Below are 56483 nucleotides of genomic sequence, written 5' to 3' on the forward strand. Positions count from 1 at the left end.
GAATGGGCGATTCGTCATGATCAGAATCGTACATCAACTCGCGAAAAAGCCGAGTTTCTTGCCCAGCCTCGACGGGCCGATTTGCCGCAGCTGGTGCACGAAATTTGACTTGCGCGCGAAGCGACGCAGCGCTGTTGGGCGGTCTACGTCTTCGCCTCAGCGCGGATCAGTCGGCGTCGGCGATCTGCCGCTCATAGTCGGAGGCATTGGATTTATCCGTCATGACCTGCGGACAGCGGAAGCAGGCCGCTTTGCCTTCCTGACGAAACCAGCGGCAGGTGGATCTGATCTGGCACGCAGGAAGCGCGTTGACCACCACCGGGGTGCCCGCAACGATGCGTTCGGCTAGGCTGCACGCGTTGCCTTTGAAGTGCTTGCAGCCGCCGCTGGCGCCGGCGCACGGCGCCGCAATTCTGAAAAGTTGCGTGGGCTTGGCCGGTCCTGCCAGCGCCAGCAGCTTCTCGGAAACCGGCAGGGTCTCGGTCAGATAGCCAACCCTGTGTTCGTCAGGCGTGCCTGTCATGACGCCAAAGACGCGCGCGCCATCAGCGGTTGCCTGGGCACTCGGGCAGTCGATCTCTTGGCTGGATCCTCGGGACATCAAACGACCCTCCGGTTCGCGGCTGGTGCCGATCGATCGCCTCATCCGCAGTTGGGATGCAGCGGGAAGCGCAATCCGCGGCTCTGCCTTGAACGCTCAGTCTCGCAAATGCTTATCTGAAAAGCCTTCGAGACGGCGTCCGGCGCCTCGCGCCAAACGCCATCCCGTGTTGAAATCAACTAACTCTTCAGCTTGATGGTGGACGTCTTCGGCCCAACGGCGCCTGTCGTGGTCGTGCCGGTGCCCTTGGGATCGATGCGTGCTGCCATGCCGCCTGCGACGGCTTCGAGTTGCTCGGGCTTGAGCTGAACCGGCGCTTCGATCTTCTTGCCGGCGGACTTCTGGGAGTTCGTATCAGACTTTTTCATCTGCGCTTCTCCTCTGCCGAGACGAAGCGACTATCCGCTTCGACTGTGGAAGGATGTTATCACGGACTGGGTGGTTTACCAGATCGCACAGCGGTGCTGCTGTGTGACCACATCACAGCGCGGCGCCAGTAGACGCGGGGCTTCGGCCCCGAGCCTTCGCTGCTTGCTCGTCTACGAGGCCCAAGTGCGTTTCACTGTTTCATGACAGCCATGGCTCCGAGCATGAAGGACGTGTTCAACAGGCACGCCGCAGCGAAAACCTTGGCCGTCGTATCCATGCCGCCAGCGACCGAGTCCAGTTCGCGAATTAAGTTCGTGCGCGATCTTGCCGCACTTCTTTCGTGCGGTCTGCAGTGCGCCGTTGTTTGTTTCAGAATGTTTCCGCGTTGCTGTCGTGGCCGATAGAGTCGGTTTGAATTGTTCTGCGCGTGTTTTGATTCATTCCACATTGCGCGCGGTTCGTGTTTGAAGCGATTCTATTTTGCGCGTGTGGAGTTTTCGTCACCCCTTCGATAGAAGCCCGCATCAATCGACGCGTGCGCGTTGCAGCCGGGCTCTGCGCGTACAAGCGGCTTCATGCTCAAAATCTTGCGGGGATCATCGGTGGGGACTGTTTCGTTTTGGGGTATGCATCGCTTGCTGAGAACAACTTCTGTCGTCCACGCGACCTTGTTTGGTTCGGTCGTCCTCGGATCAGTCGGCATCGACATTCTCGGCGCACAGGCCCAGACGAGCGCTGCGCAGAGCGGCGTCGCGCTGCCTCCAGTGACGGTCGATGCGCCGAATTCTCCGAAGCCGCGGAGCCCGGTCCCGACCACGCAACGCACGCGATCGTCCCGTGCGGCTGCCGCGGCGACCAGGCGCGGCAATGCGGCCGCGGTTCAGGCGCAAAGCAGGCAGGGGCAGGGAGGGCGGGCGAACAGTGCGCCGGTGGGGTATGTTGCGAACAGCAGCGCTTCCGGCACCAAGACGAATACGCCACTGATAGAGACGCCGCAGTCGATCTCCGTCGTGACACGCAAGGAACTCGACGATCGCGCCGTGCAGTCGCTGACGGAAGCCGTCAGTTATCAGCCGGGTGTGCGCACCGATGCGTCCGGCTTCGATCCTCGCTTCGACGCGATTGCGATCCGCGGTTTCGACATCACCTATAACGGCACTTATCTCGATGGGTTGCGGCTGGTTGGTGCGGGTCTTGGTGTCTACAAAAACGAGCCTTACCTTGCCGACAGCATCACGGTGGTGCGTGGGCCAAGTTCTGCGGTGTACGGCCTCGGCTCGCCGGGAGGGTTGATCGACATCACGAGCAAGCTGCCGACCAGTCAGCCCTACCACGAAATCCAGGGCATCGTCGGCGACCGCAGCCGTTATCAAGGCAATTTCGATCTGTCCGGTCCACTCGATCCCAGCGGGCAGTTTCTCTACCGCCTGACCGGCGTGGTTCGTGACGCGGATCTGTTCGTGCCCGGGGGGAAGGATAATCGAACGTCCATCGCCCCGGCCTTCACCTGGCGGCCCGACGCGTCGACCTCGCTGACCATTCTGGGAGGGTATCAGAAATCCCAGACTCCCGGCTCGATGTTCACCTATTCGTCGGCGGCCGGCACCACCACGAATATCTTTACCGGCAGCCCGTCCTACAACTCGCTGAATCAGGAGCAGGGCCGCATCGGCTATCTCTTCGAGCACGCGCTCAACAACGCGGTCACCGTCAGGCAGAAGTTCCGCTACACCGATCTGGATTCCGTCACGCGCTACGTCGGAATCCTGGGTGTGGATCCTGTGACGCAAATTGCCTCGCGCTATAAGGGTTACGTTCACGATCAGCTTCAGTCGGCGATCGTTGACAACCAGGTCGAGGCGAAGTTCCTGACCGGACCCGTGCAACACACCACGCTGATGGGCGTCGACTACACCTGGTCCAGCTTCAAGGACAAGCAGGGTTTTGGCTTCGGTGTGTCCGATCTCAATCTGCTGGCTCCTTCCTACCTGCCGGAATCGATTTCCGATCCGGACATTGCGTCGTCGACCGCACAGCAGCAGAACCAGTTTGGCGCCTATATCCAGGATCAGGCCAAGCTTGACCGCTGGATTCTGACCCTCAGCGGGCGTAACGACCGGGTCAGCTCCAGCGGACAGGATCTGATCGCGGTCACCAGGCAGACGCAGTCCGATCAGGCCTATAGCGGTCGCGCCGGACTGACTTACGTCTTCGATTCGGGCGTCGCTCCCTATGTTGCCTACTCGACGTCCTTCTTCCCCAATCTGGGCGTCAGCCCGGAGGGTAGTTTTTTTAAGCCGACCACGGGCAAACAGACCGAGGTCGGCGTCAAGTATCAGCCGGCCGGCTACAAGAGTTTCATCTCGGCCGCCGTGTTCGATCTGACGCAGGATGGTGGACTGGTTTACACGGGAGCGGGAGTGACGGTTCAGCGCGGCGAGATTCAGAGCCGTGGTCTGGAGTTGCAGGCACTCGGCAATCTCGGCGGCGGCTTCGACATCACGTCGTCCTACACCTATCTCGACATGAAGACGCTGCAGGCTGCCGACAACACGGTGATCGGAAAGGTGCCGTCCGGAAATCCGCCGCATACATTTACGCTGTGGGGGAACTACGTCGTCCCGACCTTCGGCCAGTTTTCCGGACTCAGCGTTGGAGGGGGCATGCGCTACCTGTCGTCGAATTATGGTGATGACCAGAACACGTTCAAGAACAGCAGCGTCACCCTGTTCGATGCGGCGCTGAAATATGATTTCGGGCAGGCCGTGAAGCAGTTGCAGGGCATGCAATTCCAGGTCAACGTCAAGAATCTGTTCGATCTTCGTTATACGACTTGCCAGGTCGGTTACTGCTATCGCGGCGCGCCACTGACCGTCATCGCAACGCTCGGCTATCGCTGGTAGTCGCGACTCCTGCCGGTCCTGCCGAATCTTCGAGCCTTGCGAACGTGCGCGCGATGAGAGTCTTCGCGCTATCCGGGACCACACTGTCCCGGATTTCGCTTTGCTCATCCGGGCTACAGGCCAACTCGTTGAGCCTTGCGACTCCTTGCCGGAGGTGATCAGTTTGGCCCGAGACAGGCGGGAGGCTGATATGAAGCGAATACTTTTGGCGGTTTTGTTGCTCGGGAGTTTTTTGACCGCGCCGGCGCTGGCGCAAACCAAGGTCGGCGACTGGGAGGTCGAGAAGCGCAGCGGGGACGATCATTGCAATGCGGCCCGTGCCTATACCGACAAGGACGATGACAACAGCGAATACGTGATCGTGCTGAGCTACTCCAAGGTGGCGATCGTGGTGGCCGTGATCTACGACGGCTGGGAGTGGGAAAAGATCGGCAAGATCCTGCGGGCCGATGTCGGCACCGACGACAAGGACATCATGAAGAAGGCGAAATGGGAGGTGGTCGACAAGACCGCCGTCCGCGGCACTTTCGAATTCCAGCAATCGATCCTGGACACGCTCGGCAAGGCAAAACTGCTGACGATCGATTTCGAGGACGACGAGGACAACAGCGTCGAAATCAAGATCCCCCGGATGGGCGAGGCGCTGGCGGCGCTGAAGTTCTGCGAGGAGAACAAGAAGTAGGGGTCGGGACCACTTCTGCACCGCCCCGGATATCGCTTTGCTCATCCGGGCTACGCTCGCTGCGGGCGAAGGCGAAGAAGGAAGGCTGAAGGCGAGGGCACGAGCTCTCTCCACGTCATTGCGAGCGTGAGCGAAGCAATCCATCGCGCCACAACGGAAGTAAGAATGGATTGCTTCGTCGCAAGCGCTCCTCGCAATGACGCGGAAACAGTTTCGCATTCTCGCGACGCGATGCGCCCGAGCTTTGTCTAGAAGTTCTCCGCCCTCTCAATCAGAGGGCGCAGGGAAGGCCGGGTGCGCGCTGCACCCGCGGTCTCGTGTGCGAATTGTGCTAAGTAGGCTGCACACGAGCATACAGGGCAGCGGGGAACACCCAGCCTTCCCTGCGCAATGGCTTTACGGCTTATAACGCGCTCTCCCCGGTGAGACGGCCTCTATTGCCACCGTCGCCCCCCGGAAGCGTTAGCTCCCGCGGGACTTAACGCCGTTACGGGCGCCAGGACCACACGCTTTCGCCGTACGCTTCAGCCGCGACCGTCAATCGCAACTGTTACGTCCACCGCGACCCGCCCCTCGTCATGACGACGGCCGACGCCCCTCTGAGTGGGACGGGATGCGCAAATTCGTAGAGATGATTTGCCCGACGAGGAAAGCGGAATTTTGCCCGTCGGGTTAATTTGTCGCACCACTGTCTCCATGTCGTCATTGCGAGCCAACGGGTCGCGCGAACGCGCGCCCGATGACAGGCTCCGCGAATCCATGGCACGGCTTGGGACAAATATGGATTGCTTCGCTGCGCTCGCAATGACGCGGAGCGAGCAAGCGTAGCCCGGATGAGCCAACGGGTCGCGCGAATGCGCGCCCGATGACAGGCTCCGCGACATCCGGGACCACTTCTGCACCGCCCCGGATATCGCTTTGCTCATCCGGGCTACGCTCGCTGGTGAATCTACCGGTTCATCGCGTTCGCGTCGCCAGCCGTCAGCCATCACGCGAACAACTCGGCGCCGGCCGGTTTCTGCCACGAAGTTCGGCTATCAACGATTCGGTCAAACCGGCGCCCCTCAACCCCGCTATGGTTTGACTGGCCCGGCGTGTGGCGGGGACGCAGCGTCGCGCGTCGGGCCACCTGATCATGGCAATGATCGTGCGGCAGCGAACCCGATTCAAACGCTTAGCTCTACGGGTGCGCTTGCTGCAATCCGACCAACCGATGAAGCCTTCGGCTACGGAGCGGTGGTCATTGCACGGACGCGCGGCGATGCCATTTCACGATCCGTCTGACCACTAGGATGGCCGCAGCTGCATAGGCGACGCTTACGGCCATGAATGCGAAGGAGGGGAGCTGGAATGCTCTCATGTGCGTTAGAACAAGGGGGAAATAGAATGCGGCGCTCAGGAGGACGAGGGCCGCCCAATGTGACATGAACCCGATTGCCCGGGAAATCCCCATGAAGAAGAACGGCATCAGAAACATGCCGACCGCGATCCCGCTCCCGATCATCTGCCAAGGCGACGGGGCCGGACGGAGGCCGAGATAGCTGGCCTGGCAAGCCATGAGAATGCCCCAGGCAATTGATGCGCCAGCCGCGGCGGCAATGAACGCGGGCTCATCGTTGCCAAGGAGAACCTTCGCAACGCGCATGGCAATCGATTTCCTGGGAGGTTCTGACATTGGTGGTGGCAAGCCCATGTTCGAGATTGTTTCTACTGGCCGCAATCTGCCTTGAACCCGCGATTCCCGGTGTGATGCCCCGCACAGTTCGTGGATTCATCTCGAAGAACCCTCTGTCCCCACGCCGTCATTGCGAGGAGCGCAGCGACGAAGCAATCCATGGCACGGCTTGGCGCAAACATGGATTGCTTCGCTTCGCTCGCAATGACCCAAAGGACCACGGACCATTCACGTGATTCAAATCACGGAAATTACATCGCTGCGGCCTCACCCTGACCGGATGAATCGAAGGATAATCCTTCTTTCCTATCCAACGGAGCAGAACATGAAGACGCGGAACGATGAACTCGGCAGCCTGCAGGACACGGTCGAATTGTCGGTTGCCGACCTGGACCAGGTGAGCGGCGGCCGGCGGGCGATCGAAGGCGAGATCCAGTACCTGAATTGGGTCAAGCAGTTTTATTCGCCATGGGCGAATATCAACTTCGGCGGCGGCCGGACCATGGTCGCCTAGCCGGGTAGGGCGGATTGGAGCGAAGCGTAATCCGCCCTAAAAGCTACGAGCTCCGATGTCGTCCCGGCGAAGGCCGGGATCCATAGCCACCGGCCGTAATTGTTTTACGCGCTGATCGTTATCTTTCTTTCCAACAACATTGGCCACGGCGTATGGGTCCCGGCCTTCGCCGGGACGACAACTGAAACGCTGCGCTCCAATCCTCCCTGCGAGCTCCAATCCGCTACGAACTGGTCACCCAGCTTGTTCCGCAGGGAACAGCGCGAGCGGGGCTGGTCCGTCATTGTCCTGATCAGCCTCGAAGCGATCATGCAGCGGGCCGCAAACAGGAGAGTAAAATGGAGCGAGCAAATTCGAATGCCAAGCACCCGGAGACCCGCGTGTTGACGGATGCAGATCTCGACAACGTGGCCGGCGGGTTCATTTTTACAGTTGGAGGAAAGACATACCAGTCGAGCCTGCAGGAAACGACGGATCGATACATTCATCGGCACACAAAATAGTTGAGCCGCGGGCATCGGAAGGCGTAATCCGCCGCTTTGGCTGAATCCGAAACGGCGGATTACGCTTCGCTCCAATCCGCTCTACGAGCTTGAAGTCCTCGTATATATTCACAGCCGACGAGCATGGCCTTGCAGGGGGAATGTTTCATGCCGCAGTTCGATGACCAATGACTGGTACGAAAAGCTTCGTTGTCCAAAGTGCGGCAACACTGGCATGGCAACGCTGTCCCAGGAAGAGGGACATTTGCCGATTGCCGAGGTCATTCCGGATGGCTTCGAGTTGGTTTTTACCAACAAAGGTCCCGACTTCTATTGCACGACCTGCCACGTAGCGGCGTATCCGTAGCCGGCTCGGCGCTGATCCACGAAACACGCTAACAAACCGCGAATGGCACAATCTGCACATGAACGAAGCGTCCCGCCGCGCTAGAAGAGTGGATGGACCGGCACATTGTTCTGTTCCGCTTGTTGTTCGCCTGGCTCGCCGCCGTGTCGGCTGGCTGCATCTACGTGCTGGTCGTCTAGGACCTCGGTCACAAAGGGCGCGGGGTTTGAAGGAACGCGGGCTGACAGCTACCCAATTTGCAGCCCTGCAAGCCACGGCGCGGGACGAGGTTTATCGGACCCGCACAGGCAGCGCTTACACGCTCACCGGACCATGCAGCAGCCAGGCCCTGTGGGCGTTGCTCCGCTTAAACCTGATTGCCGACCCAGCGAATGCCACAGAGGACCCACGCTACCAGATGGTGGTCACGGAAAAGGGCCGTGCGGCGCTGGCGTCATTGGTCGACGTGCCGAAAAAGCGATAGTGCGGCATGATGTGGCTCGTCGGCGCAGCGCACCTCCGGAAGCCGCGGCTGCGGCTTCTGAAGGCTATCGCCAGGTAGAGATGTTCCGGTTTCCCGGTCCTTAGATAGGGCTCCCGCCTGCGCGGGCAAAATAGTCCTTCAAATGAGCCCAAGCGCCAGCAAGGTCTCCTTTTTTGAAATCCTCCCTAGCTGATTTTAGATCCGAGGCGCCGGGACGACCACCAACCACAATCGCGAGATTGTCGTCCGTCTGTTCGCCACTTTCACGAACTTCGCGGCGCTCGGTACGCATCGTGTTGCTCATGATCTTCTCCATATAGGCCAGCGCGGGCCATCCGTCGCTGGTGCGACCACACTGACGCAACGCTCTCGCCGCCACTGTGACCGGGATCACCGCCTGTAGAAATCGCCGGCATCACGCCGCGTCAGGCAAAGTCATGAGGAAAGCGCGGTGGGGCGGATTAGCCGACTTGTCCGCCGTAGCTCGCAGAGCGAAGGCGGAAGGCGTAATCCGCCGCTTTGGCTGAACGAGCTACGGGCCTCGCGAGTGTAAGACCGGTGCACGAATGAGCGAAGCTTCGCCGCGAGCGTCAGGCCGCTTCAGTTGGTGGCCTCTTCAGGCCGTCGCTGCGACAACGAGCGACACCAACGAACCCACGCCACACACTGCCAAAATTGCCTCATACGAATAGTTCGACAATTCGGAAATAACACGCTCGGCCATGGCACACCTCACGCACTGTGATGGATAACAGGCTATCGAAGGTGGGGAAGAAGGGCTGTCACCCAGGCGCAACACCGACGAGTTTTCGGTCTAGTCACGAACTGCGGTCTCACTGATCCACGTCTTTGATTGTGCGGCCTAATTCGCGGTTTTCGGAGCACTGCGGCGGATTACGCTGCGCACCAATCCGAGCTACGAGCTGAAGCAAGGCGGCGGATTGCGCGGCGCTCCAATCCGCCCCACGTCACCGCGTGACGTGCATCACGGCGTATCGATGACCCTTCCGGAATAGTCCTGCCATTGCAACTGCACATAGCGCTGGGGAGAGGAAATCGTGATTTTTCTGATGGCAGGCGCGGCAGAGTGTCCCTACGCTTTTGCGCACTTTTGGGCGAGGAAGTGGTTTCGCGTGTTCTGGTGGATTGCACTGGCACTGACGATCGTCGGATTTTTTTGCCCTGCTACGTAGGGCCGCTTAGCGAAACATAATCCGCTGCTTTCGGAGCAAGGCGGCGGATTTACAGGCCAGGAGCTGCTTTAGCCCGGCCTTAACCGGCGGGGCTTTTTCCTTTGTGACGCACGTCACGGTAAGCCTGATCGCCGCGCGGCATACTCGCTCCAGTTCAACGGCGCACAGCGCCACACAACACGGAGCGGGACAATGAAGACCGAGCAGGTTCAAGCGAGCGACAAAATCTCCGACGAAGCACTGGATAACGTCACCGGAGGACGCAAAGCCGGCGAAGGGCAGAAGGACTTCCTCGTAGTGAAGATGAAAGAGGTCTTTGTGGCGAGCTATAGCCTTTGATCTCAAAGCCGCCGGTTCACGCCGGCGGCGCTTTCATTGTCGATAATCCTTGAGCGCGGTAGGGCGGATTAGTTAGCAAGGCGTAATCCGCCGCCTTTGAGAATCCGAAACGGCGGATTACGCTTCGCTCCAATCCGCCCTACGAGCTACTCCGCAACTAGCGGATTTCCTTCAGCGTCGATTTTAATTGCAGTTATCTTAGGAAGAACAACATTTTCCAAGAGTGGCTTTTCAGGATCACCGTGCATGCCGACCATCATGTGCGCCTTCATGGTAATTCTTCTTGAAACGTAGCTATCGGGGCTGCCGAAGACGATGTTCGCCATCTGGCTCTGCTTTACGCCGAATGAATTAAAAATAGCCAGAAAGGCGGTTTGACCGATAAAATCTACTGCTAGCGCAATCTCAAACTCAGGGGTTTGGCGCTGAAGGTCGGCCTCGATTTTTTCTCTGGTATCCCCATGCATGATGCCGTTTCGAATTCGAAATAGATCGCGCTGCCGTTCGGGCGCAACGTTGAGACGAGTGAGAAGGGCCTCTATTGCTTGCTTTGCAAACGGTCTGTGCTGTGAAACGGACTCACATTTCGGACAGTAAAGGTCGCTGTGACAAGCTTGACACTTGTCCGCTACCAGTTGCTTTTCTTTTGTGATTTCCGCCAAGAGCTCCAATACGAACCAGAAATACTGAAATTGATCTTCCGGTACAGCGGCGTGGGTGGCTGAAGCATACCAGCGAAGTGCAGTGCGCAAGCTATTAACGTGTGGTGAGCGCTCGATCTCCTGGACTGTCGAAAAGTACTCCTCTTTCAAATCCGGCCATCGCTCGACTTCGTCGTCATGCCCGTATGCGTACTGTTCCCTTACTACTACCCCAGGGCTCCAATCCATAATGAATCGCTTTCGCGAAATCCGGAAGCCAAAAGCCGTCGTGAAGCTCAATAGATGCAAAAACTCCCGCATCTTCGTGAGCGCTAGCGCTTCTGCCGAACTAATATCATCGGCGAGGACCAAGATTTGCGCTGCAAGCGACTCGTTCGGTGGGTCGTCTTGTGAAGAGTTGCTGATTGTTATCTCGGATTCGCCGATTTGAATTTTAATGGGCGGCGTGTCGGGCAGAAATGTCAGCTTTGATTCGATGCGATAGTCAGCAAGCCATTTTTTCATTGCGGTACCGCCGAAGGTGGACCAAGGGGGAGCACTTCCGTGACGGAAGCGGAGCGACTGAGAGTTATTTCTCGCAGCTTCTCGTTCGCTGCCAAGTCTCTCAAGTGCAACGGCTATTGCGCTTGGTCTCCGTCTTGGAAGCGGTCGTAGACGGTGTCGCAAGTCATGCACATGAATTTGTGTCCGATTGGCAGAACGGTCTGGTTAGTGCAAACGGAGCAGCAATCGTTGAGGAATTTGGGAGGTGTCTGCTTTGGTGCGATTAAATCATCGACCATCCGGCGGAATCGCGCGGCGGCGGCGGGCCGCTCCTTCTCAGCCTGAAGCTGCTCAAAATATATTTCCGCAGACGAATAGCTAATACCGAATCGTACCGAGATCTCATCGATCGATGTAATCGAACGGGCGACAGTCTCGTTGATTAAGTAGGCCGGTGCGAAAACTTTGGCGTGATGCTCTGCCGATTCATAAGCGGGAATCCACTTGTGCGTTCGATTCCCGGCTGAGCGCCGGGCCATCACCGCTCCCTTCGACAGTTTTTCGAAATGCATTACTGCATGCCCAAGTTCGTGAGCTACGGTGTTACGAGCGAATCCGTCGCCCATGAAGGCGTTGTGACGGATACGGCGCGCGATTTGGATTATGATGGTTTTGCCGTCGTAGCTAGTCAGTCCAGCATCGTCCGGCATTTGGCTGTCTGAGACAATATCAAAGCGCAGCGGCTTTATGCCCTTGACAGTCCAGATCGCGTCACGGGCTGCGCACTCGAGAACGTCAATGCGTTCTGCATCGGCTACTCCGAAGTATGAACGCAACCGCTTTGCTAGATCGCGAACTTCAGAGTTTTGTCGCGGTGCGTCCCTATAGTCGTCAGACATGTTCGACCTCGCATCAAAGCCCTCAAATCACCCCCTGCAAAAGAAATCCACGAGTTGTATCGCTTTTTCGATCATCATGCCCGGGTCAAGCCCGGGCATGACGATCGCTAACAGTTCAGCTACACCCCGTCGTGCTTCCACACGTATCGCACTTCATGCAGGTGCCATTCCGCACCAGCGTGAAATTCCCGCACTCGCCGCACATCTCGCCTTCGTAGCCGCGCGCTTTCGCTTCGGCGCGGCGTTCGGCTTTGGTCACGGTGGGCTGGGCGGCTTGGGCCGCGCCCGCCTTGCTCCATTGCAGGGCTTCCAGCTTTTCCGTCGGGGACAGATCGTGCTGGGCTTCCTGCTTCAGGGCGACGGCGCCTTCGACGGCGTCGGCTGCGCGGGAGGTGGCGCCGTGGGCGGCGAGCGAGGTGACGCGGGAGCCGCCTGTCGGCGCCGAGTCCGTGCCGGAGGAGACGGCGGTCGAGCCGCCGCGCATGACAACCAGATTATCCGTGCGCGAGCGGGTGAGGCCCTTGGACAGATATTTGGTGGCCTGGTGGTGGCCCTGGCTGCCGTCCGGCTCCTTGCCTTCCTCGACGCCCTTGCCGAGCGCGTCGAAATTCGACTCGGAGGGATCGACATGGGCGAGGTCGAAGCGGCTCATGTAGCTGACCGCAAGCTCCCGGAACACGTAGTCGAGGATCGAGGTCGCGTACTTGATGCTGTCGTTGCCCTGCACGGGACCCGCCGGCTCGAAGCGGGTGAAGGTGAAGGCGTCGACATATTCTTCCAGCGGCACGCCATATTGCAGGCCGAGCGAGACCGCGATCGCGAAGTTGTTGATGAAGGAGCGCAGCGCCGCGCCTTCCTTGTGCATGTCGATGAAGATCTCGCCGATCCGGCCGTCGTCATATTCGCCGGTTCGGAGATAGACCTTGTGCCCGCCGACGACCGCCTTCTGGGTGTAGCCCTTGCGGCGGTCCGGCATCTTCTCGCGTTCGCGCATCACGACGATGCGCTCGACCAGCTTCTCGACGATCTTCTCCGAGACCTGCGCGGTGCGCGCCGCCATCGGCTTGTCGTAATACGCGTCGGTCGCATCATCCTCGTCGTCATCGTCGGAGATGAGCTGCGAATTCAGCGGCTGCGAAAGCTTCGAGCCGTCGCGGTAGAGCGCGTTGGCCTTCAGCGCCAGTTTCCAGGACAGCAGATACGCGGACTTGCAATCCTCGACGGTGGCGTCGTTCGGCATGTTGATGGTTTTGCTGATCGCACCCGAGATGAAGGGCTGCGAGGCCGCCATCATGCGGATGTGGCTCTCCACGGAAAGATAACGCTTGCCGATCTTGCCGCAGGGGTTGGCGCAGTCGAACACCGGATAGTGCTCGGCCTTCAGATGCGGCGCGCCTTCCACCGTCATCGCGCCGCAGATGTGCACGTTGGCGGCTTCGATCTCACGCTTGGTGAAGCCGACGGCGGCGAGCAGGTCAAAGCCGGGGGCGGCGATGACTTCCGGCGCCAGCTTCAGCGTCTCGCGCAGGAATTCTTCACCAAAGGTCCACTTGTTGAAGGCGAACTTGATGTCGAAGGCGGTCGGCAGCGCGGCTTCCACTTTTGCCAATGCTTCGTCGGTAAAGCCTTTGGCCTTCAGGGTGGAGACGTTGACGCCGGGCGCGTTGGAGAGCGAGCCGTGGCCGACGGCATAGGCCTCGATCTCGGCGATATCAGCTTCGCGGTAGCCGAGCGTGCGCAGCGCCACCGGGACGGCCTGGTTGATGATCTTCCAGTAGCCGCCGCCGGCGAGCTTCTTGAATTTCACCAGCGCGAAATCAGGCTCGATGCCTGTGGTGTCGCAATCCATCACGAGGCCGATGGTGCCGGTCGGCGCCACCACCGTGGTCTGCGCGTTGCGGTAGCCATGGGCTTCGCCCAGTTGCAGCGCGAGGTCCCAGGCGGCCTTGGCGTGCTCGACGATGTCGGTCTGCGGCACGCTGGCGTAATCCAGCGGCACCGGGTTGACGGCGAGCGCCTCGTAGCCACGGCTTTCGCCATGGGCGGCGCGGCGGTGGTTGCGGATCACGCGCAGCATGTGGGCTGCGTTCTTCTTGTAGCCGGGGAAGGGGCCCAATTCCTTGGCCATCTCGGCCGAGGTCGCATACGACACGCCGGTCATGATCGCGGTCAGCGCGCCGCACAGCGCGCGGCCTTCCTTCGAGTCGTAGGGCAGGCCCATGGTCATCAGCAGGCCGCCGATATTGGCAAAGCCGAGGCCGAGCGTGCGGAACTCGTAGGAGAGTTCGGCGATCGCCTTCGACGGAAACTGCGCCATCATCACGGAGATTTCGAGCACGACGGTCCAGAGCCGGCAGAGATGCTCATACGCCTCGACGTCGAAGCGTTTTGTCGTGGTCGAGTAGAACGTGATCAGGTTCGCGGACGCCAGATTGCAGGCGGTGTCGTCCAGGAACATGTATTCCGAGCACGGGTTGGAGGCGCGGATGTCGCCGGACGCCTTGCAGGTGTGCCAGTCGTTCATGGTGGTGTTGAAGTGCAGGCCGGGATCGGCCGACGCCCAGGCGGCGTGACCGATTTTCTCCCAGAGATCCCGGGCCTTCAGCGTCTTCGTTACCTTCTTGCTGGTGCGGCCGATCAGATTCCAGTCGCCATCGGTTTCGACAGCGCGGAGGAAATCGTCCTTCAGCGAGACCGAGTTGTTGGAGTTCTGGCCTGAGACGGTCAGATAAGCTTCCGAATCCCAGTCGGTGTCGTAGGTCGGGAAGTCGATGTCCTTGTAGCCTTGCTTGGCAAACTGGATCACGCGCTTGATGACGTTGTCGGACACCAGCGCGCGGCGCGCGAGCTTGATCTCGCGGCGGAGCGCTGGGTTCTTCTCGGGATCGAAGCAGTCGTCGCCGGAGCCTTCGCAGTTGACGCAGGCCTTCAGCACGGCCTTCAGGTGCTTCTGGTTGATCTTGGAGCCGGTGACGAGCGCCGCAACCTTCTGCTCCTCCTTCACCTTCCAGTCGATATAGGTCTCGATGTCAGGGTGATCGGCGTCGACCACGACCATCTTGGCCGCGCGGCGCGTGGTGCCGCCGGACTTGATCGCGCCGGCTGCGCGGTCGCCGATCTTGAGGAAGCTCATCAGGCCGGACGAGCGGCCGCCGCCGGACAGGCGCTCGCCTTCGCCGCGCAGGCGCGAGAAGTTCGAGCCGGTGCCGGATCCGTATTTGAACAGGCGGGCCTCGCGGACCCAGAGATCCATGATGCCGCCCTCGTTGACGAGGTCGTCATCGACGCCCTGGATGAAGCAGGCGTGCGGCTGCGGATGCTCGTAGGCCGATTTTGACTTCGTGAGTTTGCCGGTCTTCCAGTCGACGTAGTAGTGGCCCTGGCCGGGGCCATCGACGCCGTAGGCCCAGTGCAAACCGGTGTTGAACCACTGCGGGGAGTTCGGCGCGACCATCTGCTTTGCGAGCATGAAGCGCAGCTCGTCGAAGAACGCCTGGGCGTCTTCTTCGCTCGAGAAGTAGCTGCCCTTCCAGCCCCAATAGGTCCAGCAGCCGGCGAGGCGGTCGAACACCTGCTTGGCCGAGAGTTCGCTGACGAAGCGCTCGTTCTCAGGCAGCAGGGCCAGCGCCTCGGTGTCGGGCACCGAGCGCCACAGCCAGGACGGCACGGTCTCTTCCTCGACCTTCTTCAGGCGTGCGGCGACGCCCGCTTTACGAAAGTACTTCTGCGCCAGGACGTCGGAGGCGACCTGCGACCAGAACTGCGGCACCTCGACGTTTTCCAGCCGGAACACGATCGAACCATCGGGATTGCGGATCTCCGATGTCGTTAATCTGAAATCAATCCCTGCGTAGGGTGACTGGCCTTGAGTCGTGTTGCGCCGTTCGATTCGCATGGTCGTGCCCCGTCTTCTTCTGACCGGTCCGCATTGTCGCGGGTTCCGGAATGTTATCCTTGAGCGGACCTCCCGAACCATGGCTGCGTCGGGACTATAAGAATAGCCTTGGCAACCCTGATCCCTTGATCCGCAGCTCAACCGGTGAACCCGGTCTGTCTCTCTGGCATTTCCTGGCCCCCGATCCGGGCCTTCCAGGTCATGCAATCAACGCCCCAACGCTTCACTTGCCGCGTCACTCTGGGCCTGTTCCGGCCCTCTTTTTCGGGCCTTGCGGCCCCGTTTTCGCGCCCCGAACTGCCCGGTTTTTGAGGGCAAAAAGTCCTCTCCCGCAGCCTTAACTGGCGGGCGGAGTGGTCGTTTCGGAACCCATTTGGGATGACCGGCGGGGACCCAAAACACACTCGCGCCGAACAGGAAGAAAGCTAGGCCAAGTCCGTTACGCCCGTCAAGGACTAGTACGAGTTCCTGAATCAAATACTAAATATGGTGGAAAGAGGGGGATATCAGGGGGTGATCTCGCGCCTGTGATCGGCCCAAGTATCAGTGAGTCCTCACAGATTCGACAAGGAAAAAAAAGTTGCCGGCCTGTGGAGCGCAGGCTTCTCCCGGCTGTTCACAGGACAAGTATTTATTCGCCTGTTCCGGGCCTTCCGGGATTGCGCTCCCAAGACTCACGTAAGGCTACGGAGAACTCCGAGCTGGCATGCCGGCGAGCCGATGGTAGCTAGCCCCGATAAGGGCCACAGTCGCCGCCGATTCCCCCGGCTGATTCTTGAGCCGATTCCCTTTTCTCCGATTCCTTTTCGGTCCTTGCCGGTCGTTCATGACAGAGCCTGTGCCACCAGCTGCGCGTGCGCGTATCGCACCCGCCGGCCTCATGTTCCTCGCCATCACCTCGGTGGGCTGGGGCTTTAACTGGCCGGTCACAAAATTCCTGCTCGGCGAACTGCCGCCGCTGACCTTGCGCGGCGTCACGGGGGTGATCGGCGCCTTGCTGCTGGCGGCGCTGGCGCTGCTGCGGGGGCAGACTCTGCGGGTCGACCGGGCGCTGTGGCCGCGGCTGATGCTGGCGGCGCTGCTCAACGTCACAGGCTGGATGGTACTGATGGGGCTGGCGCTGCTGTGGCTGCCAGCCAGCGAAACCGCGCTGATCGCCTACACCATGCCGGTCTGGGCTTCGCTCTTGGCCTGGCCGGTGCTGGGCGAGCGGCCGACTTTACTGCGCACGGTCTCGCTTGTGATGGCGTTCGCAGGCTTAGCGGCCATCATGGGCGGCAATGGGGTGACGGCGTCCGCGGCCAAACTGCCGGGGATATTGATGGCGCTGGCCGGCTCGATGGGCTTTGCGCTCGGCACGGTGCTGGCCAAGAAACTGCCGCTCGACATGCCGCCGATCCCGGCCGCCGCCTGGCAGATCGGGCTCGGCTGTTTTCCGGTCGCCATCGTCGGCCTCGCGATCGAGACCACGGATCTGGGCAAGGTCAGCCAGATCGGCTGGTGGCTGCTGATCTATTCCACCGTGATCCAGTTCTGCATCGCCTATGTCAGCTGGTTTGCCGCGCTGTCGCGGCTGCCGGCCTCGGTCGCCGCGATCGGCACCATGGCGGTGCCGGTGATCGGCGTGGTGGCCTCGGCCGCAGCCCTGGGCGAGCCGCTGGGCCCGGTCCAGATCGTGGCGCTGCTGTTCACGCTGGCGGGCGTGGTGCTGGCGACGCGGTCGTGAGGAGGAATCGCGCCACGTTTTCAGATGTAAAGGGTGGCCCTATCGTCGGGGGCCTCGTGGTTCGAGACGCAGCGTTGCCGCGCTCTCCACCATGAGGGTTGAGTCAGGCCAGTCCAAGTGCCTTGGCTCGGTCCAGCGCTCCCGCCCGCTTGCGAACGCCGATCTTGTTGAAGATCTGCTGCATGTACCATTTGACGGAGCCTTCCGTCATACCGATACGCTGGGCAATCTCGCGATTTTGCAGCCCGGCGCTGGCCATCTGCAGGATGGTGATCTGGGCTTTCGTCAGCGGCTCGATACCGCCTCGCGGAGTGCTGGTCGTCGTCCCGGCCGCGGGAGCCAGGTCGGCGCGACCTTGTTCCCCTGCCTGCAGCAATCCCGCAACGAAGTCGTCGGTCGCGCTGGTGTGGATGGCGGATGCCTTCAGTTGCTCCTGCAGCAAGCGACGGATGTGATCGCCTTCGTCGAGAAAACTGCGGACATAGCCGCCCGTCACGGCCAGATCGAGCGCGCTGCGCGGTTCGCGTTGTGCGCGGGCGGTCTGGCCCTGCGCGGCGTAGCCCTGGGCGAGCAGGATTTCCCAGCGCATGGCTGACTGCATGGCGCCGGCCTTGGCCGTAAACCGCTTCCAGACCTGTCCGGCGTCGATGGCCTGACTGAATTCGCCGCGCGCCAGCGCAAGACGGAACCAAGCTATCGCGCGCATCTCGTCGCGTGTCGTGCAGTGCGCGCTGGGCGCAACGGCGGCGGATGCGCCCAGCAGGTTTTCCTGCCGTCCCAACCCGAGCGCGCGCTGTTGCTGCCCGGCAGAAAGCAACAGTCTGATGCGTTCGCCGATCATGGCTTGGCGCAGGCGCTCCAGCGAGCGACTTTCCGCAAGCGCCATGCCGTCGTCGAGGCGGCGATGCGCAGCCGCGACATCGCCGTCGAGCCAAAGCAACCGCGAGCCGGTGACGTAGCCCGCGACATACTGGTCGATGATGCCAACCAGCGGCGCTGAACGATGCAGATCAATCAAGGCCCGGGCTTCGACGAGATGATTGCGCTCATAGCAGATCTCGGCCTTCAGCAAGGCGGGGACCGATGCAATCCAATCCGTATCGATCAGCCCTGCGGCGATTGTCGAGGCCTCTTCGAGGCGTCGCGTGGCGGTGCTCAGATCGCCACGCATGGCATGCGTCGGGCCGACCACCGACAGGTGCCAGACCATTCCGAGTCGGCGTTCGCCGAGATTGAACTCGCGTACGGCCGACAATTCCAGTTCGATCGCATCGGTGAAATCGAACTGCTCGCGTCTTGCATAGAGCAACGAGCCGAAGATGGTGCCGCGCGTGAAATGATCGAACGTATCGATGCGCTCGAGCAGATCGAGGCACTTGCGTCCCGCGGCGATCTGGTCGTCCGCGTATTGCGCAGCCAGCATCCGGCCGTGCATGACGAGGCTTTCGACTTCGCCCGCTCCGTCTCGCGGCGGCGCCTCATCGGCCAGTTGCAGGAAGTTCTCGACCAATCCAAAACGCCATCCCGCGCTGGCGCCTCGCGCGGCGAAGATCGCGGCGCGCGGGTGCCGTCGTAGCACGTCCCGGGGCAGTTCCAGCGCCATCTCAGTGACGAGTTCGCCCCGTCTGGCCAGCGATCCGCGGATGCCGAAAATATCCAGGAGAGTGGCCGCCCTGTTCCAGTCCTGGGCCCGCACCGCGCAGTCGAACGCCTCCGGCAATCGCTCGTTGCGCTCGAACCAGGCGGCGCCGTCGAGCGCGATGGCGTCGTGCCTCGCACGTCCGCGCCGGCGCAGTTGCGAACGGAGAAACTCCGAAAACAGGGGTAGCAGCCGGAAATCCCGTTTGCAGCCGTCCATGGCTTCAATGAACAGGCCGGCGCGCACAGCCTCATCGAGCCGTTCGCCGCCGTCGTCGATCCCCAGCGCCGCGTTGCAGGCATCCGCCGTCAGTGTGCCGAGCACGGACGAGTCGACGAGAAAGTCCTGGAGCTGCATCGGGAGCGGCTGCATGATTTCTTCGGCAAAGAAGTCGTCCATCAGGCGCGAACCGCGCTGCAATTCGCGCAGCATGGCGGCGGGTCCGATCTGCTCGGCGCGGCGCAGATAGATGTCGACCGCCACCGGCCAGCCACCCGTGGCCTGCAGGAGTTCGGATGCGGCATGGACATCCAGCGTCAGCCGAAATGCATGGTGTGCATGGGCCTGCAGGTCGTCGCGCGTCAACCTCAATTCGCGGGCGTCGATATCGCGAACCAGCCGCAGCACGCGTGCGCGCGCGAGCGGAATCATGCCATGGCGACGTGTCGCGAACACCAGTGCATGGTCGTGGAGGTCGATGGTGAGGAAGAGGGCGCAGATCTCACGCGCCATCGCATCGGACAGCAAGTGACCGTCGTCGATCATTACGACGCCGCGGGCGCGGGTGTCGAGCCAGTTGCGGATGAACGGGATCAGCGCGTTGTGATCGCTCAGCCGGGTGATCGCAGGCCGGTGTGCGGTGCCCTGGGGCAAGGACGCACCTTCCTGGTCGATCACGATGGCGAGTGGCGGGGAGCCGGCGTCTGCCAGCTCCGCCGCCCATTGGCGCAACAGCATGGACTTTCCATAGCCCGACGGCGCGTTGATCATTGTCAAAGGCGAAAGCGTTGCGTCCTTTAACCTGAAGGATGATCGAACCGGAGCCGATTTCATGCGCAGGGCGTGCGCAGAGGAATATTCCGGAATGTGCGACGCGCGGCCCGATGTTGGAGGCGTCTGGAATTCCCAAATATCCTCAACGATATAGTCGGTCATTGCTTCCACCCACGGGTTGTTGGCGCGCTGCAAGATCGATGCCATCAGGCCCGTCCCGACGCTCTGCAACACCTGCTGGGAACGTGGAAATCACGCCGCAACGTCAGAAATGGCATTCGCTATCTTTCGATAGGTGACGCCCTCGACATCCGCCCTTAGCCTTCGCGCATCCACGGCTCAGGCGGATCGAGGGTTCAATGGCATCGGTACTTGACCGGACGAAACAGGCGCTCGAGGGATTTCAGCGGCAGGAAATCGACATCAACGGCATCACAACGGTGGTCTACAGCGCTGGAATCGGCGAGCCGATGGTCTATCTTCACGGCTCCGGCACGTTCACCGGCTTCGGCTTCGCGCGGCAATGGATCAAGACCCACCGGGTCATCCTTCCATATCACCCCGGCTTCGGCGAGTCGGCCGACGACAGCCGCATCGAGTCGATCCAGGATTATGTCCTGCACTATCTCGATCTGTTCGATGCACTCGGCCTCGAGCAGATCAATCTGGTTGGTTCGTCGCTCGGCGGCTGGATCGCGTCAGAAATAGCGATCATGCAACCTCGACGGATTGCACGGCTGGTGCTGGTCTCGCCCGGCGGTCTCATCGCCAAGGATTTGCCGTCGACGGATCTGTTCAGCGTCCCGCCCAAGGATCTCGCCGGCTATCTCGTCGCGGACCCTGCGGTGCTGACACCGTTCATGCCGGAGGGGCACGACCTCGAATTCATGACGTTGCGCTACCGTGAGACCACGTCGTCGGCCCGCCTGACATGGGAACGGCCCGGCAATGCCAAGCTCGGACTGTGGTTGCACAGGATCACGTCCAGCACGCTGCTGCTGTGGGGCGAGGGCGATCGCGTCAAGCCGCTCGCACAGGCAAATGTCTGGTTGAGTCTGCTGCCGAACGCCAGGCTCGAGGTTATGAAGGGCGTCGGCCATCTGCCGCTCGATGAGCAGGACGCCGCCGCAGATATCGTTCTGACATTTCTGAAGGCAGAGCCGGGTGCAGCGAAAGCTGCTGCGTCCATCACCGGGAAGGCGTCGAAGTCATTGGCCTCCAGGCGGTATTCGCCGTCATCCCGTGGCTCATGATCGCGCCCGGAATGTCCCGCGCAAGATTCGGCGCGCACGAAGCGTCGGAGGCGGCGACTACCGCCGCGCCGATCGGCGCCTGATGGACAATCCGCCTGTCGCTCACGACCCCGGCAACTGAAGAGGGACCTCATGCCCATTCTCCCGAATACCGAATTCCTCGCCTGGCATTTCATGCCGTATTACGACCTGCCCGAGAACATCGACGAATACGAGTCGCTGTGGGTCGATTTTCCGAACAAGCACTTCGATCCCAAGAAGGGGCATGCCTACTACGAGCGCTACCTGTCAGAACTGGTTCTGGCCGACAAGCTTGGCTTCGACGGCGTCTGTATCAACGAGCACCACAACACGCCCTACAGCCTGATGCCGGTGCCGGGCATTCTGGCAGGCGCATTGATCCCGCAGACCAGGGGCAAGATCTGCGTGATGGGCACGCCGCCCGGCCTCGACCACCCGCATCGCCTCGCCGAATCCTATGCGATGCTCGACGTCATGTCCGGCGGCCGCATGGAATTCGCATTCCCGCTGGGCACGCCGATGGAATACTGGGCGAGCAACGTCAATCCAGTGACGGCGCGCGAACGTCAGCGCGAGGCGCTCGAAGTCATCATGAAGGCGTGGACGCAGGATGGTCCCGTCCGTCACTCCGGGCAGTTCTACAACTATCGCTACCTCAACATTTGGCCGCGCCCCTATCGGCAGCCGCATCCGCCGGTCTATCTGGTCGGCTCGGGCAGCCCCGGCACGATCGAGCTCGCGGCCGAAATGGGTTTCGGTTATTCGTCGACCTTCAGTCCGATCGCGTCGCAACTGGCGGCGCAGAAGACGCTGAAGGAGCGCGCCGCGCATTACGGCCATACGATCCGGCCGGAGCAGGTGCCGATCGTCTGCATGTGCTACATCGGCGACGATGACGAGAGCGCGCTGGCCGAGATGGAGCCGCATGTGCGTTACTTCTTTACGACGCTGACGCGTGCCGGCCGCTTCATCGATGCGCCCGGGTATCTGTCCATGGAGGAGTTCCAGAAGCGTAACGGACGCATGCTGCCGTCCAGCCACGGCGGCGCGTTCGACTGGACGCAGATTCGGCAGCAGTTTCGCGTCGTCGCCGGCACCGCGAAGACGGTGGCCGATTCGATCGAGAAATGGGCGGAAGAGGCCCAGACCAGCCGCATCATCTTCCAGATCCATCGCGGAAACATGCCGCACTGGAAGGTCGTCCGCACGATCACCGGCCTCGCCAACGAGGTCATCCCGATGCTGAAAGAGCGGCGCCACCTGGTAGGCGCCGGGCTTTCCGTCGCCGCCGAATAACAGCGCCAACCGCAAAGGACCGCTACCATGATCATGACGCCCGGCATCACCACCGCTGCATCCGGTGTGCAGGACATCACCTGGAACATCCTCGGGCAGACCTACGTGCCCAAGCAACTGTCGGAGAACTCGCTGTCTTGGCACGCGACGTTTCCGCCGGACACGTTCGTGCCGCCGCATGTGCATCCGACCCAGGACGAATTCGTCTATATGCTGGAAGGCACGCTCGACTTCTGGCTCGATGGCAAGGACAGCCGGGCCAACCCCGGCGATCTCGCCCGCATGCCGCAGGGCATTCCGCACGGCATCTTCAACAAGTCTGGCCAGACGGTGAAGTGCCTGTTCTGGGTGTCCCCGACCCGCAAGCTGTTCGAGCTGTTCAAGGCGATCCACAACGTGCCGGATCCGGTGGAGGTCGTGCGGCTCGCGGCCTTGCACGAAGTCGATTTCCTGCCGCCTCCCGGCACCTGAGACGTTCGGTCGGCAGATGAACGCTCAATTCCAAGAACCGCGCGCGCCCCTGATCGTCGGGATCGGCGGCACGCACCGGTCGAACTCATCGTCGGAATTGGCCGCGCGCTTTGCGCTCAAGGTCGCGGCTCGGGCCGGCGCGCGCGTTCGCATGTTCGACGGGCCGTCCCTGTCGTTCCCGCTCTACAATCCGTCGGATGAAGTGCGGGATGAACGCGCCACCGAGTTCGTCAAGTCGCTGCGGGACGCCGACGGCATCGTTCTGGCGGCACCCGCCTATCACGGCGGCATCTCCGGCCTCATCAAGAATGCGCTCGACTACACCGAGGACATGAAGAGCGATGCGCGCGTCTATTTCGACCAGCGCTCCGTCGGCACCATCGCCTGTGCAGGCGGCTGGCAGGCGGCCGGCGCAACGCTCTCGGCGTTGCGATCCGTGGTTCATTCCCTGCGCGGCTGGAACACGCCGCTCGGTGTCATGATCAATACGGGGAACAAGGTGTTCGACGGGGAGATGTGCCTCGATGCCGATGTCGCGCGCAATCTCGATGTGATGGCCCATCAGGTCGTCAACTTCGCGAGGGCGCTGTATGCGCTGCAGGCAGACGGCGAGCGTGCCGCCGTCTTGCCTGTTCTTGGCCGCACCGTTCCCCGGTGTTCGGGTTAGTGCAACGTCAGATCTGCGTTCTTCACGGACGACCAGATCGAGGTCGCCTGCGTTTGCCCGCGTGGTCTAGCCCGCTCCGCCCTCCATCGCTTATGTGGCGTACGGCAGCTTCACTTGCTCTCACTTCTCACGGCTCCACGGGAAGAGATTGGCCGGGAAATCCGCGGCGTAGCGGTGTCCCTTGCGCAGGTGGGGTTCTTCCTCCTGTGGAGGATTGGGATCCGGCTCCACCACTTTCCGGTACAGATGCCAGGTGGCATGACCGAGCAACGGCAGAACGACGGCCAGCCCAACGAACAGCGGCAGCGAACCGATCAGCAGCAGCGCCGCGACAATCAGCCCCCACGCGGCCATTGGAACCGGATTCTTCATCACGGCCCAGATCGACGTCCGGATCGCGTCTATCGCAGTCGCATGCCGGTCAAGCATCAGCGGAAACGATACGACACTGACGCACAGGGCCACGACCGCGAACAGAAAACCGACGCCGCAACCAACGATGATGAGCGACCATCCTTCCGGCGTCGTCAGCACGCGCGTTGCGAAGTCAGGGATGCTCGCCGCCGGAGCGTGGCCGAAGATTGAAACGTAGATGGCGTTCGCGACCCCGATCCAGGCCCCGAACAGGACGAGCAGGAGAATGCCGAGTTCGATCATGGCGCCGAAAGCCGGCGCGCGCAGCACGTGAAGGGCTTTCGATACGTCGACTTCCTCGCCGCGCTCGCGGCGGCGGCTGAGCTCGTACAGACCAATCGCGGCAAACGGTCCAAGCAGGGCAAACCCGGCCGCCAGCGGAAACAGCAGAGGCAGTACCGAATAGCCAAGCACCATCCTGAACAGCGCAAGACCGAGCACGGGATAGATCACGCACACGACGACCGCGTGGCTTGGCATTGCCTTGAAGTCTTCCCAGCCCAGGCGCAGCGCCTCGTGCAGGTCGGACAGTCCGATTTTGCGAATCGGATATGTGGCCGCGTCCCCGAATACGTGGCGTCCAACTCTTGCGATGTTGTCGGAATACAGAGTGGCCATCGACGCACCTCCCGTGCTGAAAGTCGCGGCGTAAACGACGCGAGTTTCCAAGCACGCGTGTTCGTCGCTATGTGCGAGAAACGCGATCGAGCCGAGTACGGCAAACCCGAGGTCAACGAAGAGGAGCTTAGCCGGACGAAACTTGTCGCGACCTGCAGCGCCAGATTAACGCGATTGGGATCAGGCAGCGCTCACGGTTCGGTGAAGTGTGCACGTTCGCAGTCATTGGCTTAGTCATTTGGTGCGTTGCGTCATCATCGAACGACTGTGCCGGCTGACACGCGCTGCTTGCGGCATCAGTCTGGCGCTCCGACGAGGTAGTCCTCTATCATCTATTGACGCGCGGCTGGACGCGTACCATCTTACTCTCTGACGCCCCGGATCCGATGGTTAGCGGTCGTAACGTGTGCTCCGTGCCACGTTTGGATGTCGCGACCGGTCAAATGGGCGAGGCAAGACACACTGCGATGGCGCATGTGAAGTCGGCCATCGTGATAGTGCGAGCTGCGCCCTTAATCCGTCTCCGTTGCCTTGAATGGCAAGGAGGACTGAAGGATGGCTGTCGCACTCATACTGCTTCTGGTCGCAGTCGGCTCGGTGCTGTTTCACATCTACAGCCCGTGGTGGTGGACGCCGATCGCCACCAACTGGAGCTACATCGACCACACCATCAGCATCACCTTCTGGATCACCGGCGCGGTGTTCTTCGCGGTGATCGCGTTCATGGCCTATTGCGTCTTCCGCTTTCATCACAAGGAGGGAAGGCGGGCGGCCTACAATCCCGAAAACAAGAAGCTCGAATGGTGGCTCACCATCGGGACTGCGGTCGGCGTCGGAGCCATGTTGGCGCCGGGCCTGGTTGTCTGGCACCAGTTCGTCACGGTTCCGGCTGATGCCACCGAGATCGAGGTCATGGGCCAGCAGTGGCAATGGAGCTTCCGCCTCCCGGGGAAGGATGGCCGGATGGGCACAACCAATGTCCGCAACATCAGTCCCGAAAATCCGATGGGCTTGAATCGCGACGATCCGCATGGACAAGACGACGTCGTGATCGAAAGCGGCGACTTGCACCTCCCGATCGGGAAGCCGGTCAAGGTTTTGCTCCGCTCCCTCGATGTCCTGCACAATTTCTATGTGCCCGAGTTCCGGGCCAAGATGGATATGGTTCCTGGCATGGTCACCTATTTCTGGATGACCCCGATCCGAACCGGAACGTTTGATGTGCTCTGCGCCGAGTTGTGTGGCGTAGCGCACGCGCAGATGCGGGCCAAGGTCATCGTCCAGGAAGAAAGCGAATATCACGCCTGGCTGGAGCAGCAGCAGACGTTTGCAGAATTGTCAGGCCGAAACGCCGTGACGAAGGCGACGTTCAAATCCGGCGGCAAGTAGGAAGGCGCCGCTGCGAAGATCAATCGGGCGCGTGAACTCATCGCCCCGATGGAAACGACCAAGGAGGGTTTCTATGGTCGATGTCCCATATGACGCACGCGCAGACGCTCCGCCTGCCGAAGTGCCGGAGGTCGAGCTCTATCATCCCAGAAGCTGGTGGACGCAGTACGTCTTTTCGCAGGACGCCAAAGTTATCGCCATCCAGTACTCGCTGACGGCGTCCGCAATCGGGCTGGTGGCCCTGGTGCTGTCGTGGCTGATGCGACTGCAACTGGGATTTCCCGGCACGTTTTCCTTTATCGATGCAAGCCAGTACCTCCAGTTCATCACCATGCACGGCATGATCATGGTGATCTATTTGCTCACGGCATTGTTCCTCGGAGGTTTCGGCAACTACCTTATCCCGCTGATGGTCGGCGCCCGGGACATGGTTTTTCCCTACGTGAACATGCTGAGCTACTGGATCTACCTGCTCGCAGTCCTGGTGTTGGCGTCGACCTTTTTCGTGCCTGGCGGGCCCACCGGCGCCGGCTGGACGCTCTACCCACCGCAGGCGGTTCTCTCCGGTACCCCCGGGCAGGATTGGGGCATCGTTCTCATGCTGGTCTCCCTGATCCTGTTCATCATCGGCTTCACCATGGGCGGGTTGAATTATGTGGTGACGGTGCTGCAGGCGCGCACACGCGGCATGACGCTGATGCGGATGCCCCTGACGGTGTGGGGCATTTTTACGGCCACCGTGATGGCGCTGCTGGCCTTCCCGGCGCTGTTCGTCGCCTCGGTCATGATGCTGTTCGACCGTCTGCTGGGAACCAGCTTCTTCATGCCCGCACTCGTCGAGATGGGCCAGCAGATGAAGTATGGCGGGGGCAGCCCGATCCTGTTCCAGCACCTTTTCTGGTTCTTCGGCCATCCGGAAGTCTACATCGTCGCCTTGCCGGCCTTCGGCATCGTTTCCGATCTGATCTCTACCCACGCGCGAAAGAACATCTTCGGCTATCGCATGATGGTTTGGGCGATCGTGGGAATCGGCGCTCTCAGCTTCGTCGTATGGGCGCACCACATGTATGTGAGCGGCATGCACCCGAAATTCGGGTTCTTCTTCGCCACCACGACGCTCATCATCGCCATCCCGACCGCCATCAAGGTCTACAACTGGGTGCTGACCCTGTGGCGCGGCGACATTCATCTCACCGTCCCGATGCTGTTCGCCCTCGGTTTCATCATCACGTTCGTGAACGGCGGGCTCACGGGCCTCTTCCTCGGCAACGTCGTCGTGGACGTTCCGCTTTCGGATACCATGTTCGTCGTCGCGCATTTCCATATGGTGATGGGCGTGGCGCCAATCATGGTCGTGCTGGGCGCGATCTATCACTGGTACCCCAAGGTCACCGGGCGAATGCTGGATGACTGGATGGGCAAGTTTCATTTCTGGGTGACGTTCCTCGGCGCCTATCTGATCTTCTTCCCCATGCATTACATTGGACTGCTCGGCGTTCCGCGCCGGTATCACGACATCGGCGAGGCGGCGTTCATCCCGTCATCGACCCATACGCTCAATGCCTTTATCACCGTCATGGCCTTGATCGTGGGCTTCGCCCAGATGGTGTTCCTGTTCAATCTTGTCTGGAGCCTGTTCAAGGGCAGGCCTTCGGGTGGCAATCCATGGCGGGCGACGACACTGGAGTGGCAGACGCCGGAAACCCCGCCCGGGCACGGCAACTGGGGCAAGGAGCTCCCGGTGGTCTACCGATGGGCGTATGACTACAGCGTGCCCGGTGCCGCGCAGGACTTCATTCCGCAGAACCAGCCGCGGGCGACGCCGGCCGTTCAGGGAGCTGCGCCGTGAGCGCCATCATCCTGTTCATGGCGGTGATAACGGTCATCGTCGGATGGTGGCTCTCGCAGCAACGGCTGACAGCCAAACCCTGGCTGGAAGAAGGTTCGATCGATGATTTCCCGGGCACTGGTGCAGTCACCTTGCCGGCAGCCAAGATCGGACTGGGCGTGTTTCTCGCTGTCGCCGGCTCGCTGTTCGCACTCTTCATCAGCGCTTACTCGATGCGCATGAACATGGCGGACTGGCGCACGATGCCCGTGCCTTCGCTGTTGTGGTTCAACACGGGCGTCCTGGTCCTGAGCAGTATTGCGCTGCATTGGGCATATGTGGCCGCGCACCGGAACAACATGGACGGCGTGATCGTCGGCCTCTGCGCAGGCGGCGCGTCCGCGGTTACATTCCTGATTGGGCAACTGCTGGCGTGGCAACAGCTGCGCGCAGCGGGTTATTTCGTCGCGTCCAATCCAGCCAATTCCTTCTTCTACATGATGACCGCGGCGCACGGGCTGCACCTGATGGGCGGTCTGGTGGCGCTCGGCAGAGCGACTGCCAGGGTGTGGCGCGGCGCCGAGATGGCCCAGGTGCGCCTGAGCGTGGAGCTCTGCACGATCTACTGGCACTTCCTGCTGTTGGTCTGGCTGGTCCTGCTTGGTCTGCTGACGGGCTGGACGGACGATTTCGTCGACATCTGTCGCCGGTTGCTCACCTAGGAGAGACCAGATGGCAGAAACTGTGCTGACAAACCCTGGAGAATCGCCCGCGCGGACCGCCGGCCTGCGGAGCATTGCCGACGACTGGTCTTCGGATCAGCGTGCGTTCAAGAATGTCTCCTGGGGGAAGGCCATGATGTGGATCTTCCTCCTGAGCGACACCTTTATCTTCAGCTGTTTTTTGCTGTCCTACATGACCGCGCGAATGTCCACGACGGTGCCGTGGCCGAATCCGAGCGAGGTATTCGCCCTTGAGATTGCGGGGCACCATATACCCCTCATCCTGATCGCCATCATGACCTTCGTCCTGATCTCCAGCAGCGGCACCATGGCGATGGCCGTCAATTTCGGTTACCGCCGCGATCGCGTCAAAACCGCAGTCCTGATGCTGGTCACGGCGGCACTTGGCGCAACGTTCGTCGGAATGCAGGCCTTCGAATGGACCAAGCTGATCATGGAGGGCGTACGGCCCTGGGAAAACCCCTGGGGCGCCGCGCAGTTCGGCTCGAGCTTCTTCATGATCACCGGCTTCCACGGCACGCACGTGACGTTCGGCGTGATTTTCCTGATCGCCATCGCGCGAAAGGTCTGGCGGGGAGACTTCGACGTCGAAAGGCGCGGCTTCTTCACGAGCAGAAAGGGGCACTACGAGATCGTCGAGATCATGGGCCTGTACTGGCACTTCGTCGATCTGGTGTGGGTGTTCATCTTTGCCTTCTTTTATCTTTGGTGAGGTCGGCGCATGACAAACGTGGCGGTACATCTGGAAGCCCAGCAACCTTCGCTGCACGCGCATGTGCATGACGTGCCCGCATCAGGAGCCACGCATGCAGAGGGCCAGCAGCACCCGATCAAGCTTTATCTCGTGGTCTGGGGATGGCTGTTCGTCCTCAGCGCCTGCTCCTATCTCGTCGACTACTTTCACTTCCAGGGCTATCTCAGATGGTCGCTGATCCTGCTGTTCATGGTGTTGAAGGCCGGCTTGATCGTCGCCGTCTTCATGCACATGGCCTGGGAGCGGCTGGCCTTGAGCTACGCCATCCTGCTGCCGCCGGTGTTGGTGCTGGTGTTCGTGGCGATCATGGTGTTCGAATCCGACTACACGCACCTCATCCGGGTCCTGTTCTTCGCGCCTGCGACGTAGGCGCTGCTGCCTCGTGCCGAATGGAGGATGGCCATGACCACATATGTCATGCTTGCAAGCTGGACCGAGCAGGGCATCCTGAAGGTGAAGGACTCGCCAAACCGTCTGGACGCAGCAAAGAAAGCGCTCAAGGATATGAGCGGCGAGTTCAAATTCTTTTTTCTTACCATGGGCGACTTTGACATCGTCGCGATCTACGAAGCTCCCGATGACGCCGTCGCGGCACGTTTCAGCATGCAGCTGGGCATGCAGGGCAACATCCGGACGCGCACGCTGAAAGCGTTTCCTGAAACAGCCTATCGGGAAATCATCAAATCGCTGGGCTAGACAGCACAACGGTATGCTCGTGAATTTTTCAGAGCTGGTTTTGCAAAGGGAGCTTTCAGGACGATCGCATCGGTTTTTACTACGCAGACGCCGCCCATGTCGCCGGCAAGAGGAGGCACTAATCTCATGCAAATCAATCGTTCGATTCTCCTTCGCGGGAGCTACGCCGGCATCGGGGACTATGTCGCGCTGACGAAACCGCGCGTTATGTCGCTGGTCGTCTTTACCGCACTGGTTGGTCTTATGGTCGCGCCAGGCGACATCGATCCCTTCGCCGGTGCCGTTGCTCTTGTTTGCATAGCCGCCGGAGCGGGCGCCGCAGGTGCGCTCAATATGTGGTACGACGCCGACATCGATGCGGTGATGGCGCGTACCGCCATGCGTCCGATTCCGAGCGGCCGTGTATCACGCCCGGAAGCATTGGTTTTCGGATTGATGCTCGGAATCTGCGCCATTCTGGCCCTCGGCACCTTGCTGAACATGGCCGCGGCTGCGCTGCTGGCTTTCACAATTTTCTTCTATGTCGTCGTCTACACGATTTGGCTCAAACGCCGAACACCGCAAAACATCGTCATTGGCGGTGCGGCTGGCGCACTCCCTCCGGTGATCGGCTGGGTTGCGGCCACGGGAAGCGTCGGGGTCGAGCCGCTCATCCTGTTCCTGATCATCTTCCTGTGGACGCCACCCCACTTCTGGGCATTGTCGCTCAATCTTGCCGGAGAATATGCCAGAGCCGGGGTGCCGATGTTGCCGGTCGTAGCCGGCAAGGCCGAAACAAAGCGCCAGATTCTTCTCTATAGCGTTGTTCTGGCTCCGATCTCGCTGACACCCTGGGCGCTGGGGTTTGCGGGCGCCATCTATGGCGCGGCTGCAGCGATGCTTGGCGCGATCATGATTTTTCTCGCATGGCAATTACGTCGGAGCGACGACGGGAAGGAAAGGCGGCCCGCTCGTCGGCTGTTCGTGTTTTCGATGCTCTATCTGGTCCTTCTTTTTGGTGTGTTGCTGATGAATGCCGTACCCTCCGCTCAGTCCCACTAGGGTTAAGACCCAATTGGCCATGTTGAGATTCAACGGGTTGGCGAGCGTGTCGGCACCCGGATGACGACGGGAAACCATGAAGGGGAGGTTGGAATGAGCTCGCAGCGAGTGTCGGGAACCGCTGTGCAACGAACCATTGCCGTCCTGGGCTCGGCGGTTTTCTTCGTGGTCGCCCCATGTATGCTGGCGGGGCTCGTTCCATGGTCGATCACGGGTTGGCAACTCCGGCCGCCGTTCCTTGGTCTGGAGCTGACGCGCGGCATCGGCGCGATAATGATTCTCGCAGGCGTGCCTGGACTCGTTGACGCATTTGCGCGTTTCGCGCTGCAGGGTCTCGGCACCCCCGCGCCCATCGCGCCGACCCGGAATCTCGTGGTGACCGGTCTCTACCGTTATGTGCGTAATCCCATATACGTCGCGGTCGTTGCCATCATCCTGGGTCAAGCGGTGCTGATGGGCGATTGGCGCCTCATCGTCTACGGCGCGCTGCTCTGGCTCGCCTTCCACGCCTTCGTCGTGGCGTACGAAGAACCCACGCTCGAGCAGACGTTTGGAAGAGAGTACGAGGCGTTCCGCGCCGCCGTCCCGCGCTGGATACCGCGGATGACCCCATGGCGGTCGAAATGATCGGTGGCTCGCCGCTGCGAGGACGAGAAGCAGAGCGGGATCGTCGGTCAAGGACTTCAGGCGCATCGCAATGCGCTACGACAACTCGCTCGGAACTACTTCTCAGCCCTGTGCCTCGTTGCCGCCGTGGCATTCTGGCTTTAATCAATTGAGTCTGGACCCTAGCTAGCCAACGTTGATCGAACAAAAAAGGCCCCGGATTGCTCCGGGGCCGTTGGGTCATTTGAACGGACTGCCATCCGCACTTCACCGGTTCGACTTTGACGCCGCGGCGCTGTTCATTGTTTGCATGCGCACCCGTGGCAAGGTTAGAAACCCGAGCCCGACACCAACAGAATTGCACCGATCACCATAAGGAGAATGCCCGGCCAGTTCGTTCCCAGGCCCAGGAATCGGAGGCTGCGCCGTGGCGGCTCCAGAGTGCCGCGAACCGGCCGGGAGGAGTCCGGGCCGCTGAGCGATCCCCGCCAAATAGCGGTGCGTGCCATGTACAACATCCCGCCGAGAACGAGCAGCGCGCCAAGCCCCATCAGGAACATTTTCGCCTCTCAGTTCATGGTTGCCACGCCGAACAGAACCGGGATTCAAGTGCCAGATGGTACGATTCGTTCCTACGCGGTAATGAGTCCGCGGTTCGGATTCAATCTGAACCGATAAGGCTCTAATCCAGCGCCTGGCGGATCATTTTTGCCAGCTGCGACTTGCGATAGGGCTTGCTCAGCAGCAAGACGCCGGGGTCGAGCCGCCCCTGGTGCACGATCGCGTTGTCGGTATATCCAGAGGTATACAGCACTCTTATACCGGGCCGGTGTTTGACGACTTCGTCGGCAAGCTGCCTGCCGGACATGCCGTTGGGCAGGATCACGTCGGTGAAGAGCAGGTCGAATGGCAGGCCGTTTTTCACGGCCTGCAGCGCCGAGGGACCGTCTGCGGTATCGAGGGTCTGGTAGCCGAGGGTCTGCAACTGCGTGGTGACGAAGTTGCGCACCAGATCATCGTCCTCCACCACCAGGATGGTTTCGGCGCCGCCGACCAGTGGCGCGGCCGCAACCACGGCCGCCGGCGCCTGGCTGCGGGCGGGCGGCAGATACAGCTTGATCGTGGTGCCGTGGCCTTCCTCGCTGTAGATGCGGATGTGGCCGCCGGACTGCTTGACGAAGCCGTAGACCATGCTCATGCCGAGGCCGGTACCCTTGCCGACTTCCTTGGTGGTGAAGAACGGCTCGAACACCTTGTCCTGGATCTCCTTGGACATGCCGGTGCCGGTGTCGCTGACCGCGAGCATCACGTACGGGCCGGGCAGCACGTCGGGATTGGCCTGCGCATAGGCCTCGTCGAGCACGACGTTGCGGGTCTCCAGCAACAGCTTGCCGCCGTCGGGCATCGCATCGCGGGCATTGATCGCCATGTTGAGCAGCGAGTTCGCCAGCTGCGACGGATCGATATGCGCGGCCGCAATCTCCGGCTCGAGGATCGAGTCGATCTCGATGTGTTCGCCGAGGGTAGGGCGCAGCAGCTTGGCGATGTCGAGGACGGTGCCGTTGACGTCGATATTGCGCGGCTGAAGCGGTTGCCGGCGCGCGAATGCCAAAAGATGCTGGATCAGCTCGATGCAGCGTTCCGCTGCCACGTCGATCAGCTCGGCGGTTTTTTTCAGCGCCGGCTGGTCTTCGAGTGCGCCGACCAGCCTTTCGGTGGTGCCGGTGATGACGGTCAGCATGTTGTTGAAATCGTGGGCGACGCCGCCGGTCAGTTTGCCGATGGCGTCGAGTTTTTGCGATTGCTGCAGCTTGCGCTCGATTTCGCGCGTCGCGGTGATGTCATGATAGAGCAACGCCGCGCCGCTGATGGCGCGCGATGCGTCGCGCAGCGGCCGGCCGCTGATGACGAGGTGAACCGGCGCGTTGCCGCTCTTGGGCCGCACCACGATTTCGGTGGCGTCGAACTCCTCGCCGCGCAACGCACGCGCCGCCGGCATCTCCCGGGTGGGCAGCGGCGTGACGCCGTCGGCACGAAAGACGGTGCTCAGCTGCCGCAGCAGTTCCACGGTCATGCCCGGACGGTAGCGCAGCATCTTTTCCGCAGCCGGGTTGGAGAGCAGCACGCGGCCCTTGGTGTCGATGACAAGCACCGCCTCGGCCATGCTGTGAAAGGTGCTCTGCATCACTTCGGTCGAATGCCGGAGTTCCTCGTGGGCCGTGACCAGGTGCCCGGTGCGTTCCGCGACCGCGGCCTCCAGCGCCTCGTTGGTGGCCTTGGTTGCAGTGAGCGAGTCTTGCAACTCACGGCGTGACCTGCCGGTCGAGCGCGTAAGGACGGTCGCAAGGATCAGGATCAGCAGCACGCAAGCAAGGTCAACCGCCAGCAGGAAGCCGCCGTTGGCTTCGGACTGGGTACGCCGGAGCGTGAGACGCCTTCGCTCTTCGGCGACGGTCTTTGCCAGATTTTCACCGATCGTCTCCGTCGCCTTGCGGTCTTCGTCATTGGCCAGCAACGCGGCGATTCTTGCCTGGTCGCCCGCATTCTTGAGCCTGATCAATTCGCCGCCCGTCACAATCTGGCGGGCCACCTGGGCCTTGGCTTCCTCGAGCAGCTGGGTTTGGCCGGGATTGCCCTCGATGGTCTTGATCAGGTCATCGAAGGCCGGCAGGATTGCGTCACTGGACTCGTTATATTCCTTCACGAAGTCGGGGTTGCCGGTGAGCGCGAAGCCGCGCGCAGCACTTTCGGCGCGGCGCAGCAGCGGCCGGATATCCGAGATCCTCTTCAGCACTTCCAGGGCGTGGTCGACGGCAGCCGTATCGGCCCGCGACTTCAGGTCGAGACCAATGGAGGCAGCACCGATAAGGATGAGGATCGCGAGGCCGATTCCAAGGATGATACGCTGCGGGAGCATTGACGCTTTTATTTTCATCTTTTCGAGTGGTGCGCAGACTGTATCGGTTTCGTGAGGCATTCGCGGACGCTGGTCAACAGCGCGTTGGGCGTGAACGGCTTGCGCAGGCAACATGCCGCGCCGAGTTCGATGGTCAACCGCAGCAAATCGGGCGCCCGGTCGCTATTGGCGAAGGCGTAGCCCGACATCGCAACGATCGGAACCTCGGGCCGGCGCGCGCGGAACGTCCGAATTGATTCAAACCCGCGCATGTTCGGCATGAAGACGTCGATCAGCATGACGTCGAAATCGGACGCTTCGAGCGCCTGCATCCCGGCCTCACCACCATCGGCAATGGTGACCTCGAAACCCTGGCGCTGCAGACAAACTTCGATGGCATCGCAAACCATCGGGTCGTCATCGACCACGAGAACGCGCGGCACGAGGATTCCTTTTGCTCGGGCTGCAGTCGGCGACTCGCAAAACCCCTGACAAGGATTAAGTCGGAACGTTGACCAGCCGTCTGTATGATAGAGTGCATATATGATTTGCCTAGAGGCGAATTCGGTAGTCTGTGTCAGAACAAGAACAAATGCGTCCCCGGTTCCGGATCTAAACCCGCCGTGTCCATCCATCGCCCAGCGGGTCGTCCCCGAATGTCGCCGCTCGGCCTCATCGTCCTGTCGATCGCTTCGGTGGGCTGGGGCCTCAACTTCCCGATCATGAAACATTTGCTGACGGAGTGGCCGCCGCTATCGTCGCGCGGCCTGTGCGGCATCGTCGGTGCTGCAGCCCTCGCGTTGATCGCGCTGGCGCGGCGGGAGACGCTGCGCGTTCCCAGGGGAATGTGGCTGCGGCTGTTGCTGGTATCGACGCTGTCGATCGGTGGCTGGACCGCTTTCATGGGGCTTGCGCTTCTATGGCTTAGTGCCAGCGAAGCGGCGGTGCTGGGCATCTCGATTCCCGTCTGGGTGGCCTTCATGGCGTGGCCGATCCTCGGCGAGCGGCTGTCATTGCTGCGCGCGCTCTCCTTGTTGGTCGCGCTGGCCGGTATTGCCGTGCTGATCGGCGGTAACGGCGTCGAGGCCAGCTTCGAAAAGCTGCCGGGCATATTGTTCGCGCTGACGGGTGCGGTGTGCGTCGCGCTCGGCACCGTGCTGACCAAGCATTTTCCGCTGTCGATGCCGCCGTTGCCGCTGGCCGCCTGGCAGGTCGCCCTCGGCTGCCTGCCAGTGGCGATTGTCGGGCTCGTGATCGAGCAGCCGCAGCTTTCGGCGCTCTCACTGATTGGCTGGGCGTCTATGCTCCAAATGACGCTGATCCAGTTTTGCCTGTGCTACGTCTGCTGGTTCGCAGCGCTGGAGCGGCTGCCGGCGGCGACCGCGTCGATCGGCACCCTGCTGGTACCGGTGGTCGGCGTGGTGGCGGCGGCGGCCATGCTGAATGAGCCGCTCGGCCTGCGCGAGGTCGCAGCCCTGGTGATCACGCTCGGCGGCGTCGCGGTGGCATTGCGCGCATGAAAAGAGCGGCGCACCGGAATGCGCCGCTCTCGGAGTTCACTTTGGAATTCACGCCGTCAGGCCAGCGTTACGGGCAGGGGTGCCGCAGCCCGTCATTGCCGAGATAGGTTCTCGACCGCACATCATAGGAACGGTAGCGCTGCCTGCAGTAAGCGACATCGTCGCCGCCGGGGACCACCGCCACCACGCCGTCATCGGCATATTCGTCGCCGTAGTAGTAGGGATCGTTGTAATAGCCGTAGCTGCTGCCGTAATAGCCAAGCCCGCTGCCGATAACGGCGCCGGCTGCGAAACCGGGATAGAAACCGCCGTGGCGATGGCGATGGCGATAGCCGCCGCCCTGATAGACGCCGCCGCCGCCGCCGCTAAACCTCGGGCCGGGGGCCACACCGCCGCCGATGACGCCGCCGCCACCACGAATGCCGCCTGCCATCGGTGGGGGCGCACCGCCACCGCCGCGGAAGCCGCCGCCACCGCCACCAATCACCGCTCCGCCGCCGCCACCGCGGAAACCACCGCCGCCGCCACCGATAGCCGCTCCGCCGCCGCCGCCACCACCACCACCGATTGCGGCTCCGCCGCCACCGCCACGGCCGCCACCACCACCGCCTCCGCCACCACCCCCGGCGCTAGGCGGGGCTTGCGCGAAGCTTGGGTTGGGCAGCACGGTCGGTGCAACGAGTGCCGCGATCGCTGCGGCAGAACATAAAACTTTCAAACTGATCATTGTCGGCTCCATCTCCGGGATACGGACCTAACCATTTCAGGAGAAAGGCGTTCCCGAGCCAGCGCACGGATCGTGCGCAGCGCCTAACCTGCCAGATCGGAACTGCATCCCAGATGAACAGGTCGTTATGATTCCGCGACAATTCGACGCCAAAAACAGGCGCAAATGGGGTCCGGACAGATATCGCCGCAATCGGACATCGCATCTGGACAATCGGGCGCGCCGATGGCATCACCGGCTCAGCCTTCTCGAACCGGCCGAGCCCTCATGAAGCTGTTTCTGCTCAAAATATTCACCTGGTGGAACGGCCAGACTTTCGGCACCCAGTTGTGGACGTGGCGCTTCGGCGAACTGGTCGGCCAGGACGAGCAGGGCAACACCTATTATCGCACCAAGGGCGGCAAGATCGATCCGACGCTCGGCTTCCAGCGGCGCTGGGTGGTCTACAACGGCTATGCCGAAGCCACGAGGGTGCCGCCGTCATGGCACGGCTGGCTGCATCACACCGTCGATGTCGCCCCGACCGAAGAGACGTACACCCCGCGCGAGTGGGAAAAGCCGCACCAGCCGAACCTGACCGGCACATCGGCGGCCTACCGTCCATCCGGCTCGACGCTGGCGAGCGGCCGCCGTCCGAAGGCGACCGGCGACTACCAGCCCTGGACTCCGGGAAGCTGATAGACAGCTGATCCACCGTTATGTTTGAGCGCGAACGACCGTGCGGCATGGCGCGCGTCTTGAGCGCGGATGCGTCGTTCTCCTGTGAATAACGGGAACAGCGGGGACACCGGCTGCTGCGTGCTTGCGCACGTGCCCCGTTCGCCGTTCAATGAACCCATCTTACGGAGATGGGAAACCATCGCGTACGGTTCGGGCTCCAGTTCGCGACTGTCCCGATGAGCAGCGGCACCCGATCAGGATACGGCTGGGAGATAGGCCCCCGGTGCAGAGGTTCTGAAATCGCCCGTCAATGTGGCGCCGCCGTAGGAAAGGAAAGGCCGTCTGGGCAACCAGGCGGCCTTTTTCTTTTTGCATGACTGATGAAGCCAGCTTTCCGCTCAATGAGGCTGCTGGCAGGCGATGAGGCCGCGGCGTCAGGGCTCGGTCGTTCGAAAAGGTGACTCGTCCGCGAGCTTCCTGGTCAAGGCGCGCAGGCGCGGCATTGCCTTGTCCGTATCGATTCCCACGCCACGCGCGAGCCGTTCGGCTACAAATGCCGTCACGTCCGCTTGGGTCAAACGACCGAGCAGCAAATAAGGCGTGTCTGCTACGATCATGACATCGACCGCTGCCAGTGCATTCGTCATCTGTGCCACGCAATCGTCGAACCAAGGTTGATGTTGCTTCTCGGGAGGATGGTGGTTGCGCTCGTAAGCGGCCTGAAGTCCCTTGTCGCACGCGCCCATCATGATCGCCGCAACCTTCAGGACGGCCCGTCGGTCGGATCCCGCAGCGGGCGTTAATGCGCGGTCGCGACCGAAGGTCTCATCGAGATGGTCGACGATAGCATTGCTATCGACCAGCACGTCGCCATCATCGAGCACCAGCGCCGGGATGCGACCGAGCGGATTGGAGGCTCGCACCTCGGCGCGATCATTGAAGCCGGAGATTGGTAGCTGCTCGTACGGTATCCCGTAAGCCCTGAGCGTGATGGCCACACGGCGGGTGAATGGCGAGCGATTAACCCCGATGAGCATCATTTTTCCGGCCGTCCGTCACGTCATCCTTGCGGCGGCGCGGCCGATCATTTCGCCGCGGCGGAGCTGCGCCGTCGCCATCCGCTCCTTCATCAGCGCGAGGATTTCCGGCGGCGCGGTGTCGGGCGAGCCTGAGTTGAACGGCGGGGCCGGGTTATATTCGAGCCGGAGCTGGATTGCTTCCGCGGTCCGCCGGTCGACCAGCAGCGACACCAGCGTCAGCGCGAAATCGATCCCTGCGGTGACGCCGCCGCCGGTGACGCGGTTGCGGTCGACGCAGACGCGGGTCCTGGTCGGCGTCGCACCGAACGCGGAGAGAAAATCCATCGCGGTCCAATGCGTCGCCGCGCGATATCCTTTCAGCAGGCCGGCCGCACCCAGCACCAGCGATCCCGTGCAGACCGAGGTGATGTATTTGGCGCCCTCGGCCTGCTTGCGCAGGAATGCCAGCATCTCCTCGTCATTGACCATGTCGTCGGTGCCGAAACCGCCGGGCACGCAGATGACGTCGAGTTGCGGGCAATCCGCAAAGGTCACCGTCGGCGTGATCGTCAGGACGGAGTCGCTGGGCACAGGCTCGATGCGCTTCCAGATCAGATGCACCTGTGCGCCCGGCACGCTGGAGAACACCTGCAGCGGCCCTGTGAAATCGAGCTGGGTCACCTTTGGAAACAACACGAGACCGATCTGAAGCGGCGCCGACATGAGGACCTCCCTGATTTCACTTGACCCGTGCATCCTGACATGGTGGCCTCCTGTCAGAAATGCCGTATTTCCCTCATTTAAGGACATCGCCTCAAATGATCGGTGTGCTGATCTTTCCGGACTTTCAGTTGCTCGATGCCGCGGGGCCGATTTCGGTGTTCGAAATCGCCGCGCGCTTCGCAGGTGCGGCGCCTGCGATCAGGACTTTGGCGGCGACGGCGGGTCCGGTGCGCAGCACCTCCGGCGTCGAGATGCTGGCGCGTGGCTTCAAACCTTCCAGCGCGATCACGACCTTGATCGTGGCGGGCGGCGAGGGTGTGCGAACGGCGGCGATCTGTCCGAAGACGCTGGCTTTCGTGCGTGCGTTGGCCAGGCGCGGCGTCCGCGTCGCCAGCGTTTGCTCCGGCGCTTACGTTCTGGCGGAGGCCGGCCTGCTCGACGGACGCCGCGCCACCACGCATTGGCAGCGCACGCGGCACTTCGTGTCGGCCTATCCGAAAGTGAAGCTGGAAGCCGATCGGATCTACACACGCGACGGCAATGTCTGGACCTCGGCTGGGATATCAGCGGGCATCGATCTGGCGCTCGCGATGGTCGTCGAGGATTACGGCGACGAGATCGCGCAGCGCTCCGCAAAGCAGCTCGTGCTGTACCACCGCCGCAGCGGCGGCCAGTCGCAATTCTCGTCGCTGCTGGAATTGAAGTCGCCGACCGGACGGTTCGGACCGTTGCTGGCCTGGGCGCGCGAACATCTCGATGCGCCGCTCACGGTGGAGGACATGGCAGAGCAGGCCGGCATGAGTTCGCGGCATTTCACCCGCGCTTTCATTGCCGAGACCGGCACCACGCCCTCAAAGGCAGTCGAGCGGTTGCGGATCGAGGTGGCGCGGCAGCGCGTGCAGTCGTCCAGCGAGGCGATTGAACGCGTTGCCGAGACCACCGGCTTTCGCGATCCGGAACGGATGCGCCGCGCCTTCATCCGCGCCTTCGGCCAGCCGCCGCAATCGCTGCGGCGGGCGGCACGCGCGGGGTGATCTTGTCGCTCTCCCGACAAGGGCGCGTCGCCGTACCGGACGTCAGGTTCATCCCGGCGTGCAGAAATTTTTGAAAGCCTCGCACTGAACCGCCCTGCATCTCGTGCCGTCGAAAGGGCATGCGGGCCATGACGGTTTCGCAAAAACCGGACAATGGAGATTCAGATGTCGGTGAAATCGAGACTCTTCGCGGCCGCTTCCGTTGCGTTCCTGGCAATGGGTGCGATGGGAACGACCAGTGCCAACGCGTTCATTTTCCTGGATACGCATTGCGCACCGGGGCAGTGGGGTTGTGGAGTCAGCTACACTCCCCAGGAGTACACTCGTGCGCGACCGACTGCCGGTCGCCGTGACAGCAGCCCGGCCTACATGAAAAACAACGATCCCCGCTACAACGACGCCATGTTGAATGCTGGCGGCGGTGGCGGTGGCGGTGGCGGAGGTGGTGGCGGCGGTGGTCGCTAAGTCAAACTGACCTTTGCAGATTGGATTTGGCTCCGTCGGGGTGACCCGGCGGCGCCTGCCACGTCAGCGGCGTCACACGGCGCGAGCGGAATAGACGCCCCTATCTGCGGAAATCCAGGCGTCCCTCCGGAAAGCGCCCGTCGATCCGCTTGTCGTCCACGATTCTGCCGATCCAGGGACGAGTGATCGCCGGGCTGGTGAGGTTGATGTACTTTCCGACCAGCCGCTGCGGGCCTTGGCGCTTGGCATCGATCAATCCTTTGCGTGCGCCGGAATCCATTCTCGCTTCGCCTTGCCCCTGTTTCCATTCGTCGGCGGAATCGCAGGCGATGGTGGGATCGGCGCCGCCGTTCCAGCGGCTCGACCAATGGCCCTCGATTGTGCCGGACCGGCTGGTGCCGTCAGCCGTGCCCCAGCTCGCCGCGTTCACATCATCCGCGGATCCTTCCAGTGTCGCGCTGCCGGCGAACTGCGCCACGTCAGCGTCGTTGGGATCGGGGACGTCCATGACGCCGAATGGATTTCGCTTTGCCTGGTTTTCCGAATTCATTGGATACTCCATTGCAACAGCGAGGCCTTCACCGACAGGCGCGGGTTCGCGGTTGCAGTATTGTCTCGCAGATTGAAGACGCCGCCGACACCCGATTCCCGAGGGATCGCGCGCGATGCGGCGTGGCAGCTGGTTCTTGCGCTCTCCGCTAATGCGGCGCGTCGGGATGCCAGCCGAGCACAGCAAGCATGACGAAAAATCCAACGACATAGGCGACCGCGATCGGCCAGCCCTGGGTGACCCATCGCCCGACGGATTTTGCCTCCGGATACATGTTCGCCAGGGCGACGCCTGCGGACGAGCCGAACCAGATCATCGATCCGCCGAAGCCGACGGCGTAGGCGAGATAGCCCCAATCATAACCGCCCTGTTTCAGCGCGAGCGCGGTCAGCGGAATATTATCGAATACCGCGGAGACAAAGCCGAGCCCGAGCGCCGTCGGCCACGAGGCGGCGGGGAGTTGCTCGACCGGCATCATGGAGGCCGCCGTCACCAGCGCCAGCAGGAAGATCGTGCCCTTGAAGGTTTCGGGCATCACCGACCAGTCCGGCTTGCGCAACGCCGCTGTGAGCAGGATCACCACCCAGACGGCGATGCCGAGCACGGGAAGGATGTCGAGCAGGGCCGGGAATTTCAGATTCGCGGTGATATTGGCGGCCAGCGCCGCCACCAGAATGGCCGCGACGATGAACACCCTGACAGAGTCGACCTTCAGGCCGGTCGGTGGATTCTTGACGATCGGCGAATAGCGCTGCTGCTGCAGCGACGCCGGCACGGCGAAGATCAGCATCGCGGCGATGGCGGCAATATAGGCCTCGACGACGGCGAGGGGACTGACCCCGGCGATCCACATCATGGTGGTGGTGGTGTCGCCGACGACGCTGCCGGCGCCTCCCGCGTTCGAGGCCGCGACGATGGCCGCGAGATAGCCGATATGGACCTTGCCCTGAAAAACACTGCGCGCCACGGTGCCGCCGATCAGGGCCGCGGCGATATTGTCGAGGAAACTGGACAGCACGAACACCAGCACCAGCAGGATGACGCCGCCCTTCCAGTCGTCCGGCAGCAGCGCCGGCATCTCGTGGGGAATCCGGCTTTCCTCGAAATGCCGCGACAGCAGCGCAAATCCCATCAGCAGCAGGAACAGATTGGCCAGCGTCACCCATTCATGCGCCATGTGGTGGCCGAGGCCACCAAGGCCGGCGCCGTATTTGAAGCCGGTGAAGATCAGCTTGTAGAGGATGATGGCCGCAAGCCCCGTCAACGCGACGGGCAGGGTGTGGTGATGAAACAGCGCGACGCCGAGCAGCGTGAGCGCGAACAGGATGAAGTCGACAGGTATCCCGAACAGGAGCATGGTCGCCGTCAATTCCTTCGCGCGGGCGAATTTGTCAATTCAGCGCCTTCAGCCAGAGCGCGATATCGGTTGCCGCGACGTTGGCCTGCGGCAGCAGCTTGCCCATGGTGAAGAAGCCGTGGAACTGGCCGGGAAAGTGCTTGTAGGTCACGGGCACGCCCGCTTCCTTCAACCGTGCGGCGTATTCGTCGCCTTCGTCGCGCAGCGGATCGCCGCCGGCGGTCAGCAGATAGGCCGGCGGCAATCCGGCCAGCGTTTTCGCGCGCGCCGGTGAAGCCTGCCAATTGTCAATGTCGGCGGGGCCGCTGAGGTAGTGGTTGCAGAACCATTTGATGACGGAATGCGTCAGCAGAATGCTGGTCTCGGGCTCGCTATGCGAGGGATGCTTCATCGCAAAGTCCGTCGCGGGATAGATCAGCACCTGGCCGGCGAGCTTTGGCCCATCGCCGTCACGCGCCGCGAGCGCAACGACGGCCGCGAGATTGCCGCCGGCCGAGTCGCCGCCGACCATGACGCGCGCCGCGTCGATGCCGAGGTCTTTCGCGTTGGCCGCGACCCATTTCACAGCCGTGACGGCGTCGTCGACGGCGGCGGGGAATTTGTGTTCGGGGGCGAGGCGGTAGTCGATCGAAATCACGATCAACTCGCCCTCATGCGCGAGCTTGCGGCAGACCACGTCGTGGGAATCGAGATCGCCGATCACCCAGCCGCCGCCGTGATAAAACACCAGGCAGGGGGCGAGGCCGCCGGTCTTTCGCAGCGTCTTCGGCGTGTAGATGCGGGCCGGGATCGCGCCATGCGGGGCGGGGATCGACAGCGGTTTTGCCGATTCCAGTTCCGGTGGTTCGGGTCTGGAGGCGGCGCTGCCGGCCAGATACATCGCACGGGCCTGGGTCGGTGTTCCCGACTCATAGGGCGGGCGACCGGCTTCCTGGAAAGCCTTGTAGACGGCGGCGGCATCGGGATCGAGAACGACGGGCATGTGGGGGAAGACCTCTGGTGTTTTGCGTTGTCATTCCGGGGCGCTCGCGAAGCGAGTGAACCCGGAATCTCGAGATTCCGGGTTCGATGCTTTGCATCGCCCCGGAATGACGGGGTTTCTAGGCGGCCGTCCGGCCGCCGTCGACGGTGTAGGAAGAGCCGGTGACGTAGCTGGCTTCATCGGACGCCAGGAACGCCACGACGGAGGCGACCTCGGAAGCGTGTCCGAGCCGCCGCGCCGGAATCCGGTCAACCATCTTTTCGATCGGCATCGGCGCATTGCCGCCATTGCGCCCCTGATAGATCGTCGACAGCATCCGGCTGTCGATCAGGCCCGGACAGACGCAATTGACGCGGACGCCGGTGCCCGTGCATTCCCAGGCCGCGGTCTTGGTGAGCCCGATCACCGCATGCTTGCTGGCGCTGTAGACGGCGATGTAGGGCGATCCCATCAGGCCCGCGATCGAGGCGGTGTTGATGATGCTGCCCTTGTTCTGTTTGAGCATCACCGGCAGCACATGCTTCATACCGAGGAAGACGCCGACCACGTTGACGTCGAGCACGCGGCGAAAGCTCTCCAGCGAATATTGCGGGATCGGCTTGATGTCGCCCTCGATACCGGCGTTGTTGTAGAAGGCGTCGATGGTGCCGAATTTGTCGACGCTGGCGCGAACATAGTCGGCGACCTCGTCCTCCTGGGTGACGTCGGCGGCGATCGCGAGCGCCTCGGCGGAGGCCGGCAGGTCCTTGATGGCGGCCTTGAGGTCGGCCTCCTTGCGGTCGACGGCGACAATGCGCGCCCCGCGCTCGGCCAATAGCTTGATGGTGGCGGTTCCGATGACCCCGGCCGCACCGGTGACGACGGCGACCCGGCCGTCCAGGCGAATTCGATCGGTCATGTCTGGGGTTTCCTCTGGCTCGTCCGGTTGTCCCGGATTTTCATGGTTTTCGCGACGGCAACCCGCGCGAAAGCTGATCGAAACCGACTATTTCATTTGTGGCGGGGGCTGACCAGTGGCCCCGGAGCGGGCGAAGCCCGTCCCCGGAGCGGGGGTAACCGCCCTTTCCCCGCCGTATTCAGCGTGTTAACCGGTAGGCACGCGAGCGGCGGATAGATTGTACTATGTCGCGAGCCCGATTCGCCCTTTAAAGCCGCGAGATGTTTCGAACCATTGCCCTGACTGGTATTGCGGCCCTGGTGGCCGCCTCGACAATCTCGCTTGCGCCGCCCGCGCGCGCGCAGATCGGCAATATTTTTTCCGATCCGCCGCTGCGGCCGCCAGGCTCGATCCCGCGTGGCAACCAGCAGCAACAGCAGCAACTCGACGACGACGAGGAAGTGCCCGAATTGCCGCGCGGCCGGCTGCTGCCGACGCCGAACCGCCCCGCCCCGGGGCAGGGCGTACCGCCGCCCGGAAGCGTGCAGACCCAGCCCCTGGCTCCGCCGCCCGGCACCACCGTCGTTCCACAGAATACCCAGCCGGGGATCGCGGTAGCGCCGCCGCAGCCGGGTGCGCCGGGCGCCGCGCCGCCCGCGGCCAATGCGCAGCCGGGCTTGCCACCGGGGCAGCGCCAGCCCAAAGGACCCGTCCCGCCGGCCTCCGCCAGCCTGCAGCCGGGGGATGAGGTGGTGTCCGAGCCGCCGGCATCGAAGGTTACCAACAAGAAGGCCAGCTTCTCCGGCCTCGACAAGATCACGGGCCGGATCATCAATTTCGACGAGGACATCGGCGAGACGGTGCAGTTCGGCGCGCTGCGCGTGAAGACGTCGGCCTGCTACACGCGCCCGTCCACGGAAGCCGCCAATACCGACGCCTTTGTCGAGGTCGACGAGATCACGCTGCAGGGCGAGGTAAAGCGGATCTTCTCGGGCTGGATGTACGCCGCGAGCCCCGGCCTGCACGGCGTCGAGCACCCGGTCTACGATATCTGGCTGACCGACTGCAAAGTCCCCGACCAGACCATCGTCAGCGCGCAGCCTGAACTGCCGAAGCCGGCTCCGCCGCCGCCTGCCGCCAAGCGCCCGCCGGCGCCGAAGCAGGCCGCGCCGCGTCCGCCGCCGTCGGGGTTGCCGCCGCAGCCGCAGTTCCAGCAGCAACCGCCGCCACCGCCGCCGCAGCAACAACAACGGCCCGGCGGGCTGTTTGGTGGATTGTTCGGGAATTAGGCGGCGTCCCCGGCGCATCGGTTCTCGTCGATGCCGGCAGACATACGCCAAGGCGAATCTTCTCAGCCGGGATCGGGCAGGCTCCGCAATTCGCTTATTGCGGCGTCCCCTGATAGGCCGCCTGCGTCTTCGGCAGCACGGGCAGGGTACGCGAGGCGGGAGCAGATTGCGCCGGCGCCGCGCTTGCCACCGGCTTCGGCGGCTGCGGGTTGAAGATCGATGTCACCACGCGCTCGCGCAGCAATTCGCTCTGTTCGGGAAACCACATGCCCGAGGGACCTGCGCTGTTGGCGCGTTCGGCGAAGGCGGCGCTGAGGCCGAACTTCTCGAGGCGCGCCTGCTCGCGGGCAATCGAAATACGCTGTTCGTTCGCGGTCATGCCGCGGAAGTAAGGCTGGTGGAAGCCTAGCCGTGCGTTCGCGTGCAGATAACGCTGCTTGCCGCCGAGGAACATGATGGTGCAGGCGGAAGCGCATTGATGGGTAACGTAGGTCGACAGGCCTCGCGCCTTGATCAGATCGGAGATCTTCTGCGCCTCCGCGACGCGCCCACCGTTCGAGTTCAGCCGCACGGTGCGCACATTGTCCAACGCCTTCAGAATGGTCTCGAACTCTTTCGCCGTGCCGAACGAGATACCTCCGGAGAAATCCAGCATGGCGCCATTGTTCAGCACCTTGAACTGGTGTGACGCGAGGCGCGCATCGCCGGCCGCGATCTCGTAGATGCCGAGGCCCTGCGGAATCGCGACGTAGTAGACACTGTAAACGAGGTGGAGAGCGCCAAGCGCCATGGTCGCCTTGGCGGCGGTGCCCCAGAAGCGCTTTCCTGCGCGTCGGTAGGCGGTCCCCGCGCGCCAGACGCCGATCGCGCCCCAGATCGTGAACAGGATGATCGCGGTCCAGGTCAGGCCATGCGAGATCAGCCAGCGCACCGGCTGTTCGCCGACGCGTGGGTTGATCGCAGCGCCCAGAACGCTGGACGCAAGCCCGAAGCTGGTGCCCAGCACCACATAATTGATCCAGTAGGAGCGCGGCAGCGAGAGTTCGCCGCGCCAGTGCCGCGCGATGACGTTCTGCGCCGGGCGCTTGGGCAGTGGCGGCGGCAACCGGGCCGGCATGACGAAGCTGAGCGGCGGCGGTGCGCTGGCAACGGCCAGTTCGGCGCCGTGGTTCGCGGCGGAGTTTTCGTCGGGCTCGCCCGTCAGTGTCGCGTGCGGCGCGTTGCTCATCTGAGCGATCCCTGTCGTTGTCGGAGGCGGAGCATTCCCACCAGCCGTGCAAACAGGGATAAGAGAGGTCGCGGGGAGGGGCTGTGACTGATGTCACAATGCCAATGGGGACAGGTCTTCAGCCGCGCGCCGCGATGATCGCCAGCGCGTCGGCGCCGCCGACCGGTCCATCGGACGGCAACTTCAGAAAGTCCGCAGGCTCGCCGGCAATCGCCCTGTCGAGCATCGCGCGGTAGCGGCGCCTGGAAATTTCGACCGCGCCAAAGCTCTTTAAATGCTCCGTGACGTATTGGGTGTCGAGCAGCTCAAACCCTCCCGCGATCAGCCGCGCCACCAGATGCACCAGCGCCACCTTCGAGGCGTCTCTGGCGGTGTGGAACATGCTCTCGCCGAAGAAGGCGCGGCCGAGGCTGACGCCATATAGGCCGCCGACCAGATCGTCGTTCTGCCAGACCTCGACGCTGTGGCAGTGCCCGATCTGGTGCAGTCCGACATAGAGATCGCGGATCCGCTTGTTGATCCAGGTGTCGTCGCGCCCGGCCTGCGGCGCCGCGCAGCCGGCAATGACCGCCTTGAAGGCGGTGTCGACGGTGACGGTGAAGGCGTCAGAACGCACCGTGCGCGCAAGCCGCGAGGCGATGCGAAAGCCGTCGAGCGGGATCACCCCGCGCATTTCCGGCTCGACCCAGAACAGGGTGGGGTCATCGGCGCTTTCGGCCATCGGGAAGATCCCGCAGGCATAGGCGCGCAGCAGCACCTCGGGCGTGATTTCGGAAACGGCGGACTCGCGCGATGTCATGGCCGGAGAATAGCAGGGAGCCGGTGGCCTGTGCTATGCCTTGAAAAAAGCGGCGGCGCGGCCTGGATACCGGAAAAAAACGAAGTTCGGCCGCCGGGACGACTGGAGGAAAGAAAATGAACCGACGCCGCTTCCTGCAAGGCTCGATTTCAACCGCTGCAGCCGCCGTATTGCCCACCGCCTCACGCGCGCAGCAATACCCAACGAAAATCATCCGTTTTCTTGTCGGATTCCCTCCGGGCGGCTCAGCCGATTTGACGATGCGCCAATTTGCACATCGCCTCGATGCAGTATTGGGCGCCAAGCATCTGATCGAGAACGTTCCTGGCGCATCTTCGACACTCGCGGCCGTGCAGGCCCTGCGCGCCGAACCGGATGGACATACGCTTTTTCTCGGCGCGAACGTCTCCCAGGTGATCGCGCCGACGATGCTGAAATTATCTTATGATCCACTGACGGCGCTTGCGCCGATTTCCCAGGTTACAACGAATTCGAGTCTGGTGGCCGTATCAGCCGGGTATGGCGTGAAGAACTGGGCGGAATTCCTGGCGAAAGCAAAAGGCGAGCGTGATGGCGTGTTCTACGGTACGTCCAACGTCGGCTTCCAGATACCGGCCGTCCAGATCTCCAAAATCGCCGGGATCAAGCTTGTCAATATTCCCTTCAAGGGCGGCGCTGAAACCGTTACCGCCGTTCTGGGTGGCAACATTCCGATGATCATCGGAACGCCGCCTACGATCCTGCCGCATGTCAACTCAGGTGCACTTGTGGCGCTGTGCGCAACGAGCGCGGAGCGCTCCTCTGTCATGCCGGATATTCCGGCAGCCAACGAACTTGGCCTCAAGGGATTGGATTCGGTTGGATGGTTTGGCCTCTTCGCACCCGCGAAAACCCCTGTGGCCGTCGTGACAAAGCTGCACGCGGCGATCCAAACGGTGATAGGGGACAAATCGCTGCAACAGGCACTCGCCAAGGAAGGTTTGGAGCTCCGGGGGTCCGCCAGTCCGGAGGGCTTTGCGAGCTTCCAGAAGAAGGAATTCGAAGAGAACGCAGCGATTATACGCGAGGCCGGACTTGCGCCGACCTAAGCTGTGCGCGCTTCTAGCAGGTCGCGGTTCAGAATTCCGCAGGGCATATTACCCAGCCGCGGCTTCATTCGGCCGCGGCGCCGGCTTGTTGACGCGGGCAAAGCGCAGCACGATCTTTGTGCCGGCATGGTCGGGATCGCGCGCGACGTCGGCTTCGAGCTTTGATGCCATGGCCGAGACGATGCGCTGTCCCATGCCGGTAGAACGTGGATCGGCCTTGACGTTGAGTCCGACGCCGTCGTCGGTGATCGACAGCAGGAGTTCGTCGCCGAGAGGCTTGAGCTCGACGTGGATCGGGCCGGCGCCGTCGGGGTAGGCGTATTTGACGGCGTTCATGATCAGCTCATTGACGATGATGCCGATCGCCACCGCACGATCGGGGTCGATCTCGATCGGCTCGGCCTTCAGCGTCAGCCGTGACATCCGATTGCCCTCGGCCGAGCGCCGCAGGTCTTCCAGCAGCGCCTCGAGATACTGGTTCAAGAGCACGCTCTTCAGATCGTGCGAGGTGTAGAGCCGGCGATGGACCTGGGCGACCGCGGCGACGCGCCCCATCGCATTGGTGAGCGCCGCCTTGACGTCGTCCTGAACAGCGGAATTGGCCTGCAGGTGCAGCAGCGAGGCGATGATCTGCAGCGAGTTGCCGACGCGGTGATTGACTTCGCGCAGCAGCACCTCGCGCTCGGCGGCCAGCGCCGCGTAGCGGTCGCGCGAGGCGTGGACTTCGGCCTCGGCCTCATCGCGGGCTCTTTGAATCTCCGCCTGCCGCAGCGCGCCGTTAACGGCGACCTGGAGCAGTGGAATGAACTCGCCCTGCACGTCCTTGACGAGATAGTCCGCCGCGCCCGCCTTCAGTGCGGTGACGGCAATCGCCGAATCCTGCGAGGCCGTGACGAACACCACCGGCGGCGCACCGGGGATTGCCAGAATCCGCTCCAGCGTTTCGAGGCCGTCGAGACCGGGCATGTACTGGTCGAGCGCGATGGCGTCGATGCCGCCCTGCGCCAGGCGGTCGAGGCCCTGCTGGCCATCGGCGGCATGCACCACCTTGAAGCCGAGCCGCGTCAGGCCGCGATCGACCAGCCGCGCCAATGCGGCGTCATCATCGATATACAGCAGTGTCGGCGTGGCTGTTGTCATGTGGCGGCTGGCGGTACCTGGATGACGGAGAAGAACAGGCCGAGCTGGCGAATGGCGTTGGCGAAGCTTTCGTAATTCACCGGCTTGGTGATGTACACGTTGCAACCGAGGTCGTAGCAACGCTTTATCTCATGGGAATCGTCGGTCGTGGTCAGCACCACGACCGGGGTCGCCTTGAGATATTTGTTGTCCTTGACCTGCTTCAGGATATCGATGCCCGACGCGTCGGGCAGGTTGAGATCGAGCAGGATCAATAGCGCGTTGCCCTTGTGAGCGAGGCCCGTTCCATCGTTGCCGAACAGGTACTTCAGAGCGGCTGTACCGCTGGTGAACGGGATGATCTCGTTGTTGACGCCGGAACGGCGGATGTTCCGCTCGATCAGGCGGGCATGGCCCTCATCGTCCTCGATCATGATGATGGTGACTGGATTACTCATGACTGTGTGTTCCGGTTACGAATGGTCCAATTGATCGGCAGTGTAATCGTGAATGTGCTGCCGTTGTGAAGTTCCGAGGCGACCGACAGGGTTCCGCCGAGCCGCCGCACCAGCGCGCGGACGTGCGCAAGACCAATGCCTTGCCCGGGTTTGTCCTGGGTTCCGGCGCGGCGGAACAGCTCGAAAATGCGCTGATGATCTTTGGGGTCAATACCGCGCCCATTGTCGGTGATCTCGAAAATGGCAAAGCCGAGTTTGGTGCGGCCGCGCACCTGGATATCGCCGGGAACGCCGGTCTTGAGGTATTTCAGTGCATTTTCGATCAGATTGGAGAAAATCTGCTCCAGCGCCAGACGGTCGCTGACGATGTTCGGCAGCGGTTCGATCCGGATCTGCGCCTCGGCTTCAGCGGCCTGGTGCGCCACCGTCGCGACAATGCCCTCGATCAGTTCGCGGGTTTCGATCCGCACCGGTTCGAATTCGCGCCGGCCTTCGCGGGTGAGGTTGAGGATGGCCGAGATCAGCCGATCCATCTTGGCGATCGAGGATTTGATGAAGCCCAGCGCCTCGGTGAAGTCTTCCGACAATTGCTTGTCGGGTCCTTCGAGGACGGGCTCGGCGCTATCGGTGGCGTTATCAGCTGTCGCCGGCGCGGCCGATTGCGCGCGCGCCAGGGTCGCGATCCGCTTGAAGATGTCGCCGCGCAGTTCCTCGAGTTCGCTGGTAAAGCCCATGATGTTCACCAGCGGCGAGCGCAGATCGTGGCTGACGATATAGGCGAAGCGCTGGATCTCGTCATTGGCCTCGCGCAGATCGGCGGTGCGCTCGTCGACCGTGGTCTCGAGGTTGATGTAGTTGTCGCGCAATTGGGTTTCGGCATCGTCGCGGGCGCGCGAGGAGCGGCGCACCAGGAAGATCGAGATGCCGGCGAGCGCGATCACAAGGCCGGAACCCGCCACCGTCACTGCCGACGCCAGTTGCTGGGTGCGGTCCGCGGTCGCGGTGCGCAGGGCGAACAGCCGGTCCTCCTCGGCGCGCATCGCGTTGCTGAGCGCGCCGATCTTTTGGACGGAGTCGCTGGCGCCGGCCTCACGCAGCATCGCGATGCCGCCGGCGAGATCGTTGCGTTTGACGAATGCGATGGCCCTGGCAAATTCGGCAAGCCGGGCTTCGACCGGCGGCCGCAGCTGCCGGATGTTTTCGGCCTGGACCGGATTGTCCGAAGTCAGCCGGGTCAGCTTGTCGATATCGGGGAGGATGGTCGCGGTGGCGGACTCATGCTCGGTCAGGAAGCGCGGCTCTGAGGTCAGGAGATAGCCGCGCGCCGAGCTTTCGGCGCGGCGGATCTGCAATAGCAAGGTCGAAAGCTGGTTCTCGACCTCGACCGTGTGCACGACCTTGCCGCTGTCCTTCCGGGCCTCATGAACAAGAATGACCGATAAGGCGCTGATCGCCACCAGCACCGAAAATCCCGCCGCGAGCAGCAGGATTTGGCCAATCGCACGTCGGCGCGTGGCATCAGCCTTCACAATGATCTCGCGTCATGAACAAACGGAATACAGGCTGCCCTGGCAAATAAGACCCCAACACCCGCTCAACGCCCGAGGGAACCGATCGGTTCCATGCGCCGCCCGGCATTTCAGGCGGCGATTTTCAGGAGGTCTTGGTGTTCAGGTCTTGGTCTTCAGGTCTTGGTCTTCGCCGCCTGGCCGGCGAGATACTGCTCGAGCCAATGGATATGGTAGTCGCCGTCGATGATGCCGGGCTCGCGGACCAGGGCGCGGAACAGCGGCAGGGTGGTCTCGATACCTTCGACCACCATCTCGTCCAGCGCGCGGCGCAGCCGCATCAGGCATTCGCCGCGGGTCTTGCCGTGAACGATCAGCTTGCCGACCAGCGAGTCGTAATAGGGCGGGATGACGTAACCCTGATAGACGGCGGAATCGATCCGGACGCCGAGGCCGCCGGGTGCATGGAATTGCGTGATCTTTCCCGGTGAGGGACGAAAGGTCTCCGGGTTTTCCGCATTGATGCGGCATTCGATGGCGTGGCCGATGATGGCGACTTCGTCCTGCGTCACCGGCAGGTCGCCGCCGGCGGCGATGCGGATCTGTTCCAGCACGAGATCGATATCGGTGATGCTTTCGGTAACGGGATGCTCGACCTGGATGCGGGTGTTCATTTCGATGAAATAGAACTCGCCGTCCTCGTACAGAAACTCGATGGTGCCGACACCGAGATATTTCATGTCCTGCATCGCCTTGGCGCAGGTGGCGCCGATCTTGGCGCGCGCGGCGGCAGAGAGAACCGGTGAGGGGCCTTCTTCCCAGACCTTCTGGTGGCGGCGCTGCAGCGAACAGTCGCGTTCGCCGAGATGGATGGCGCCGCCGCGGCCGTCGCCCAGCACCTGGATTTCGATGTGGCGCGGCTTGGTCAGGTATTTCTCGAGATAGACCGAAGCGTCGCCGAACGCGGATTTGGCCTCGTTGGAGGCGGTCGAGAGCGCCATCAACAGCTCATCAGCGGTGTGCGCGACTTTCATGCCGCGTCCGCCGCCGCCGGCAGCGGCCTTCACCAGCACCGGAAAGCCGATCGCCTTGCCGATCGCCATCGCGTCGTCTTCGGGGCCGACCGCGCCATCGGAGCCGGGCACCACGGGAATGCCGAGCTTCTTGGCGGTCTTCTTGGCTTCGATCTTGTCGCCCATCAGGCGGATGTGCTCGGCCTTCGGGCCGATGAAATGCAGATTGTGCTCGGCGAGAATCTCGGCGAAGCGGGCGTTCTCGGACAGGAAGCCGTAGCCGGGATGCACGGCATCGGCGCCGGTGATCTCGCAGGCCGCGAGCAGCGAGGGGATGTTGAGATAGCTGTCCTTTGACGGCGGCGGCCCGATGCAGACGCTTTCGTCGGCAAGCCGCACATGCATCGCGTCGGCGTCGGCGGTGGAATGCACGGCGACCGTGGAGATGCCGAGTTCCTTGCACGCGCGCAGCACGCGCAGCGCGATCTCCCCGCGATTGGCTATCAGGATCTTGTCGAACATCGCAGCGCCTGACGTTGACGGATTCTATTCAATGATGACCAGCGGCTCGCCGAATTCGACCGGCTGGCCGTCCTCGACGAGAATCTGCGTCACGGTGCCCGCGCGCGGCGATGGAATCTGGTTCATCGTCTTCATGGCTTCGATGATCAGCAGGGTCTGTCCCACCGACACCTTGGTGCCGACCTCGATGAACGGCTTGGCGCCGGGTTCGGGCGCCGAATAGGCGGTGCCGACCATCGGCGAGGGGACGGCGCCGGGATGCTTGGCCAGATCGGCGATCGCCGCCGGGGTCACGTTCGCGGCCGGTGCGGCGTGCGCCGACGGGGCCTGCTGGTAATTGCCCGGCATCGAAGCTGTGACGGTGATGTTGCGCGCCACGCGCACCCGCAGGCCGGCGCGCTCGATCTCGATTTCGGTGAGGCTGGTTTCATCCAGCAGCAACGCCAGCTCGCGGATCAGCGCACTGTCGTCGCTCTTGAAATTTGCGGCTGATTTGGTGTCAGGCTTGCTCGCCATATGCGGGGTCCGGAATTCTCTGGGTGATGACGGCTGAAGCGCCAGGCTTTTGATGCGGGCTCTTGATGTCAGGCTTTTGCCTTGACGCCGATTTTGGCGGCAAGGCCGTTGATTGCGAGCCGGTAGCCGTCGATGCCGAACCCGCACAGCGATGCGAAGGCGGCTTTGGCCGTGAACGAATGGTGCCGGAAACTCTCGCGGGCGTGGATATTGCTGATGTGCACTTCAACGGTCGGGATCTTCACCCCGACCAGCGCGTCATGCAGCGCGATCGAGGTGTGGGAATAGCCGCCGGCATTGATGATGATGCCGACCATTTTCTTGGCGCGGGCCTCGTGGATGAAATCGATCAGCTCGCCTTCGCGGTTGGACTGCCGGCAATCGGCCACGAGGCCGAATTGAGTGGCCGTCTCCGCGCACAATTTCTCGACATCGGCGAGGGTGGCATGGCCATAGGTCTCGGGCTCGCGCGTCCCCAGCAAATTGAGGTTCGGGCCGTTGAGCACAAGGATTGTCGGGGCAGGGGCCTGGGCCATCCAGAATTCCAGCAAAAGGGGGCGGGTCGGTCGCGGGGGGTTATAGGTAACAACGCGGCCAAGGGGAAGCCTGATGGGGGTTTTGAACACCCTTCAAGCGCCTCATCCGGTTCGTAAAAAGGCCTGTGGAACCTACGGAAATCGCTCATTAACCAAGGTTAAAGGGTGCCTTCCATGACGCGAAAGGGGTGGGCAATTGTGCCCACCCCCAAAATGTCGCCTGCTTTGAAAGCGATTAGCCTTCAATGATGTAGACGATCTCATACGTTTGCGGGCGCACGATGACGTAGCGGCCGCCAACCAGGATCACCTGATAGCCACGCCACTCCGGATAGATCTCGACGATCCGGGGCGGAAGCGGATGGAACTGGACCGAACTCGGAACCCGCGTGCCAACTGAGATATTGAAGTTGACGTTGGTGGTTTCCTTGATGCTCGTCTCCGACTTGATGGCGGTCGTGATCTGGGAGCGCTTTTCAGCCGGAGGTGCTGCGGTCGCCGAAGTCGCGGCGTTGCCCGTGGTCTGCGCCTTGGTGTCGGCCGCGCCCTTGGTCTGGGCGGTGCCGGTCTTGCTGTCGGTCGCGCTCTTGCTGTCGGTTGCGCTCTTGTCCATGCCGCTCTTGCTATCGCGGCCCTCGGCCTTCATGTCCTTGCCGCCCTTGGTTTCGGTCTCGGAGCTCATGCTCTTCGACTTCTCACCCGCCGGCGACTTGGTGTCCTGCGCGCTCTTGCTGGACGGCATCTTCTCGTTGGACTCCGCGCCCTTTGCGCCCTTCATGTCGGAAGCGCCGCCGGGATCGCGCTGCATCGTGCCAGCTCCGCCCGGTGACGGTGCGGTCTGCTGGGTCGCGGGACCAGCCGACGGCGACTCTTTGCTCATGCCGGTACCCTGCGCATTTGCAAAGCCCGTTCCGGCGATCAGTGCCGCGACGGCGGCAGAAATCAGAAAACGATTAGACATAGAATTCTCCTCACGTGGATGCATTGCCCGCACCGACAACGAAAGGAGATGTGCGATGTTCCTGTCCAATCGCGGTTCCATCAGATTAGTTTGATGAATGCGGGGTGAATTTGAAACTCAACTTGGCAAGACGCGTTTTCTTGACCCGTACCGGCTGCCCACCCCGCATCAAGTGCGGGGCAGGCTTTCGCTAGAAAACGCTGTTAACCGCAGGCCCAGTCGAACTCCATCGTTTCGAGATCGAGCTGAGCGTTGCCGCCACCGAAATTGAAGCCGCCAAAGTGTTCTTCGATTTCGAGATAGGTCGCGCTGTATTTCGGCGTCCATTGGGAGGGAAACATCGTGCCGCCGAGATGATTGCGCCCCGACAGCCGCTCCAGTTCGAACCGCTCGGCGTCCTTGCTGTAGGGCGCGATGTAGTCGCCGAGTTCATCCTTGTGCAAAAGCTTGTCGCGCGGCGGACGGCCGACATTGGGATCGCCGTCGCGCACAGCGAGCGCAATGCCGTAGGCGTGGTGGCCGATCTCGGGCACGCGCCCGAACAGCCGGTACCAGTACTTGTTGACGATTTCGTCGACGTTGTCATAGCGGCCGATCTGAAGATCGAACACCGCGCGCGCCGAACCGCTCTCAAACCAGGGCGGCGGCGGATTCGCGTGCAGCAGCGCGTTGCCGGCGAGGCGAGGGGGCTGACACAGCGGTCCTGCGAACTCGGCTTCCGTCAGCCAGATCGCTGCGAAATTGTGGTCGATCTCGTCCTTCATCCGGAATTCCATCCGGTGCCGGTTCTGCTTGTAGAGCCAGAACGGCAACAGATCGGGATCGGCCGGACGGTCCGAAGCCTCTGACGCCAGATATTCGGCCACGGCTTCGACTTCGCGCGGCTCGTCATGCTGTTGATCGGCGAACATCGTGAGCGCGACATAGTCCGCGCCTTTGGTGCGATACTGCGCG

The 56483-nt window shown here is 62.2% G+C and carries 53 protein-coding genes (1 of these 53 running past the window's edge); 24 read left to right on the forward strand and 29 right to left on the reverse strand.

Annotation, left to right across the window (positions count from 1 at the left end; translation table 11 throughout):
- Positions 1-166 precede the first annotated feature (166 nt).
- Both JQ629_RS19390 and JQ629_RS19395 read right to left on the reverse strand, forming a co-directional pair.
- Positions 167-646: a hypothetical protein gene (locus JQ629_RS19390; protein ID WP_249135154.1), complete on the reverse strand. Its 480-nt coding sequence runs from the start codon at positions 644-646 to the stop codon at positions 167-169.
- Between the two features lie 134 nt (positions 647-780).
- Positions 781-969, reverse strand: coding sequence for a hypothetical protein (locus JQ629_RS19395; RefSeq protein ID WP_212414016.1), 189 nt, complete (start codon positions 967-969; stop codon positions 781-783).
- A gap of 636 nt (positions 970-1605) precedes the next feature.
- Between JQ629_RS19395 and JQ629_RS19400 the strand changes: the two genes are divergently transcribed.
- Positions 1606-3873 carry a TonB-dependent siderophore receptor gene (locus tag JQ629_RS19400; RefSeq protein ID WP_249135155.1) on the forward strand — a complete coding sequence of 756 codons (2268 nt, stop codon included), beginning with the start codon at positions 1606-1608 and terminating at the stop codon, positions 3871-3873.
- 190 nt (positions 3874-4063) lie between these two features.
- Entirely contained in the window at positions 4064-4555 is a 492-nt protein-coding gene (locus JQ629_RS19405; protein WP_212414018.1) for a hypothetical protein, read from the forward strand.
- 1240 nt (positions 4556-5795) lie between these two features.
- On the opposite strand, the gene JQ629_RS19410 is transcribed toward JQ629_RS19405, so the two are convergent.
- The gene (locus tag JQ629_RS19410; protein ID WP_212414019.1) at positions 5796-6200 is read right to left on the reverse strand and encodes a hypothetical protein; all 405 of its coding nucleotides are present in this window, start codon (positions 6198-6200) and stop codon (positions 5796-5798) included.
- A gap of 355 nt (positions 6201-6555) precedes the next feature.
- On the opposite strand from JQ629_RS19410, the gene JQ629_RS19415 reads away from it, so the two are divergent.
- Both JQ629_RS19415 and JQ629_RS37555 read left to right on the forward strand, forming a co-directional pair.
- On the forward strand, positions 6556-6744 hold the full coding sequence (locus JQ629_RS19415) for a hypothetical protein (protein WP_212414020.1): 189 nt from the start codon (positions 6556-6558) through the stop codon (positions 6742-6744).
- Between the two features lie 717 nt (positions 6745-7461).
- On the forward strand, positions 7462-7593 hold the full coding sequence (locus JQ629_RS37555; RefSeq protein WP_283815944.1) for a hypothetical protein: 132 nt from the start codon (positions 7462-7464) through the stop codon (positions 7591-7593).
- Between the two features lie 563 nt (positions 7594-8156).
- On the opposite strand, the gene JQ629_RS19420 is transcribed toward JQ629_RS37555, so the two are convergent.
- Complete coding sequence (locus JQ629_RS19420; protein WP_212414021.1) at positions 8157-8360, reverse strand: hypothetical protein; 204 nt, start codon at positions 8358-8360, stop codon at positions 8157-8159.
- 1081 nt (positions 8361-9441) lie between these two features.
- Between JQ629_RS19420 and JQ629_RS19425 the strand changes: the two genes are divergently transcribed.
- Positions 9442-9588, forward strand: a complete 147-nt coding sequence (locus JQ629_RS19425; RefSeq protein WP_212414022.1) for a hypothetical protein — start codon at positions 9442-9444, stop codon at positions 9586-9588.
- Positions 9589-9734: 146 nt separating this feature from the next.
- On the opposite strand, the gene mauJ is transcribed toward JQ629_RS19425, so the two are convergent.
- The 3 genes from mauJ to JQ629_RS19440 form a co-directional block, all read right to left on the reverse strand.
- Positions 9735-10754, reverse strand: coding sequence for a methylamine utilization protein MauJ (gene mauJ / locus JQ629_RS19430; RefSeq protein ID WP_212414023.1), 1020 nt, complete (start codon positions 10752-10754; stop codon positions 9735-9737).
- 113 nt (positions 10755-10867) lie between these two features.
- Positions 10868-11632, reverse strand: a complete 765-nt coding sequence (locus JQ629_RS19435) for an ImmA/IrrE family metallo-endopeptidase (protein WP_212414024.1) — start codon at positions 11630-11632, stop codon at positions 10868-10870.
- A gap of 115 nt (positions 11633-11747) precedes the next feature.
- Positions 11748-15527 (reverse strand): vitamin B12-dependent ribonucleotide reductase, encoded by a 3780-nt coding sequence (locus tag JQ629_RS19440; RefSeq protein ID WP_212414025.1) that lies wholly within the window; start codon positions 15525-15527, stop codon positions 11748-11750.
- An 826-nt stretch (positions 15528-16353) separates the two neighbouring features.
- Between JQ629_RS19440 and JQ629_RS19445 the strand changes: the two genes are divergently transcribed.
- Positions 16354-17253: a DMT family transporter gene (locus tag JQ629_RS19445; RefSeq protein WP_212414026.1), complete on the forward strand. Its 900-nt coding sequence runs from the start codon at positions 16354-16356 to the stop codon at positions 17251-17253.
- A gap of 103 nt (positions 17254-17356) precedes the next feature.
- On the opposite strand, the gene JQ629_RS19450 is transcribed toward JQ629_RS19445, so the two are convergent.
- Entirely contained in the window at positions 17357-19849 is a 2493-nt protein-coding gene (locus tag JQ629_RS19450; RefSeq protein WP_212414027.1) for a winged helix-turn-helix domain-containing protein, read from the reverse strand.
- Between the two features lie 395 nt (positions 19850-20244).
- On the opposite strand from JQ629_RS19450, the gene JQ629_RS19455 reads away from it, so the two are divergent.
- From JQ629_RS19455 to JQ629_RS19470, 4 genes are all read left to right on the forward strand, one after another.
- A complete protein-coding gene (locus tag JQ629_RS19455) occupies positions 20245-21138 on the forward strand; it encodes an alpha/beta fold hydrolase (protein WP_212414028.1) in 894 nt (297 codons plus the stop codon).
- Positions 21139-21270: 132 nt separating this feature from the next.
- Complete coding sequence (locus JQ629_RS19460; protein WP_212414029.1) at positions 21271-22455, forward strand: LLM class flavin-dependent oxidoreductase; 1185 nt, start codon at positions 21271-21273, stop codon at positions 22453-22455.
- A gap of 27 nt (positions 22456-22482) precedes the next feature.
- Entirely contained in the window at positions 22483-22926 is a 444-nt protein-coding gene (locus tag JQ629_RS19465; protein ID WP_212414030.1) for a cupin domain-containing protein, read from the forward strand.
- Positions 22927-22942: 16 nt separating this feature from the next.
- Positions 22943-23593, forward strand: coding sequence for an NADPH-dependent FMN reductase (locus JQ629_RS19470; RefSeq protein ID WP_212414031.1), 651 nt, complete (start codon positions 22943-22945; stop codon positions 23591-23593).
- Positions 23594-23713: 120 nt separating this feature from the next.
- On the opposite strand, the gene JQ629_RS19475 is transcribed toward JQ629_RS19470, so the two are convergent.
- Positions 23714-24625 carry a DUF2189 domain-containing protein gene (locus JQ629_RS19475; protein WP_212414105.1) on the reverse strand — a complete coding sequence of 304 codons (912 nt, stop codon included), beginning with the start codon at positions 24623-24625 and terminating at the stop codon, positions 23714-23716.
- Positions 24626-25180: 555 nt separating this feature from the next.
- Between JQ629_RS19475 and JQ629_RS19480 the strand changes: the two genes are divergently transcribed.
- The 8 genes from JQ629_RS19480 (at position 25181) to JQ629_RS19515 (ending at position 31703) form a co-directional block, all read left to right on the forward strand.
- Entirely contained in the window at positions 25181-26014 is an 834-nt protein-coding gene (locus JQ629_RS19480) for a cytochrome c oxidase subunit II (protein WP_212414032.1), read from the forward strand.
- 73 nt (positions 26015-26087) lie between these two features.
- Positions 26088-27863 carry a cbb3-type cytochrome c oxidase subunit I gene (locus tag JQ629_RS19485; protein ID WP_212031397.1) on the forward strand — a complete coding sequence of 592 codons (1776 nt, stop codon included), beginning with the start codon at positions 26088-26090 and terminating at the stop codon, positions 27861-27863.
- Complete coding sequence (locus JQ629_RS19490) at positions 27860-28564, forward strand: cytochrome c oxidase subunit 3 (RefSeq protein ID WP_212262038.1); 705 nt, start codon at positions 27860-27862, stop codon at positions 28562-28564. Before JQ629_RS19485 ends, JQ629_RS19490 begins: the two co-directional genes overlap by 4 nt.
- A 10-nt stretch (positions 28565-28574) precedes the next feature.
- Positions 28575-29297 (forward strand): heme-copper oxidase subunit III family protein, encoded by a 723-nt coding sequence (locus JQ629_RS19495; protein WP_212414033.1) that lies wholly within the window; start codon positions 28575-28577, stop codon positions 29295-29297.
- Between the two features lie 9 nt (positions 29298-29306).
- The gene (locus JQ629_RS19500; protein WP_212414034.1) at positions 29307-29708 is read left to right on the forward strand and encodes a cytochrome C oxidase subunit IV family protein; all 402 of its coding nucleotides are present in this window, start codon (positions 29307-29309) and stop codon (positions 29706-29708) included.
- Between the two features lie 33 nt (positions 29709-29741).
- Positions 29742-30035, forward strand: coding sequence for a GYD domain-containing protein (locus JQ629_RS19505; RefSeq protein ID WP_212414035.1), 294 nt, complete (start codon positions 29742-29744; stop codon positions 30033-30035).
- A 126-nt stretch (positions 30036-30161) separates the two neighbouring features.
- Positions 30162-31076, forward strand: coding sequence for a heme o synthase (locus tag JQ629_RS19510; RefSeq protein WP_212414036.1), 915 nt, complete (start codon positions 30162-30164; stop codon positions 31074-31076).
- A 93-nt stretch (positions 31077-31169) separates the two neighbouring features.
- On the forward strand, positions 31170-31703 hold the full coding sequence (locus tag JQ629_RS19515) for a methyltransferase family protein (protein WP_212414037.1): 534 nt from the start codon (positions 31170-31172) through the stop codon (positions 31701-31703).
- Positions 31704-32011: 308 nt separating this feature from the next.
- Here the strand turns inward: JQ629_RS19515 and JQ629_RS19520 are convergent, their stop codons facing one another.
- The 3 genes from JQ629_RS19520 to JQ629_RS19530 all read right to left on the reverse strand — a co-directional run bounded on the left by JQ629_RS19520 (position 32012) and on the right by JQ629_RS19530 (position 35021).
- Positions 32012-32242, reverse strand: coding sequence for a hypothetical protein (locus JQ629_RS19520; RefSeq protein ID WP_212414038.1), 231 nt, complete (start codon positions 32240-32242; stop codon positions 32012-32014).
- A gap of 122 nt (positions 32243-32364) precedes the next feature.
- The gene (locus tag JQ629_RS19525; RefSeq protein ID WP_212414039.1) at positions 32365-34599 is read right to left on the reverse strand and encodes a CHASE3 domain-containing protein; all 2235 of its coding nucleotides are present in this window, start codon (positions 34597-34599) and stop codon (positions 32365-32367) included.
- A 14-nt stretch (positions 34600-34613) separates the two neighbouring features.
- Positions 34614-35021, reverse strand: coding sequence for a response regulator (locus JQ629_RS19530; RefSeq protein ID WP_212414040.1), 408 nt, complete (start codon positions 35019-35021; stop codon positions 34614-34616).
- A 213-nt stretch (positions 35022-35234) separates the two neighbouring features.
- On the opposite strand from JQ629_RS19530, the gene JQ629_RS19535 reads away from it, so the two are divergent.
- Complete coding sequence (locus JQ629_RS19535; RefSeq protein ID WP_249135156.1) at positions 35235-36098, forward strand: DMT family transporter; 864 nt, start codon at positions 35235-35237, stop codon at positions 36096-36098.
- A gap of 67 nt (positions 36099-36165) precedes the next feature.
- Here JQ629_RS19535 and JQ629_RS19540 read toward each other — a convergent pair whose 3' ends face one another.
- Positions 36166-36825 carry a BA14K family protein gene (locus JQ629_RS19540; RefSeq protein ID WP_212414042.1) on the reverse strand — a complete coding sequence of 220 codons (660 nt, stop codon included), beginning with the start codon at positions 36823-36825 and terminating at the stop codon, positions 36166-36168.
- 267 nt (positions 36826-37092) lie between these two features.
- Between JQ629_RS19540 and JQ629_RS19545 the strand changes: the two genes are divergently transcribed.
- A complete protein-coding gene (locus tag JQ629_RS19545; RefSeq protein WP_212206654.1) occupies positions 37093-37503 on the forward strand; it encodes an NADH:ubiquinone oxidoreductase subunit NDUFA12 in 411 nt (136 codons plus the stop codon).
- Positions 37504-37919: 416 nt separating this feature from the next.
- Here the strand turns inward: JQ629_RS19545 and JQ629_RS19550 are convergent, their stop codons facing one another.
- Positions 37920-38525: a glutathione S-transferase family protein gene (locus JQ629_RS19550; RefSeq protein WP_212414043.1), complete on the reverse strand. Its 606-nt coding sequence runs from the start codon at positions 38523-38525 to the stop codon at positions 37920-37922.
- A gap of 15 nt (positions 38526-38540) precedes the next feature.
- Positions 38541-39227, reverse strand: coding sequence for a DJ-1/PfpI family protein (locus tag JQ629_RS19555; RefSeq protein WP_212262014.1), 687 nt, complete (start codon positions 39225-39227; stop codon positions 38541-38543).
- Between the two features lie 95 nt (positions 39228-39322).
- Between JQ629_RS19555 and JQ629_RS19560 the strand changes: the two genes are divergently transcribed.
- Together JQ629_RS19560 and JQ629_RS19565 are read left to right on the forward strand one after the other, a co-directional pair.
- Positions 39323-40261, forward strand: a complete 939-nt coding sequence (locus JQ629_RS19560) for a GlxA family transcriptional regulator (protein ID WP_212414044.1) — start codon at positions 39323-39325, stop codon at positions 40259-40261.
- Positions 40262-40426: 165 nt separating this feature from the next.
- Positions 40427-40726, forward strand: a complete 300-nt coding sequence (locus tag JQ629_RS19565; protein ID WP_212414045.1) for a hypothetical protein — start codon at positions 40427-40429, stop codon at positions 40724-40726.
- Between the two features lie 100 nt (positions 40727-40826).
- Here JQ629_RS19565 and JQ629_RS19570 read toward each other — a convergent pair whose 3' ends face one another.
- The 4 genes from JQ629_RS19570 to JQ629_RS19585 all read right to left on the reverse strand — a co-directional run bounded on the left by JQ629_RS19570 (position 40827) and on the right by JQ629_RS19585 (position 44513).
- The gene (locus tag JQ629_RS19570; RefSeq protein ID WP_212414046.1) at positions 40827-41276 is read right to left on the reverse strand and encodes a hypothetical protein; all 450 of its coding nucleotides are present in this window, start codon (positions 41274-41276) and stop codon (positions 40827-40829) included.
- A 148-nt stretch (positions 41277-41424) separates the two neighbouring features.
- Positions 41425-42633 (reverse strand): citrate transporter, encoded by a 1209-nt coding sequence (locus JQ629_RS19575; RefSeq protein ID WP_349631289.1) that lies wholly within the window; start codon positions 42631-42633, stop codon positions 41425-41427.
- 34 nt (positions 42634-42667) lie between these two features.
- Complete coding sequence (lipP1, locus tag JQ629_RS19580) at positions 42668-43615, reverse strand: LipP1 family hormone-sensitive lipase (protein ID WP_212414048.1); 948 nt, start codon at positions 43613-43615, stop codon at positions 42668-42670.
- Between the two features lie 118 nt (positions 43616-43733).
- Positions 43734-44513, reverse strand: coding sequence for an SDR family NAD(P)-dependent oxidoreductase (locus JQ629_RS19585; protein ID WP_212414049.1), 780 nt, complete (start codon positions 44511-44513; stop codon positions 43734-43736).
- Between the two features lie 260 nt (positions 44514-44773).
- Between JQ629_RS19585 and JQ629_RS19590 the strand changes: the two genes are divergently transcribed.
- Positions 44774-45781, forward strand: coding sequence for a DUF2155 domain-containing protein (locus tag JQ629_RS19590; protein ID WP_212414050.1), 1008 nt, complete (start codon positions 44774-44776; stop codon positions 45779-45781).
- 94 nt (positions 45782-45875) lie between these two features.
- Here JQ629_RS19590 and JQ629_RS19595 read toward each other — a convergent pair whose 3' ends face one another.
- Both JQ629_RS19595 and aat read right to left on the reverse strand, forming a co-directional pair.
- Positions 45876-47009, reverse strand: a complete 1134-nt coding sequence (locus JQ629_RS19595) for a COG3904 family protein (protein WP_212414051.1) — start codon at positions 47007-47009, stop codon at positions 45876-45878.
- Between the two features lie 118 nt (positions 47010-47127).
- On the reverse strand, positions 47128-47808 hold the full coding sequence (gene aat, locus JQ629_RS19600; protein ID WP_212414052.1) for a leucyl/phenylalanyl-tRNA--protein transferase: 681 nt from the start codon (positions 47806-47808) through the stop codon (positions 47128-47130).
- A gap of 116 nt (positions 47809-47924) precedes the next feature.
- On the opposite strand from aat, the gene JQ629_RS19605 reads away from it, so the two are divergent.
- Entirely contained in the window at positions 47925-48896 is a 972-nt protein-coding gene (locus tag JQ629_RS19605) for a Bug family tripartite tricarboxylate transporter substrate binding protein (RefSeq protein ID WP_212414053.1), read from the forward strand.
- Positions 48897-48944: 48 nt separating this feature from the next.
- Here the strand turns inward: JQ629_RS19605 and JQ629_RS19610 are convergent, their stop codons facing one another.
- The 8 genes from JQ629_RS19610 to JQ629_RS19645 form a co-directional block, all read right to left on the reverse strand.
- Positions 48945-50036, reverse strand: coding sequence for a sensor histidine kinase (locus JQ629_RS19610; RefSeq protein ID WP_212414054.1), 1092 nt, complete (start codon positions 50034-50036; stop codon positions 48945-48947).
- Positions 50033-50473, reverse strand: coding sequence for a response regulator (locus JQ629_RS19615; protein ID WP_212031371.1), 441 nt, complete (start codon positions 50471-50473; stop codon positions 50033-50035). The genes JQ629_RS19610 and JQ629_RS19615 overlap by 4 nt, the downstream gene beginning before the upstream one ends.
- Positions 50470-52002: a sensor histidine kinase gene (locus tag JQ629_RS19620; protein ID WP_212414055.1), complete on the reverse strand. Its 1533-nt coding sequence runs from the start codon at positions 52000-52002 to the stop codon at positions 50470-50472. The genes JQ629_RS19615 and JQ629_RS19620 overlap by 4 nt, the downstream gene beginning before the upstream one ends.
- A 155-nt stretch (positions 52003-52157) precedes the next feature.
- Positions 52158-53516, reverse strand: coding sequence for an acetyl-CoA carboxylase biotin carboxylase subunit (accC, locus tag JQ629_RS19625; RefSeq protein WP_212414056.1), 1359 nt, complete (start codon positions 53514-53516; stop codon positions 52158-52160).
- A 24-nt stretch (positions 53517-53540) separates the two neighbouring features.
- Complete coding sequence (gene accB / locus JQ629_RS19630; protein ID WP_212414057.1) at positions 53541-54032, reverse strand: acetyl-CoA carboxylase biotin carboxyl carrier protein; 492 nt, start codon at positions 54030-54032, stop codon at positions 53541-53543.
- A gap of 68 nt (positions 54033-54100) precedes the next feature.
- Complete coding sequence (gene aroQ, locus JQ629_RS19635) at positions 54101-54568, reverse strand: type II 3-dehydroquinate dehydratase (RefSeq protein WP_192739825.1); 468 nt, start codon at positions 54566-54568, stop codon at positions 54101-54103.
- A 235-nt stretch (positions 54569-54803) separates the two neighbouring features.
- Positions 54804-55529 carry a DUF1236 domain-containing protein gene (locus tag JQ629_RS19640; protein ID WP_212414058.1) on the reverse strand — a complete coding sequence of 242 codons (726 nt, stop codon included), beginning with the start codon at positions 55527-55529 and terminating at the stop codon, positions 54804-54806.
- A 203-nt stretch (positions 55530-55732) separates the two neighbouring features.
- Positions 55733-56483, reverse strand: partial view of a hypothetical protein gene (locus tag JQ629_RS19645; RefSeq protein ID WP_212414059.1) — the 3' portion only. The gene runs 182 nt beyond the window's last position; only the last 751 of its 933 coding nucleotides appear in the window; its start codon lies beyond the right edge, outside the window; the stop codon is at positions 55733-55735.

Source organism: Bradyrhizobium sp. AUGA SZCCT0222, assembly GCF_018130205.1.
Classification (GTDB): domain Bacteria; phylum Pseudomonadota; class Alphaproteobacteria; order Rhizobiales; family Xanthobacteraceae; genus Bradyrhizobium.

Bases quoted from the DNA above. Each gene is read 5' to 3' on its own strand.
- JQ629_RS19390 (WP_249135154.1), bottom strand. From the start codon at position 646: ATGAGGCGATCGATCGGCACCAGCCGCGAACCGGAGGGTCGTTTGATG.
- JQ629_RS19395 (WP_212414016.1), bottom strand. From the start codon at position 969: ATGAAAAAGTCTGATACGAACTCCCAGAAGTCCGCCGGCAAGAAGATC.
- JQ629_RS19405 (WP_212414018.1), top strand. From the start codon at position 4,064: ATGAAGCGAATACTTTTGGCGGTTTTGTTGCTCGGGAGTTTTTTGACC.
- JQ629_RS19410 (WP_212414019.1), bottom strand. From the start codon at position 6,200: ATGCGCGTTGCGAAGGTTCTCCTTGGCAACGATGAGCCCGCGTTCATT.
- JQ629_RS19415 (WP_212414020.1), top strand. From the start codon at position 6,556: ATGAAGACGCGGAACGATGAACTCGGCAGCCTGCAGGACACGGTCGAA.
- JQ629_RS37555 (WP_283815944.1), top strand. From the start codon at position 7,462: ATGGCAACGCTGTCCCAGGAAGAGGGACATTTGCCGATTGCCGAGGTC.
- JQ629_RS19420 (WP_212414021.1), bottom strand. From the start codon at position 8,360: ATGAGCAACACGATGCGTACCGAGCGCCGCGAAGTTCGTGAAAGTGGC.
- JQ629_RS19425 (WP_212414022.1), top strand. From the start codon at position 9,442: ATGAAGACCGAGCAGGTTCAAGCGAGCGACAAAATCTCCGACGAAGCA.
- mauJ (WP_212414023.1), bottom strand. From the start codon at position 10,754: ATGAAAAAATGGCTTGCTGACTATCGCATCGAATCAAAGCTGACATTT.
- JQ629_RS19435 (WP_212414024.1), bottom strand. From the start codon at position 11,632: ATGTCTGACGACTATAGGGACGCACCGCGACAAAACTCTGAAGTTCGC.
- JQ629_RS19440 (WP_212414025.1), bottom strand. From the start codon at position 15,527: ATGCGAATCGAACGGCGCAACACGACTCAAGGCCAGTCACCCTACGCA.
- JQ629_RS19445 (WP_212414026.1), top strand. From the start codon at position 16,354: ATGACAGAGCCTGTGCCACCAGCTGCGCGTGCGCGTATCGCACCCGCC.
- JQ629_RS19450 (WP_212414027.1), bottom strand. From the start codon at position 19,849: ATGCTGTTGCGCCAATGGGCGGCGGAGCTGGCAGACGCCGGCTCCCCG.
- JQ629_RS19455 (WP_212414028.1), top strand. From the start codon at position 20,245: ATGGCATCGGTACTTGACCGGACGAAACAGGCGCTCGAGGGATTTCAG.
- JQ629_RS19460 (WP_212414029.1), top strand. From the start codon at position 21,271: ATGCCCATTCTCCCGAATACCGAATTCCTCGCCTGGCATTTCATGCCG.
- JQ629_RS19465 (WP_212414030.1), top strand. From the start codon at position 22,483: ATGATCATGACGCCCGGCATCACCACCGCTGCATCCGGTGTGCAGGAC.
- JQ629_RS19470 (WP_212414031.1), top strand. From the start codon at position 22,943: ATGAACGCTCAATTCCAAGAACCGCGCGCGCCCCTGATCGTCGGGATC.
- JQ629_RS19475 (WP_212414105.1), bottom strand. From the start codon at position 24,625: ATGGCCACTCTGTATTCCGACAACATCGCAAGAGTTGGACGCCACGTA.
- JQ629_RS19480 (WP_212414032.1), top strand. From the start codon at position 25,181: ATGGCTGTCGCACTCATACTGCTTCTGGTCGCAGTCGGCTCGGTGCTG.
- JQ629_RS19485 (WP_212031397.1), top strand. From the start codon at position 26,088: ATGGTCGATGTCCCATATGACGCACGCGCAGACGCTCCGCCTGCCGAA.
- JQ629_RS19495 (WP_212414033.1), top strand. From the start codon at position 28,575: ATGGCAGAAACTGTGCTGACAAACCCTGGAGAATCGCCCGCGCGGACC.
- JQ629_RS19500 (WP_212414034.1), top strand. From the start codon at position 29,307: ATGACAAACGTGGCGGTACATCTGGAAGCCCAGCAACCTTCGCTGCAC.
- JQ629_RS19505 (WP_212414035.1), top strand. From the start codon at position 29,742: ATGACCACATATGTCATGCTTGCAAGCTGGACCGAGCAGGGCATCCTG.
- JQ629_RS19510 (WP_212414036.1), top strand. From the start codon at position 30,162: ATGCAAATCAATCGTTCGATTCTCCTTCGCGGGAGCTACGCCGGCATC.
- JQ629_RS19515 (WP_212414037.1), top strand. From the start codon at position 31,170: ATGAGCTCGCAGCGAGTGTCGGGAACCGCTGTGCAACGAACCATTGCC.
- JQ629_RS19520 (WP_212414038.1), bottom strand. From the start codon at position 32,242: ATGTTCCTGATGGGGCTTGGCGCGCTGCTCGTTCTCGGCGGGATGTTG.
- JQ629_RS19525 (WP_212414039.1), bottom strand. From the start codon at position 34,599: ATGCTCCCGCAGCGTATCATCCTTGGAATCGGCCTCGCGATCCTCATC.
- JQ629_RS19535 (WP_249135156.1), top strand. From the start codon at position 35,235: ATGTCGCCGCTCGGCCTCATCGTCCTGTCGATCGCTTCGGTGGGCTGG.
- JQ629_RS19540 (WP_212414042.1), bottom strand. From the start codon at position 36,825: ATGATCAGTTTGAAAGTTTTATGTTCTGCCGCAGCGATCGCGGCACTC.
- JQ629_RS19545 (WP_212206654.1), top strand. From the start codon at position 37,093: ATGAAGCTGTTTCTGCTCAAAATATTCACCTGGTGGAACGGCCAGACT.
- JQ629_RS19550 (WP_212414043.1), bottom strand. From the start codon at position 38,525: ATGATGCTCATCGGGGTTAATCGCTCGCCATTCACCCGCCGTGTGGCC.
- JQ629_RS19555 (WP_212262014.1), bottom strand. From the start codon at position 39,227: ATGTCGGCGCCGCTTCAGATCGGTCTCGTGTTGTTTCCAAAGGTGACC.
- JQ629_RS19560 (WP_212414044.1), top strand. From the start codon at position 39,323: ATGATCGGTGTGCTGATCTTTCCGGACTTTCAGTTGCTCGATGCCGCG.
- JQ629_RS19565 (WP_212414045.1), top strand. From the start codon at position 40,427: ATGTCGGTGAAATCGAGACTCTTCGCGGCCGCTTCCGTTGCGTTCCTG.
- JQ629_RS19570 (WP_212414046.1), bottom strand. From the start codon at position 41,276: ATGAATTCGGAAAACCAGGCAAAGCGAAATCCATTCGGCGTCATGGAC.
- JQ629_RS19575 (WP_349631289.1), bottom strand. From the start codon at position 42,633: ATGCTCCTGTTCGGGATACCTGTCGACTTCATCCTGTTCGCGCTCACG.
- lipP1 (WP_212414048.1), bottom strand. From the start codon at position 43,615: ATGCCCGTCGTTCTCGATCCCGATGCCGCCGCCGTCTACAAGGCTTTC.
- JQ629_RS19585 (WP_212414049.1), bottom strand. From the start codon at position 44,513: ATGACCGATCGAATTCGCCTGGACGGCCGGGTCGCCGTCGTCACCGGT.
- JQ629_RS19590 (WP_212414050.1), top strand. From the start codon at position 44,774: ATGTTTCGAACCATTGCCCTGACTGGTATTGCGGCCCTGGTGGCCGCC.
- JQ629_RS19595 (WP_212414051.1), bottom strand. From the start codon at position 47,009: ATGAGCAACGCGCCGCACGCGACACTGACGGGCGAGCCCGACGAAAAC.
- aat (WP_212414052.1), bottom strand. From the start codon at position 47,808: ATGACATCGCGCGAGTCCGCCGTTTCCGAAATCACGCCCGAGGTGCTG.
- JQ629_RS19605 (WP_212414053.1), top strand. From the start codon at position 47,925: ATGAACCGACGCCGCTTCCTGCAAGGCTCGATTTCAACCGCTGCAGCC.
- JQ629_RS19610 (WP_212414054.1), bottom strand. From the start codon at position 50,036: ATGACAACAGCCACGCCGACACTGCTGTATATCGATGATGACGCCGCA.
- JQ629_RS19615 (WP_212031371.1), bottom strand. From the start codon at position 50,473: ATGAGTAATCCAGTCACCATCATCATGATCGAGGACGATGAGGGCCAT.
- accC (WP_212414056.1), bottom strand. From the start codon at position 53,516: ATGTTCGACAAGATCCTGATAGCCAATCGCGGGGAGATCGCGCTGCGC.
- accB (WP_212414057.1), bottom strand. From the start codon at position 54,032: ATGGCGAGCAAGCCTGACACCAAATCAGCCGCAAATTTCAAGAGCGAC.
- aroQ (WP_192739825.1), bottom strand. From the start codon at position 54,568: ATGGCCCAGGCCCCTGCCCCGACAATCCTTGTGCTCAACGGCCCGAAC.
- JQ629_RS19640 (WP_212414058.1), bottom strand. From the start codon at position 55,529: ATGTCTAATCGTTTTCTGATTTCTGCCGCCGTCGCGGCACTGATCGCC.